This window comes from Pseudomonas sp. Choline-02u-1, from assembly GCF_002836515.1.
Lineage (GTDB): Bacteria > Pseudomonadota > Gammaproteobacteria > Pseudomonadales > Pseudomonadaceae > Aquipseudomonas.
Map to the genome: position 1 here is coordinate 113,123 of NZ_PJBC01000064.1, position 54,471 is coordinate 167,593.

64 protein-coding genes (2 of these 64 only partly in view) are annotated in these 54,471 nt (G+C 58.8%); 21 read left to right on the forward strand and 43 right to left on the reverse strand.

Going from position 1 to position 54,471, the window contains the following annotated elements; genetic code table 11:
• Both CXF97_RS21145 and trxA read left to right on the forward strand, forming a co-directional pair.
• Nucleotides 1–138, forward strand: the 3' end of a protein-coding gene (locus CXF97_RS21145; protein ID WP_101160721.1) for a methyltransferase. Its footprint begins 519 nt before the window's first position; the window shows 138 of its 657 coding nt (coding positions 520–657); the start codon falls outside the window, past its left edge; the stop codon is at nt 136–138.
• 181 nt (nt 139–319) lie between these two features.
• A complete protein-coding gene (trxA, locus tag CXF97_RS21150; protein ID WP_101160723.1) occupies nt 320–1,192 on the forward strand; it encodes a thioredoxin in 873 nt (290 codons plus the stop codon).
• A gap of 4 nt (nt 1,193–1,196) precedes the next feature.
• Here the strand turns inward: trxA and CXF97_RS21155 are convergent, their stop codons facing one another.
• On the reverse strand, nt 1,197–1,556 hold the full coding sequence (locus CXF97_RS21155) for a hypothetical protein (protein WP_101160727.1): 360 nt from the start codon (nt 1,554–1,556) through the stop codon (nt 1,197–1,199).
• 128 nt (nt 1,557–1,684) lie between these two features.
• Between CXF97_RS21155 and CXF97_RS21160 the strand changes: the two genes are divergently transcribed.
• From CXF97_RS21160 to CXF97_RS21190, 6 genes are all read left to right on the forward strand, one after another.
• A complete protein-coding gene (locus CXF97_RS21160; RefSeq protein ID WP_024014498.1) occupies nt 1,685–2,251 on the forward strand; it encodes a hypothetical protein in 567 nt (188 codons plus the stop codon).
• A gap of 155 nt (nt 2,252–2,406) precedes the next feature.
• Nucleotides 2,407–3,000, forward strand: a complete 594-nt coding sequence (locus CXF97_RS21165; RefSeq protein WP_101160730.1) for a DUF2796 domain-containing protein — start codon at nt 2,407–2,409, stop codon at nt 2,998–3,000.
• 127 nt (nt 3,001–3,127) lie between these two features.
• The gene (locus tag CXF97_RS21175) at nt 3,128–3,838 is read left to right on the forward strand and encodes an ABC transporter ATP-binding protein (protein ID WP_101160733.1); all 711 of its coding nucleotides are present in this window, start codon (nt 3,128–3,130) and stop codon (nt 3,836–3,838) included.
• Nucleotide 3,839: 1 nt separating this feature from the next.
• A complete protein-coding gene (locus tag CXF97_RS21180; protein WP_101160735.1) occupies nt 3,840–5,105 on the forward strand; it encodes an ABC transporter permease in 1,266 nt (421 codons plus the stop codon).
• 11 nt (nt 5,106–5,116) lie between these two features.
• Nucleotides 5,117–5,635, forward strand: coding sequence for a DUF3299 domain-containing protein (locus CXF97_RS21185; RefSeq protein WP_101160806.1), 519 nt, complete (start codon nt 5,117–5,119; stop codon nt 5,633–5,635).
• Nucleotides 5,636–5,856: 221 nt separating this feature from the next.
• A complete protein-coding gene (locus CXF97_RS21190; protein WP_101160738.1) occupies nt 5,857–6,555 on the forward strand; it encodes an OmpW family protein in 699 nt (232 codons plus the stop codon).
• A 184-nt stretch (nt 6,556–6,739) separates the two neighbouring features.
• Here the strand turns inward: CXF97_RS21190 and CXF97_RS21195 are convergent, their stop codons facing one another.
• Nucleotides 6,740–7,672 (reverse strand): NAD-dependent epimerase/dehydratase family protein, encoded by a 933-nt coding sequence (locus CXF97_RS21195; RefSeq protein ID WP_101160741.1) that lies wholly within the window; start codon nt 7,670–7,672, stop codon nt 6,740–6,742.
• Nucleotides 7,665–8,549, reverse strand: a complete 885-nt coding sequence (locus CXF97_RS21200; RefSeq protein WP_101160744.1) for a sugar nucleotide-binding protein — start codon at nt 8,547–8,549, stop codon at nt 7,665–7,667. The genes CXF97_RS21195 and CXF97_RS21200 overlap by 8 nt, the downstream gene beginning before the upstream one ends.
• A 296-nt stretch (nt 8,550–8,845) precedes the next feature.
• Between CXF97_RS21200 and CXF97_RS21205 the strand changes: the two genes are divergently transcribed.
• Nucleotides 8,846–13,132, forward strand: a complete 4,287-nt coding sequence (locus tag CXF97_RS21205) for a DEAD/DEAH box helicase (protein ID WP_101160746.1) — start codon at nt 8,846–8,848, stop codon at nt 13,130–13,132.
• 123 nt (nt 13,133–13,255) lie between these two features.
• Here the strand turns inward: CXF97_RS21205 and CXF97_RS21210 are convergent, their stop codons facing one another.
• Complete coding sequence (locus tag CXF97_RS21210) at nt 13,256–15,358, reverse strand: mechanosensitive ion channel family protein (protein ID WP_101160749.1); 2,103 nt, start codon at nt 15,356–15,358, stop codon at nt 13,256–13,258.
• 203 nt (nt 15,359–15,561) lie between these two features.
• Between CXF97_RS21210 and CXF97_RS21215 the strand changes: the two genes are divergently transcribed.
• Genes CXF97_RS21215 through CXF97_RS21230 form a run of 4 tightly spaced genes read left to right on the forward strand, consistent with a single transcriptional unit; the run spans nt 15,562 to nt 19,539 of the window.
• Nucleotides 15,562–16,488 (forward strand): DUF72 domain-containing protein, encoded by a 927-nt coding sequence (locus tag CXF97_RS21215; RefSeq protein WP_101160753.1) that lies wholly within the window; start codon nt 15,562–15,564, stop codon nt 16,486–16,488.
• Nucleotides 16,485–17,282, forward strand: coding sequence for an endonuclease/exonuclease/phosphatase family protein (locus CXF97_RS21220; RefSeq protein WP_101160754.1), 798 nt, complete (start codon nt 16,485–16,487; stop codon nt 17,280–17,282). Before CXF97_RS21215 ends, CXF97_RS21220 begins: the two co-directional genes overlap by 4 nt.
• Entirely contained in the window at nt 17,279–18,553 is a 1,275-nt protein-coding gene (clsB, locus tag CXF97_RS21225) for a cardiolipin synthase ClsB (RefSeq protein ID WP_101160757.1), read from the forward strand. The genes CXF97_RS21220 and clsB overlap by 4 nt, the downstream gene beginning before the upstream one ends.
• Nucleotides 18,550–19,539 (forward strand): lysylphosphatidylglycerol synthase domain-containing protein, encoded by a 990-nt coding sequence (locus tag CXF97_RS21230; RefSeq protein WP_101160759.1) that lies wholly within the window; start codon nt 18,550–18,552, stop codon nt 19,537–19,539. The genes clsB and CXF97_RS21230 overlap by 4 nt, the downstream gene beginning before the upstream one ends.
• Before the next feature lie 59 nt (nt 19,540–19,598).
• Here the strand turns inward: CXF97_RS21230 and CXF97_RS21235 are convergent, their stop codons facing one another.
• The 3 genes from CXF97_RS21235 to CXF97_RS21245 all read right to left on the reverse strand — a co-directional run bounded on the left by CXF97_RS21235 (nt 19,599) and on the right by CXF97_RS21245 (nt 22,647).
• A complete protein-coding gene (locus CXF97_RS21235) occupies nt 19,599–20,354 on the reverse strand; it encodes a S9 family peptidase (RefSeq protein WP_071173737.1) in 756 nt (251 codons plus the stop codon).
• Nucleotides 20,344–21,453 carry a DUF3182 family protein gene (locus tag CXF97_RS21240; protein WP_101160761.1) on the reverse strand — a complete coding sequence of 370 codons (1,110 nt, stop codon included), beginning with the start codon at nt 21,451–21,453 and terminating at the stop codon, nt 20,344–20,346. Before CXF97_RS21240 ends, CXF97_RS21235 begins: the two co-directional genes overlap by 11 nt.
• 213 nt (nt 21,454–21,666) lie before the next feature.
• Nucleotides 21,667–22,647: a GlxA family transcriptional regulator gene (locus CXF97_RS21245; RefSeq protein ID WP_101160764.1), complete on the reverse strand. Its 981-nt coding sequence runs from the start codon at nt 22,645–22,647 to the stop codon at nt 21,667–21,669.
• A 101-nt stretch (nt 22,648–22,748) separates the two neighbouring features.
• Between CXF97_RS21245 and CXF97_RS21250 the strand changes: the two genes are divergently transcribed.
• From CXF97_RS21250 to CXF97_RS21280, 7 genes are all read left to right on the forward strand, one after another.
• Nucleotides 22,749–23,303: a cysteine hydrolase family protein gene (locus CXF97_RS21250; protein ID WP_101160766.1), complete on the forward strand. Its 555-nt coding sequence runs from the start codon at nt 22,749–22,751 to the stop codon at nt 23,301–23,303.
• A gap of 143 nt (nt 23,304–23,446) precedes the next feature.
• Nucleotides 23,447–24,115, forward strand: a complete 669-nt coding sequence (locus tag CXF97_RS21255) for a YjfI family protein (protein WP_101160769.1) — start codon at nt 23,447–23,449, stop codon at nt 24,113–24,115.
• 17 nt (nt 24,116–24,132) lie between these two features.
• A complete protein-coding gene (locus CXF97_RS21260; protein ID WP_101160773.1) occupies nt 24,133–24,831 on the forward strand; it encodes a PspA/IM30 family protein in 699 nt (232 codons plus the stop codon).
• A 196-nt stretch (nt 24,832–25,027) separates the two neighbouring features.
• A complete protein-coding gene (locus CXF97_RS21265) occupies nt 25,028–25,678 on the forward strand; it encodes a DUF2491 family protein (protein WP_101160775.1) in 651 nt (216 codons plus the stop codon).
• A 15-nt stretch (nt 25,679–25,693) separates the two neighbouring features.
• The gene (locus tag CXF97_RS21270) at nt 25,694–26,119 is read left to right on the forward strand and encodes a DUF350 domain-containing protein (RefSeq protein WP_016772952.1); all 426 of its coding nucleotides are present in this window, start codon (nt 25,694–25,696) and stop codon (nt 26,117–26,119) included.
• Nucleotides 26,120–26,137: 18 nt separating this feature from the next.
• On the forward strand, nt 26,138–26,833 hold the full coding sequence (locus tag CXF97_RS21275; RefSeq protein ID WP_101160777.1) for a DUF1190 domain-containing protein: 696 nt from the start codon (nt 26,138–26,140) through the stop codon (nt 26,831–26,833).
• Nucleotide 26,834: 1 nt separating this feature from the next.
• On the forward strand, nt 26,835–27,992 hold the full coding sequence (locus tag CXF97_RS21280) for a glutathionylspermidine synthase family protein (protein WP_101160780.1): 1,158 nt from the start codon (nt 26,835–26,837) through the stop codon (nt 27,990–27,992).
• A gap of 56 nt (nt 27,993–28,048) precedes the next feature.
• On the opposite strand, the gene CXF97_RS21285 is transcribed toward CXF97_RS21280, so the two are convergent.
• From CXF97_RS21285 to CXF97_RS21295, 3 genes are all read right to left on the reverse strand, one after another.
• A complete protein-coding gene (locus tag CXF97_RS21285; RefSeq protein ID WP_101160783.1) occupies nt 28,049–29,254 on the reverse strand; it encodes an acyltransferase in 1,206 nt (401 codons plus the stop codon).
• A gap of 247 nt (nt 29,255–29,501) precedes the next feature.
• Complete coding sequence (locus CXF97_RS21290; protein ID WP_042610650.1) at nt 29,502–30,023, reverse strand: single-stranded DNA-binding protein; 522 nt, start codon at nt 30,021–30,023, stop codon at nt 29,502–29,504.
• Nucleotides 30,024–30,032: 9 nt separating this feature from the next.
• Nucleotides 30,033–31,430 (reverse strand): MFS transporter, encoded by a 1,398-nt coding sequence (locus CXF97_RS21295; RefSeq protein WP_101160786.1) that lies wholly within the window; start codon nt 31,428–31,430, stop codon nt 30,033–30,035.
• A gap of 190 nt (nt 31,431–31,620) precedes the next feature.
• Here CXF97_RS21295 and uvrA point away from each other — a divergent pair, with 190 nt between their 5' ends.
• Nucleotides 31,621–34,455 (forward strand): excinuclease ABC subunit UvrA, encoded by a 2,835-nt coding sequence (gene uvrA, locus CXF97_RS21300; RefSeq protein WP_101160789.1) that lies wholly within the window; start codon nt 31,621–31,623, stop codon nt 34,453–34,455.
• A 65-nt stretch (nt 34,456–34,520) separates the two neighbouring features.
• On the opposite strand, the gene bfr is transcribed toward uvrA, so the two are convergent.
• From bfr to rpsG, 33 genes are all read right to left on the reverse strand, one after another.
• The gene (gene bfr / locus CXF97_RS21305) at nt 34,521–34,988 is read right to left on the reverse strand and encodes a bacterioferritin (protein WP_101160792.1); all 468 of its coding nucleotides are present in this window, start codon (nt 34,986–34,988) and stop codon (nt 34,521–34,523) included.
• Between the two features lie 149 nt (nt 34,989–35,137).
• Nucleotides 35,138–36,592 (reverse strand): catalase, encoded by a 1,455-nt coding sequence (locus tag CXF97_RS21310; RefSeq protein ID WP_101160794.1) that lies wholly within the window; start codon nt 36,590–36,592, stop codon nt 35,138–35,140.
• 239 nt (nt 36,593–36,831) lie between these two features.
• Complete coding sequence (gene rplQ / locus CXF97_RS21315; RefSeq protein WP_003176402.1) at nt 36,832–37,218, reverse strand: 50S ribosomal protein L17; 387 nt, start codon at nt 37,216–37,218, stop codon at nt 36,832–36,834.
• A 42-nt stretch (nt 37,219–37,260) separates the two neighbouring features.
• Nucleotides 37,261–38,262 carry a DNA-directed RNA polymerase subunit alpha gene (gene rpoA, locus CXF97_RS21320; RefSeq protein WP_016772946.1) on the reverse strand — a complete coding sequence of 334 codons (1,002 nt, stop codon included), beginning with the start codon at nt 38,260–38,262 and terminating at the stop codon, nt 37,261–37,263.
• A gap of 22 nt (nt 38,263–38,284) precedes the next feature.
• On the reverse strand, nt 38,285–38,905 hold the full coding sequence (gene rpsD / locus CXF97_RS21325) for a 30S ribosomal protein S4 (RefSeq protein WP_003176404.1): 621 nt from the start codon (nt 38,903–38,905) through the stop codon (nt 38,285–38,287).
• Between the two features lie 18 nt (nt 38,906–38,923).
• The gene (rpsK, locus tag CXF97_RS21330; protein ID WP_002555466.1) at nt 38,924–39,313 is read right to left on the reverse strand and encodes a 30S ribosomal protein S11; all 390 of its coding nucleotides are present in this window, start codon (nt 39,311–39,313) and stop codon (nt 38,924–38,926) included.
• A gap of 30 nt (nt 39,314–39,343) precedes the next feature.
• A complete protein-coding gene (gene rpsM / locus CXF97_RS21335) occupies nt 39,344–39,700 on the reverse strand; it encodes a 30S ribosomal protein S13 (RefSeq protein ID WP_003186020.1) in 357 nt (118 codons plus the stop codon).
• 130 nt (nt 39,701–39,830) lie between these two features.
• The gene (rpmJ, locus tag CXF97_RS21340; protein WP_002555468.1) at nt 39,831–39,947 is read right to left on the reverse strand and encodes a 50S ribosomal protein L36; all 117 of its coding nucleotides are present in this window, start codon (nt 39,945–39,947) and stop codon (nt 39,831–39,833) included.
• 27 nt (nt 39,948–39,974) lie between these two features.
• Nucleotides 39,975–41,303, reverse strand: a complete 1,329-nt coding sequence (gene secY / locus CXF97_RS21345) for a preprotein translocase subunit SecY (RefSeq protein ID WP_016772945.1) — start codon at nt 41,301–41,303, stop codon at nt 39,975–39,977.
• A complete protein-coding gene (gene rplO / locus CXF97_RS21350; protein WP_003228720.1) occupies nt 41,304–41,741 on the reverse strand; it encodes a 50S ribosomal protein L15 in 438 nt (145 codons plus the stop codon).
• A 3-nt stretch (nt 41,742–41,744) separates the two neighbouring features.
• On the reverse strand, nt 41,745–41,921 hold the full coding sequence (rpmD, locus tag CXF97_RS21355) for a 50S ribosomal protein L30 (protein ID WP_003176408.1): 177 nt from the start codon (nt 41,919–41,921) through the stop codon (nt 41,745–41,747).
• Nucleotides 41,922–41,923: 2 nt separating this feature from the next.
• A complete protein-coding gene (rpsE, locus tag CXF97_RS21360) occupies nt 41,924–42,424 on the reverse strand; it encodes a 30S ribosomal protein S5 (RefSeq protein WP_007955637.1) in 501 nt (166 codons plus the stop codon).
• Between the two features lie 3 nt (nt 42,425–42,427).
• The gene (gene rplR, locus CXF97_RS21365) at nt 42,428–42,778 is read right to left on the reverse strand and encodes a 50S ribosomal protein L18 (RefSeq protein WP_003186037.1); all 351 of its coding nucleotides are present in this window, start codon (nt 42,776–42,778) and stop codon (nt 42,428–42,430) included.
• 10 nt (nt 42,779–42,788) lie between these two features.
• Nucleotides 42,789–43,322, reverse strand: coding sequence for a 50S ribosomal protein L6 (gene rplF / locus CXF97_RS21370; protein ID WP_007966176.1), 534 nt, complete (start codon nt 43,320–43,322; stop codon nt 42,789–42,791).
• Nucleotides 43,323–43,334: 12 nt separating this feature from the next.
• Nucleotides 43,335–43,727 (reverse strand): 30S ribosomal protein S8, encoded by a 393-nt coding sequence (gene rpsH, locus CXF97_RS21375; RefSeq protein ID WP_016772944.1) that lies wholly within the window; start codon nt 43,725–43,727, stop codon nt 43,335–43,337.
• A 208-nt stretch (nt 43,728–43,935) separates the two neighbouring features.
• Nucleotides 43,936–44,241, reverse strand: a complete 306-nt coding sequence (gene rpsN / locus CXF97_RS21380; protein ID WP_003186042.1) for a 30S ribosomal protein S14 — start codon at nt 44,239–44,241, stop codon at nt 43,936–43,938.
• 13 nt (nt 44,242–44,254) lie between these two features.
• Nucleotides 44,255–44,794, reverse strand: a complete 540-nt coding sequence (gene rplE / locus CXF97_RS21385) for a 50S ribosomal protein L5 (RefSeq protein WP_003210069.1) — start codon at nt 44,792–44,794, stop codon at nt 44,255–44,257.
• A 20-nt stretch (nt 44,795–44,814) separates the two neighbouring features.
• Nucleotides 44,815–45,129: a 50S ribosomal protein L24 gene (gene rplX, locus CXF97_RS21390; RefSeq protein WP_003186046.1), complete on the reverse strand. Its 315-nt coding sequence runs from the start codon at nt 45,127–45,129 to the stop codon at nt 44,815–44,817.
• 11 nt (nt 45,130–45,140) lie between these two features.
• Nucleotides 45,141–45,509: a 50S ribosomal protein L14 gene (gene rplN / locus CXF97_RS21395; protein ID WP_002555479.1), complete on the reverse strand. Its 369-nt coding sequence runs from the start codon at nt 45,507–45,509 to the stop codon at nt 45,141–45,143.
• 23 nt (nt 45,510–45,532) lie between these two features.
• Nucleotides 45,533–45,799, reverse strand: coding sequence for a 30S ribosomal protein S17 (gene rpsQ / locus CXF97_RS21400; protein ID WP_003194644.1), 267 nt, complete (start codon nt 45,797–45,799; stop codon nt 45,533–45,535).
• Between the two features lie 2 nt (nt 45,800–45,801).
• Nucleotides 45,802–45,993, reverse strand: a complete 192-nt coding sequence (gene rpmC / locus CXF97_RS21405) for a 50S ribosomal protein L29 (RefSeq protein ID WP_002555481.1) — start codon at nt 45,991–45,993, stop codon at nt 45,802–45,804.
• Entirely contained in the window at nt 45,993–46,406 is a 414-nt protein-coding gene (gene rplP, locus CXF97_RS21410) for a 50S ribosomal protein L16 (RefSeq protein WP_003228729.1), read from the reverse strand. The genes rpmC and rplP overlap by 1 nt, the downstream gene beginning before the upstream one ends.
• A 12-nt stretch (nt 46,407–46,418) precedes the next feature.
• Nucleotides 46,419–47,105 carry a 30S ribosomal protein S3 gene (gene rpsC / locus CXF97_RS21415; protein ID WP_003176422.1) on the reverse strand — a complete coding sequence of 229 codons (687 nt, stop codon included), beginning with the start codon at nt 47,103–47,105 and terminating at the stop codon, nt 46,419–46,421.
• Nucleotides 47,106–47,118: 13 nt separating this feature from the next.
• Entirely contained in the window at nt 47,119–47,451 is a 333-nt protein-coding gene (gene rplV / locus CXF97_RS21420; protein WP_003103908.1) for a 50S ribosomal protein L22, read from the reverse strand.
• Between the two features lie 11 nt (nt 47,452–47,462).
• Nucleotides 47,463–47,738, reverse strand: coding sequence for a 30S ribosomal protein S19 (gene rpsS / locus CXF97_RS21425; protein WP_011336172.1), 276 nt, complete (start codon nt 47,736–47,738; stop codon nt 47,463–47,465).
• A 16-nt stretch (nt 47,739–47,754) separates the two neighbouring features.
• Nucleotides 47,755–48,579: a 50S ribosomal protein L2 gene (gene rplB, locus CXF97_RS21430; RefSeq protein WP_016772943.1), complete on the reverse strand. Its 825-nt coding sequence runs from the start codon at nt 48,577–48,579 to the stop codon at nt 47,755–47,757.
• A 14-nt stretch (nt 48,580–48,593) separates the two neighbouring features.
• On the reverse strand, nt 48,594–48,893 hold the full coding sequence (gene rplW, locus CXF97_RS21435) for a 50S ribosomal protein L23 (protein WP_002555488.1): 300 nt from the start codon (nt 48,891–48,893) through the stop codon (nt 48,594–48,596).
• On the reverse strand, nt 48,890–49,492 hold the full coding sequence (gene rplD, locus CXF97_RS21440) for a 50S ribosomal protein L4 (protein ID WP_003228735.1): 603 nt from the start codon (nt 49,490–49,492) through the stop codon (nt 48,890–48,892). The genes rplW and rplD overlap by 4 nt, the downstream gene beginning before the upstream one ends.
• Before the next feature lie 12 nt (nt 49,493–49,504).
• On the reverse strand, nt 49,505–50,140 hold the full coding sequence (rplC, locus tag CXF97_RS21445; RefSeq protein ID WP_003228738.1) for a 50S ribosomal protein L3: 636 nt from the start codon (nt 50,138–50,140) through the stop codon (nt 49,505–49,507).
• Nucleotides 50,141–50,220: 80 nt separating this feature from the next.
• Nucleotides 50,221–50,532 (reverse strand): 30S ribosomal protein S10, encoded by a 312-nt coding sequence (rpsJ, locus tag CXF97_RS21450; RefSeq protein WP_003186070.1) that lies wholly within the window; start codon nt 50,530–50,532, stop codon nt 50,221–50,223.
• 154 nt (nt 50,533–50,686) lie between these two features.
• Nucleotides 50,687–51,880, reverse strand: a complete 1,194-nt coding sequence (gene tuf / locus CXF97_RS21455) for an elongation factor Tu (RefSeq protein ID WP_024014521.1) — start codon at nt 51,878–51,880, stop codon at nt 50,687–50,689.
• A 31-nt stretch (nt 51,881–51,911) separates the two neighbouring features.
• Complete coding sequence (gene fusA, locus CXF97_RS21460) at nt 51,912–54,017, reverse strand: elongation factor G (protein ID WP_016772942.1); 2,106 nt, start codon at nt 54,015–54,017, stop codon at nt 51,912–51,914.
• A 30-nt stretch (nt 54,018–54,047) separates the two neighbouring features.
• Nucleotides 54,048–54,471, reverse strand: partial view of a 30S ribosomal protein S7 gene (rpsG, locus tag CXF97_RS21465; RefSeq protein ID WP_016772941.1) — the 3' portion only. It continues 50 nt past the right edge of the window; the window shows 424 of its 474 coding nt (coding positions 51–474); the start codon falls outside the window, past its right edge; the stop codon is at nt 54,048–54,050.

Genomic DNA, 54,471 nt, shown 5'->3' on the forward strand with positions numbered 1-54,471 from the left:
GTGGCGGATTCGCGGGTTCGGGATTTTCGTCACCCGTTGTATGAGCGAATTGAAATGCTCGAGGCGATGACCTTGCCGGATCTGGCCGAGCCGGAAGAGTTTCGGCATGTGAGCCTTTACCACGCCCCCCGCGCATGATCGTTCCCACGCTCTGCGTGGGAATGCAGCCCGGGACGCTCCGCGTCCCTTCGTACGGCGTAACGCAGAGCGTCACCGGAGGCATTCCCACGCGGAGCATGGGAACGATCAGTGTTACAGCTTTCAGCAGCCCCTCGCGAAGCTTTATAGTGAGCCCATCCACGCTTTTACGAGATCCTCCATGAGTCAGCAAACGCCGTACATCTTCGACGCCACGACTGCCGATTTCGACCAGTCAGTGATCGAAGCCTCCTTCAACAAACCGGTGCTGGTGGATTTCTGGGCCAAGTGGTGTGCGCCGTGCAAGGCGCTGATGCCGATGCTGCAAGGCATTGCCGAGAGCTATCAAGGCGAGTTGCTGCTGGCCAAGGTCAATTGCGACGTCGAGCAGGACATCGTCGCCCGCTTCGGCATTCGCAGCCTGCCGACCGTGGTGCTGTTCAAGGACGGGCAACCGGTCGACGGTTTCGCCGGCGCACAACCGGAGTCCGCCGTGCGCGCCCTGCTTGAACCGCATGTGCAGATGCCCCCGCCGGCCGCTGCCGACCCGTTCGAACAGGCTCAGGCGATGTTCGACGACGGTCACTTCGCCGAGGCCGAAGCGGCGCTGGTCGCCCTGCTCAATGAAGACAACACCAACGCCAAAGCGCTGATCCTTTATGCCCGTTGCCTGACCGAGCGCGGTGAGCTGGGCGAAGCGCAAACTGTGCTCGACGCGGTCAAGAGCGATGAACACAAAGCCGCACTGGCCGGTGCCAAAGCGCAGATCCACTTCCTCGGCCTCGCCCGCGACCTACCGGACGCCGCCGACCTGAAAAGCCGCCTGGCGCAAAATCCTCAGGATGATGAAGCGGTGTACCAACTGGCGATCCAGCAACTGGCGCGCCAGCAGTACGACGCGGCCCTGGACGCCCTGCTCAAACTGTTCATCCGCAACCGCAGCTACGGCGAAGGGTTGCCACACAAGACTCTGCTGCAAGTGTTCGAACTGCTGGGCAATGATCATCCGTTGGTGACGGCTTACCGTCGCAAAGTGTTTGCGGCGCTGTATTAAGGCCTTACCCGATCCAGCTATAGAGCGGCGTATCCCCGCCGCTCGCCACCTTCACTTCGGAACTGTGGCGTAAACGCACGAGCAAACGCTTGCCCGCCGCCGCACTGCCGGTCAGCGCTTCCAGTTGCTCGAGCAGATCCGGCCCACTGAGCTGGCCGGCCTTGCGCAACAAGTCTTTGGCCACCTGCCACAGCGCATCATCCTGATTCACCGGCTTCGCCGCCGAAGCCGACGCCACTGTCTCAGACTGCGCAACCGGCGCCTGCCCGCTTAACGCGGAACCCAGCCTCGCCCAATCGCTGTCATCCAGCTCCACCGTCAAATCCACCGGCACCTCGCCGACCATTCCGCGTATCCGCAACATCGAGTTCGCTCCCGCACTTTTCTGACCTGCATGCTCCCATGGGACTTGTGCAACGCCAAGTAAAGTCGTCCAGTGTGGCGGTTATCGAGCATTCATCTAGAGTGTTCTTTTTCTCACAGCACCATGTAATGAAACGCCCTTATTCGCTCCTCCTCATAATTCCGTTTTTGCTCATCGTGGCATGGCGCATCTGGTTGCCTGCCGATCTTTCGGCTTGTCCCGCTGATGGGGAAACTGCAGGTCCACTGACCCTTGTCATTCGTGATTACTTTGAGCGCAATAGCCGGACCGACTGGCGAGACATGGATGATCGTTTCGACATACTTTCAACCCCCGAAGGCCAGAGCATAGCGAGTCAACCGAATTCACACACTTGCGAAGCATTGCGGGTACTGCAGAGTCCGGCGTTCAGTCAGAGTGAAAAAATCTTCACCATGGCACTGATGTTCAGACTGCCAATCGACCAGTACATGGCCCTGATGGATCGCAGTCATCAACTCTACACGCAGGGCAAAATGGATAAGGAGGTGCTGACTCTGGTGGTATTTCCGCGCGGAACAGCCATCAACTACTGGTGGCTTCCGGCTTGGCGACAGCGTTTCAGTCGCGATGCCCCGAGCGTGCTCGACGCAAATCTGATCAACGATGTTCTTTCGGGACACTATTGGTTCGACTATCCCGGCGCAGGCTTCTGATTCTGCAAGCATGACATCCAATCCCAGCACCGCCCGCGAACTCATCCCGGGCGGTGCTTAGCCACGTCTTGCGCAATCTCAAGCGCACGGGCACACTCTGCGCACTTTCGTTATAAGATTACATAACAACCTTTTCATTTTTCTCGGAGTCCGTCATGCGTCGTCTGTTGCTCGCTTTGCCGTTTGCCCTGTTGCCGCTGGCCGCTGCCCATGCGGTTGATGAGCACGATCACGATCATGAGCACGGCAGCCTCGGCGCTCACGAACATGGTGTGGGTCGGCTGAACGCCGCGCTCGATGGTCAGACCCTGGAGCTTGAGCTGGAAAGCCCGGCGATGAATCTGGTGGGTTTTGAACACGCCGCGACGTCCGATACCGACAAGGCCAAAGTCGCTGCCGCTCGTGCGCAACTGGAAAAACCATTGGCCCTGTTCAGTCTGCCCGCTGCGGCCGGTTGCAAGGTGGTCAGCCAGGAACTGGAAAGCCCGCTGTTCGGCGACAAGCCGGATGCCGACGATCACGACGAAGATGAAGCGGACAAGGACGGTCACGAGCATCACCACGACCACAGCGAAATCCATGCGCATTACCAGTTCAACTGCGCCGCACCGGGGGCGCTGAACACGCTGGATCTGGCGAACATCTTCAAGACCTTCCCGGCGACGCAGAAGATTCAGGTACAACTGATCAGCGCCAGCGGCCAGCAAGGCGCGGAAGTGACGGCGAAATCGGCTGCGCTGAAATTCTGAAGCGAATGAAGATCCCCTGTAGGAGCTGCCGAAGGCTGCGATCTTTTGATTGTGCAGATCAAGATCAAAAGATCGCAGCCTTCGGCAGCTCCTACAGAGATCCGTGTCCAACCATGAAATCGGCGCCATGACCCAAGCACTCATCGAACTCGCAAACCTGGGCTTCAACTGGCCCGGTCACCCGCCGCTGCTGGACATCCCGGCGTTTCGTCTGGAAGCCGGCGAAACCCTGTTCCTCAAAGGCCCCAGCGGCAGCGGCAAGACCACTCTGCTCGGCTTGCTTGGCGGGGTGCAGAAGCCGGGCCGTGGCAGCATTCGCCTGCTCGGCCAGGAACTGACCGAGCTCTCCGCCGGTGCTCGCGACACCTTTCGTGTCGATCACACCGGCTACATTTTCCAGCAATTCAATCTGTTGCCGTTTCTTTCGGTGCGCGAGAACGTCGAACTGCCCTGTCATTTTTCGAAACTGCGCGCCCAGCGAGCGAAACAGCGTCACGGCAGTGTCGACCAGGCCGCCGCGACCTTGCTCGCCCATTTGGGTTTGAAGGACGAAAGCATCCTCAGCCGGCGCGCCGATTCATTGTCGATCGGCCAGCAACAACGGGTCGCCGCCGCGCGCGCACTGATCGGCCAACCGGAACTGGTGATCGCCGACGAACCGACGTCAGCGCTGGATTACGACGCCCGCGAGAATTTCATTCGGCTGTTGTTCGCCGAGTGCCGCGAGGCCGGGTCGAGTCTGTTGTTCGTCAGCCATGACCAGAGCCTGGCGCCGCTGTTCGATCGTCACCTGTCCCTGGCCGAACTCAATCGCGCCGCTACGTCTGCCGAGGTTTGAGATGTATCTGTTTCGTCTGGCCATGGCCAGCCTGGCCAATCGCCGTTTCACCGCGTTGCTCACCGCGTTCGCCATCGCTTTATCAGTGTGCTTGCTGCTGGCGGTCGAGCGCGTGCGCACCGAAGCCAAAGCCAGTTTCGCCAGCACCATCAGCGGCACCGACTTGATTGTCGGCGCGCGCTCCGGTTCGGTAAACCTGCTGTTGTACTCGGTGTTTCGCATCGGCAATGCCACTAACAACATTCGCTGGGACAGCTTTGAACATTTCGCCAGCAACCCGAAAGTGAAGTGGGCGATCCCGATGTCCCTCGGCGATTCCCATCGCGGTTATCGCGTGATGGGCACCACCGAAGCCTACTTCGAGCACTACCAGTACGGTCGCCGGCAGCACTTGGCGCTGGCCGACGGACGTGCGTTTGCGACAGATCCGTTCGAAGTGGTGCTCGGCGCCGAAGTGGCCGAAGCCCTGCACTACAAGCTCGGCGACAAATTGGTACTGGCCCACGGCGTGGCGGCGATCAGCCTGGTCAAGCACGACGACAAACCGTTCACCGTGGTCGGCATCCTGCAGCGCACCGGCACGCCGGTGGACCGCACGCTGCACATCAGCCTCGGCGGCATGGAAGCGATTCACATCGATTGGCACAACGGTGTACCGGCGCGCGGCAACGGGCGGATCAGCGCTGATCAGGCGCGCAACATGGACCTGACGCCGCAAGCGATCACCGCGTTCATGCTCGGCCTCAACAGCAAGATTTCCACCTTCGCCCTGCAACGCGACATCAACGAATACCGGGGCGAGCCGATGCTGGCGATTCTGCCGGGCGTGGCCTTGCAGGAATTGTGGAGCCTGATGAGCACCGCTGAAAAAGCGCTGTTCGTGGTCTCGCTGTTCGTCGTGCTGACCGGGTTGATCGGTATGCTCACGGCAATTCTCACCAGCCTCAACGAGCGCCGCCGCGAGATGGCGATTCTGCGTTCGGTGGGCGCGCGACCGTGGCACATCGCAAGTCTGCTGCTGCTGGAAGCCTTTGCTTTGGCGCTGACCGGGGTGATTGCCGGGCTCGCGTTGCTGTACATCGGCATCGCCGCTGCGCAAGGTTACGTGCAGGCCAATTACGGCTTGTACCTGCCGCTGGCATGGCCGAGCGAGTATGAATGGACGCTGCTCGGTGGCATTCTGGCGGCCGCGCTGCTGATGGGCAGCGTGCCGGCCTGGCGCGCGTATCGCCAATCAGTGGCCGATGGCCTGTCGATCCGTTTATGAGGATGTTCACCATGCCCCGCGCCCTGCTAGCGCTGCTGATGCTGGTCGCCCTGCCCGTGTGGGCAGCGGCGCCGAAAGACCTGACCTGGTCGGAAATGATCCCGCCGGACGCCGCGCCGGAAGTACCCAACATGACCCCGCTGCACGACCTGTCGAAGATGGGCGACGCACTTTCCGCCGAGTCCGCACCGGCGGCCAGGCAAGACATGCCGAATGCGCCGGTGGTGAAGAGCCTCGACGGGCAGAACATTCGCCTGCCCGGTTACATCGTGCCGCTGGAAGTCAGCGAAGAGGGGCGCACCACGGACTTTTTGCTGGTGCCGTATTTCGGCGCCTGCATCCACGTACCGCCACCGCCGTCGAACCAGATCGTCCATGTGAAAAGCGAACTGGGCGTGAAGCTTGATGAGCTGTATCAGCCTTACTGGGTTGAGGGGCCGTTGCAGGTGAAAGCCTCGAGCAGTGAACTGGCCGATGCCGGGTATCAGATGGAGGCGGACAAGATTTATGCGTACGAATTGCCGGAGTAAGGCCCGGTAGTTTTGTGTTGTTTGTCCTATAGCCTTCGCGAGCAAGCCCGCTCCCACATTTGCAACGCATTCCCCTGTGGGAGCGGGCTTGCTCGCGAAAGGGCCAGCACAGACACCGCAAAAATCCGGGGTTTCACTGTTTCATTGAGCTGAGTCAAAACACCGTAGCAGACGGCTTCGTACCCTAGGACATCGAATTTTTATGTCCTTTCGGAGCCCCCATGAACAAGTCCTTGCTCAGCGCCTCGCTGTTTGCCCTCGCGCTCTCAGCCCCGCTCGCCCACGCTCACGAGGCAGGCGATATTCTCGTGCGCGCCGGCGCGATCACCGTCAACCCGAAGGCCGACAGCTCCAGCGTCAAGGTCGATCAGGGTCCGCTGAGCGGCACCAATCTGGGCGGCAAGGCGACCATGAGCAGCGACACCCAGCTGGGTCTGAACTTCGCCTACATGCTCACCAACAACATCGGTATCGAATTGCTGGCCGCCACGCCGTTCGAGCATGACGTCAAGCTCAAGGGCACCGCGCTGCCCGCCGCCAATGGCAAGCTCGGCACCCTGAAACACTTGCCGCCGACTCTCAGCGTCGTCTACTACCCGCTGGATTCGAAATCGGCCTTCCAGCCCTACGTCGGTGGGGGCATCAACTACACCTGGATCTACGACGAGCACGTCGGCAGCGAAGCCAGCGCCAACGGTTTCAGCAACTTCAAGGCGAAAAATTCCTGGGGTCTGGCGTGGCAGGTCGGCGCCGATTACATGATCACCGACAACATCATGCTCAACGCCCAAGTGCGTTACATCGACATCGACACCCGCGCGACCGTCGAGAACAACGCCGTCGCACCGGGCACCCGTGCACGGGTGAATGTGGACGTCGATCCGTTCATCTACATGGTCGGTCTGGGCTACAAGTTCTAAGCCGGTTTTTTACCGAACGTTCACGTGGTGGTGAGTGAGGCTGAGTGGCGGGCAGACGCAGAACTGACGACGACCGTACGCAGTCGATCGGGGGACAACATTCCCTCGCCACAGGGATAGCGATATTCCGGCCGTGAAAAAGGCGCCTGATGATGGGCGCCTTTTTCATGTCCGAAAGCTTGTTTCATCCGCGCCCGAGCAAGCGCGCCAAGCCCACACTCATCGGCGTCTGCGGCGGCATTTCAAAGCGCTGCAACAAGCGTCGGTTATCGGCTCGCGAATGGCGGATATCCCCCGAACGTGCCGGCGCGTAGCTCACGGGCGGCAGTTCACCGACCACCGATTTCAATGCTTCGAGCATCTGCTTCAGGCTCATCGCCTGGTTCCAGCCAACGTTGACCGCCCCTTCCTGCACCTCGGGCTTTTCCAGCGCCTGCACCAGCAAATCGACCAGATCACCGACATACAGAAAATCGCGGGTCTGCTCGCCATCGCCAAACACGGTGATCGGCAAACCTTTCGAGGCGCGTTCGCTGAAGATGCTGATCACTCCGGAATACGGCGAGGACGGATCCTGACGTGGACCGAAAATGTTGAAGAAGCGGAAAATCGCCGGCTCCAGGCCATGCTGGCGGCGGTAGAAATCGAAGTACTGCTCACCGGCCAGTTTGTCCGAGGCATAGGGTGTCAGCGGTGCTTTTGGCGTGTCTTCATCAATCGACTCACCCTCGCCATTGTTGCCGTACACCGCCGCGCTGGAGGCATACACCACACGTTTGACCCCGGCCAGGCGCATGGCTTCGCAGACATTCAAAGTGCCGATGAAATTGCTCTGGTGGGTTTTCACCGGATCATCCACCGAGGCCTGCACCGAGGCCACCGCCGCCAGATGCGCAACAGCGTTGCAACCTTGCATGGCGCGGGCAACCAGTGCGGCATCGGCGACATCACCGACCACCAGTTCAACCTTTGGATTGTCCAACGGCAGGTTGCTGCGCTTGCCGGTCGACAGGTCGTCGAGCACGCGCACCGAATAGCCCTTGGCGAGCAAGGCATCGGTCAGGTGCGAACCGATGAATCCGGCGCCGCCCGTGATTAAAACCTTTGCTTCAGCCATGTCGGTAGAACCTGTCCAGTAGGCTCGGGAGCGCAGCACGCCAGGCACGCGGCTTGATCCCGAAAGTGTGGAGAATTTTCTTGCAGGCCAGCACCGCATGTTGCGGTTCCTCGGCGGCGTCCGGGCGCGCGGCGTGCGCCTGCGCGGTCGGTGCTTCGATCGCCAGCGGATGCAGACTGCGTGCTTCGGTGAGAATCGCCTGGCCCAGCGCCAGCGGCGTGGTCGCTTCATGGCCGGCGTAGTGATAGGTGCCCCAGAGCGGCGCGGCGCAGTCGAGTTGTTTGAGCACCGAGATGATCACGCGTGCGGCATCGTCGACCGGGGTTGGATTACCGCGACGGTCATCGGCCAGCAGCAACTCTTCGGGTTTTTCCGCGCGGGCGAGGAAGCGCCCGAGAGTGCCGTCCGCACTGTCGTCGAGCAGCCAGCCAAAACGCAGCAATACATGTTGCGGGCAGGTTGCGCGCACGCTTTGCTCGATGCGCCACAAGGCCTGACCGCGCAGGCCCAACGGCACCGGTTCGTCTTTTTCGCTGTAGGCCGTGGCCCGCGAACCGTCGAACACGCGATAGCTCGACGGCTGCACGAGGACAATGTTGTGGTGCTGGCACAGTTCGGCCAGACGCTCGATGGCGCGCTCCTGGCCAGTCATGCGGCTTTCGCTGACGCTCTCGGCCTGGAACCAGTCGAAATAGTAGGCGAGGTTGATCAACGCATCGGGACGGGTGTCGTCGAGCAATTGTGTGAGGCTCGCGGCATCCCAGCCATTTTCGGGCGGGCGGGGGGCAAGAAAACCGATGTCTTCTTCCGCACCGAGGCGAATCAGCGCCTGCCCAAGGGCATTTCCGCCGCCCAGTAACATAAGGCGCATTCGCATAGAGTCAGCAGGCCCAGTCTGATTGGAACGATGGCTTTAGCGACGGATCTCGTGGAACCGTCGTCGATAATTGCCGGAATCGTTGCATTTTGCGGGTTTAGTGCGCAACCGTCATCCGCAAAGTGTGTATCGCCAGGATTTGTGTTGTGGCAATTGCCCCCTTCGCGAGCAAGCTCGCTCCCACATGGGCACGCGGTCAACTGTGGGAGCGAGTTTGCTCGCGAGGGGCACTGCCAGACAGCCGAGATCCCCAGCGGTACTTGCATCTTCCCGCCCCCGCCCGCATAACTTCAGTCATGAATCTGCCCCTCCCCGCCAACAGCGCTCTGGCCGGCTTTCACCCCGCCGTCAGCGCCTGGTTCAGCCACACGTTCCCGGCGGTCACAGCTGCCCAGGCCCGTGCGTGGCCGCTGATCCGCCAGCGCCGTTCGACGCTGATTGCCGCGCCCACCGGCTCGGGCAAGACCCTGACGGCGTTCCTCGCCGTGCTCGATGAGCTTGTCCACCGCGGCCTCGAACACCCCGACGGTCTGCCCGCCGAAACCCTGGTGGTTTACGTCTCACCGTTGAAAGCACTGTCCAATGACATCCAGATCAACCTGCAGAATCCGCTGGCCGGCATCACCGAACAACTGCGCCAACTGGGTCTGCCCGAGCTGCAGATCACTACGGCCGTGCGCACCGGCGATACCCCGCAGAAAGACCGCGCCGCCATGCGCAAGACCGCACCGCACATTCTGGTGACCACTCCGGAATCGCTGTACGTGCTGCTCGGTTCCGAGTCAGGCCGTAAGATGCTCGGCACCACGCGCACGGTGATCATCGACGAAATCCACGCCATGGCCGCCGGCAAGCGCGGCAGTCACCTGTCCTTGAGCCTTGAGCGCCTGCAAGCCTTGTGCAGCGAACCGCTGACCCGAATCGGCCTGTCCGCCACACAGAAACCGGTCGAAGCCGTGGCGCAATTTCTCGTCGGCCATGAGCGCCCCTGCGAGATCGTCGACATCGGCCACGCCCGCCCGCGAGACCTGGGCATCGAAGTGCCGCCGGTGCCGTTGTCGGCGGTGATGGCCACCGATGTCTGGGGATTGGTTTATGACCGTCTCGCCGAACTTGCTCGCGAGCACCGCACCACGCTGATTTTCGTCAACACCCGGCGCCTCGCCGAGCGCCTCAGCCGGCATCTGAGCGAACGCCTCGGCAAGCACGCGGTGGCGGCGCACCACGGCAGTCTCGCCAAGGAGTTTCGCCTCGATGCGGAACAACGGCTCAAGCGCGGCGAGCTGCAAGTGCTGATCGCCACCGCGTCGCTGGAACTGGGCATCGATATCGGTGAAGTCGACCTGGTCTGCCAGATCAGTTCGCCGCGTTCGATCGCCGCGTTTCTGCAAAGAGTGGGTCGCTCCGGACACCAGGTCGGCGGCACGCCCAAGGGGCGTTTGTTCGCCACCACCCGCGACGACCTGATCGAGTGCGCCGCCCTGCTCGACTGCGTGCGTCGGGGCGAGCTCGATACGCTGCACATTCCGGAAAAACCGCTGGACGTGCTGGCGCAGCAGATCATTGCCGAGGTCAGTTGCCAGGAATGGTCGGAAGACGCCTTGCTGGCGATGTTCCGCCAAGCGTGGCCGTATCGCGACCTCAATGAAAAACACTATCAGGCCCTGCTGAGCATGCTCGCCGAAGGCTACAACGGGCGCCAGGGCATCCGCAGCGCCTACCTGCATCGCGACGCCGTCAGCCGCACGTTGCGTGGGCGGCGTGGCGCGCAACTGACCGCCGTGACCAGTGGCGGCACCATCCCGGACAACGCCGACTACAGCGTGCTGCTTGAACCGCAGGGTTTGAACATCGGCAGCGTCAACGAAGATTTCGCCGTGGAAAGTATCGCTGGCGATGTGTTCCAGCTCGGCAATACCTCTTACCGCATCCTGCGGGTGGAAAGTGGCAAGGTGCGCGTCGAGGATGCGCAGGGCATGCCGCCGACCATTCCATTCTGGCTCGGCGAAGCGCCGGGGCGCAGTGATGAACTGTCGGCGGCCGTCGCGCGCCTGCAAGCGCAGTTGGACGAATTGCTCAGCGCCAGCCCCGGGAATCTGCAACCGGCGCTCGACTGGCTGACCGCCACACTCGGCCTCAACCTCGCCAGCGCCGAGCAACTGGTCGAATATCTGGCGCGCGCACGGCAAACCCTCGGCGCCCTGCCCTCGCAGGACACGCTGTTGATGGAGCGGTTTTTCGACGAGTCCGGTGGCACCCAACTGATCATCCACACGCCGTTCGGCAGCCGCATCAACCGCGCCTGGGGCCTGGCCCTGCGCAAGCGTTTCTGCCGCACCTTCAACTTCGAGCTGCAGGCCGCTGCCAGCGAAGACGCGATCGTCTTGTCGCTCTCGACCAGTCACAGTTTCGAGCTCGATGAAGTCTGGCGTTACCTGCACAGCAACAGCGCTGAACACACGCTCATTCAAGCGGTGCTTGATGCGCCGTTGTTCGGCGTGCGCTGGCGCTGGAATGCCGGGGTGGCGCTGGCGTTGCCGCGCTTCACCGGCGGGCGCAAAGTCGCTCCGCAACTGCAACGGATGAAAAGCGAAGACCTGATCGCCAGTGTGTTTCCCGACCAGATCGCCTGCCTGGAAAACCTCGCCGGCGAGCGCGAAGTCCCCGAGCATCCGCTGGTCGAACAAACCCTCGACGATTGCCTGCACGAAGCGATGGACAGCGAAGGCTGGCTGACCCTGCTGCGGCGCATGGAGCGTGGCGAGGTGCGCCTGATCGCGCGGGATTTGCCTGCGCCGTCGCCACTGGCGGCGGAAATTCTCAGCGCCCGGCCGTACACGTTTCTCGACGACGCGCCGCTTGAAGAACGTCGCACCCAAGCGGTGATCAACCGACGCTGGAGCGATCCGCAATCGACCGACGACCTCGGTGCGCTCGATGCCGACGCGATCACGGCGGTGCGCGAAGAAGCGTGGCCGTCGCCCAATTCGATGGATGAAATGCACGAAGCGCTGATGAGCCTCGCCTGCATCAGCGACACCGAGGCGCAGGCCAACGCGGGTTGGCCGGACTGGCTGCAAACGCTGATGACCGGCGGGCGTGCTTGCCTGTTACAGGTCGACGCTGAGCATCAGTTATGGCTGGCGCGCGAGCGTTTGAGTTGTCTGCGGGCACTTTATCCACAGGCCACATTGCAGACTGCAGCGGTAGAGCTGCCCGGTTTCGACGAAACGTGGACATTCGATGAAGCCCTGCTCGAAGTGATCCGCGCCCGGCTCGGCGCCTTCGGGCCAATCCCGTTGTCCGCCATCGCCGAGTCGCTTGCTTTGCCAGCCGCGCAGGTCAATCAGTCCCTCGCGCAGTTGGAGCGTGAAGGCTATGTGTTGCGCGGCCAGTTCACGCCGCACAGCGAAATCGAAGAATGGTGCGAACGCCATCTGCTGGCGCGTATTCATCGCTACACGGTCAAGCGCCTGCGCCGGGAAATCGAACCGGTGGCATTGCAGGACTTCATGCGTTTCCTGTTCGACTGGCAGCATCTGACGCCGGCCACCCAAGGTCAGGGCAGCGCGGTGTTGCCGGCGATTGTCGGCCAGTTCGAAGGCTACCCGGCCGCAGCTTCGGCGTGGGACAGCGACATCCTGCCGGCCCGCCTCAAGGACTATTCGCCGAGCTGGCTGGACGAACTGTGCCGCAACGGCAAACTGGTGTGGACGCGCATCAATGCGCGGCAGAAGGTCAGCGGCTCGGCATTGCGCAGTACACCGATTGTGCTGCTGCCGCGTAGCCAGGTGGGTTTGTGGAGCGCATTGGCGGAACAGACGCCAGTGAGTGAGTTATCGCCCAAAACACAGAAAGTTTTTGAGGCGCTGAGTCAGCAGGGTGCGCTGTTTTTCGATGAGCTGATTCATGAAGCGCGCCTGCTGCGCAGCGAACTGGAAATCGCCTTGCAGGAACTGGTCGCCGCCGGGCTGGTGAACGCCGACAGCTTTGCCGGCCTGCGCGCACTGATCACGCCGGCGAGCAAACGCCAACAGCGCAGCAGTCGGCGTGGACGCGGCGCGTTCATCGGCGGCATGGACGATGCCGGGCGTTGGGCTTTACTGCGCCGTGGAACAACCGTGGACGCGGCCGAGACACTCGAACATGTGGCCATGACTCTGCTGCGCCGCTACGGCGTAGTGTTCTGGCGTTTGCTGGAGCGTGAAGCCGACTGGTTGCCGAGCTGGCGGGAATTACTGCGCACCTTCCATCGACTGGAAGCGCGAGGCGAGATTCGTGGCGGGCGGTTTGTCAGTGGCCTGGCCGGGGAGCAATTTGCCTTGCCCGAAGCCATTCCCTTGCTGCGCGAAGTACGCCGTCGCCCGCAGGACGGCAGCCTGGTGGCGGTATGCGGGGTCGATCCGCTGAATCTGGCCGGGACTTTGCTGCCCGGGGCAAAGGTGCCGGCGCTGGCGAGTAATCGGCTGGTGTATCGCGATGGGGTTCCGGTGGCGGCGGTGATCGCCGGCAAACAGCAGGTTTGGGCGGATCTGGATCAGGCGGCCATGGAGCAGACAGGCAGGAAATTGATCCGCCATTGAGGGTGTCTGCTCAGGCCACTTCGCGGGCAAGCGTGCTCCCACAGGGTTCTGCGGCGTACACAAAACCGATGTAGGAGCGGGCTTGCCCGCGAAGAGGCCGGGACATCCAACGCACAGATCAGATCAGGGCCGCGACTCCTGAGGCACCTGCGCCGCAACCACCGCCCCCTCCTCCTGCCGCTTCGGCAACAACACCTGTTGTGGATAAGTCTGCGCAAAATGCACATTCGGGGTGTTATCCACAAGCTTCTTCAAGCGCTGATTGAACGCGCGGCTCACCGCATATTGCCCACCGGACACCGTGCGGAACTGCGCCGTCAGCACCACGCCGTTGAGATCCATCTTGTCCACCCCGAACACATCCAGCGGCCCTTGCAGGTTGTACTTGAGAAACGGGTCTTCGCGGATCGAATCGCCGGCCTCGCGGATCAGCTCGATCGCCTTGTCGACGTCGGTGTCGTAAGTGAACTGCACCGAGAAAAACGCGAAAGCAAACTGGCGTGATTGGTTGGTCACTGCCTTGATCTGGCCGAACGGCACCGAGTGCACAAAACCCTTGCCGTCGCGCAGGCGCAAGGTGCGGATAGTCAAACCTTCCACCGTGCCGGCGTGGCCTGAATCGAGTACCACCCAGTCGCCGATCGACAGAGTGTCTTCGATGATGATGAACAACCCGGTGATGACGTCCTGCACCAGTTGCTGCGAGCCGAAACCGATCGCCAGGCCAACGACCCCGGCACCGGCCAACAGCGGCGCGACGTTGATGCCGAGATTGGCCATAGTGGTGATCGCGCAGATCACCACGAGGATGATTTTGATCGCATTGCGCAACAACGGCAGGATGGTTTTCACCCGCGTGCTCGGCTGACGTGCTCCGCGTTTGCTGACCGGCGGTTTCAGCGCTTCCTGAATCGCCGTGTCGAGCACCACCCACAGCAGCCACGTCACCAGGAAGATCAGGCCGATGCTGCTCAATGCATTACTGATCGCCCGGCCGACCGTGCTGCTCTGGGCGAAATCGAGCAGCGAAACGCCCCAGATCCGCCCAAGAATATCGATGAACACAACCGCCATGACGATGCGCAGCAAGGCATGCAACAGGCTGAGAAAGCGTTCCTTGTAAGCACTGCTGCGCTGGATCGCCTCGGCCTTGCGCGACTTGAACAGGTGCTGCAACACCGTACTGAGAAACACCGTGGCGATCAGCAGCACGGTAGTGAACAAGGCGCAACGCAGGGCTTTCTGATTGTCCTCGCCGATGCCGATCAGACTGACCGCCGAGACCAGCACCATCAACACGATCGGCCAGTACCACAGCCCGGAAAATATCCGCAGCGACTCTTGCAGCGACGGTTGTTTCAAACGTTGAGCCAAAGGGCGATTGCGGATCAGATGCGCCACCGGCCGACGCAGGCGAATCACCAGCAAACCGAAAATCACCGAGGCGATCAGCCCGGTGAACACGGCGATACTGCTGGTGATATTGCCGCCCAGTTGCCGGGCAATCTGCGGGCTGGTCAGCGCATCGCTGAGGGCGGCGAGAAAGCCGATCAGGAACAGCGGTCGCGGACAATATTCACGGATGATTCGCGCGGCGGTGCGCTTGTGACCGACGTTGAACATCACCACCACGCACAACAACATCGACGTGGAAAAGATGCCGCTGCTGGTGGCATAGGCCAGGCACAGCGCCAATGCACGGCCCACCGAACCTTGCAGATAATGGCTGACATACAGCGTCAGCGGCAGGCAGATCAACGCCGGCACGGTGTACGGCAGCACGTAGCCGAGCAAATCCTGACTGCGCTGGCGCGTGCGCAACCAACGGCCCTCACGCAGACGCTTGGCCAGCAAGCTGCCAAGCACGGTCAGCAGGGCGAAACTGCCCAGCCAGACGCCCGACAGCGTGAGGAAATCCCCGGCCACGCTCCAGCCCGAACGGTTCGACGGTTGCTTGACCAACCGATCGACTTCATCCGCCGCACGGTCGGCGCGCAGTCGCCAGGCATCGACCAGATGTTCATCGAGATCGAGTTTTTCCTGCACATCGTCAATGCTCGTACTGATCGCCCCGAGCAGACCACCCTGAACCAGCGGCTCCGGTTCAGCGGGTTTTTCCGCAGCATCGGCGGGAGCCGGAACACCCGGCAGCGCGGCGGCTTGCGATGTGTTGACGCCCAAACACAACAGCGCTGCCAGCAGAATGGCGATCCTGAAATTGCGCAAAACTCCGATCTCCCATGGCCGAACCTCGTAAGGAACTGATCGGTATTTGCGCGGCAAGTTCAGCCATCAGGGCCACGCACCTGCACGAGGAATCGGACGCAACCCCCAATCGCGACCGTCCGTAACACCACCGAAACTTTCCCGCCCCCGCCGCAGTCATCACAGAACATCGGCAACACGAGGACTTTCTACGGGAGGATGGGATGGCGACGATTCACATCGGTATTTCAGGCTGGCGCTACGTCCCGTGGCGCGGGGATTTCTACCCGAAGGGGCTGGCGCAGAAACGCGAATTGCAGTTCGCCTCCCGCGCGGTCAACAGCATCGAAATCAATGGATCGTTCTACGCCCTGCAACGACCCGAACGTTACGCCCAGTGGTACGCCGAAACCCCCGATGACTTTGTGTTCAGCGTCAAGGCGCCGCGCTTCATCACCCACGTGCGCCGCTTGCGCGAAATCGAAAAACCGCTGGCGAATTTTTTTGCCTCGGGGGTGCTGGAGCTGAAGGAAAAACTCGGGCCGATCCTTTGGCAGTTTCCACCCAATTTCAAATTCGATGCCGAGCGTTTCGACCAGTTTCTAGCGCAACTGCCACACGACACCGAAGCTGCCGCCGTACTCGCCCGCCAGCACGACGCCCACATGCCCGGCAATGCCAGCGTCAAAGCCTGGCGCAAAAAGCCGCTGCGTCATGCCGTGGAAATCCGTCATGAAAGTTTCATCGACCCGCAGTTCGTGCGCCTGCTCAAGCGCCATAACGTTGCGCTGGTGGTCGCCGACACCGCCGGCAAATGGCCGTACCGCGAAGACCTCACCAGCGACTTTGTCTACTTGCGTTTGCATGGCGCCGAAGAGCTCTACGCCAGCGGCTACTCCGAACAAGCGCTCAAGCGCTGGGCCGAGCGCATCGACGCCTGGCATCACGGTAAACAGCCAGAGGATGCACATCTGATAGCGCCACGCCTCAAACCCCGCGCACGCAAATCCCGCGAAGTGTTCTGCTACTTCGACAACGACATCAAAGTCCGCGCGCCCTACGACGCGCGCAACCTCCTGCAGCGCTTCGACCTCGACAAAGACCTGGCCACAACGCCCGGGCAAGTCGCCGCTCAAGGAGTTCTGTCATGAGCATTCCCGAACCGGTCGGTTTCACCGACGAAGGCTCCGTGGTTGCGCCCTCGGTGCGCACCTTCACCGTACTGACGGTCAACACCCACAAGGGCTTCACCGCGCTGAACCGGCGTTTCATTCTCCCGGAGCTGCGTGAAGCGGTGCGCAGTGTCGCCGCCGACGTGGTGTTTCTGCAGGAAGTCCACGGCACGCACGAGCAGCATCCGAAACGCTACGACAACTGGCCGACGATGCCGCAATACGAATTTCTCGCCGACAGCCTCTGGCCGCAATTCGCCTACGGGCGCAACGCCGTGTACCCGGCGGGCGATCACGGTAATGCGCTGCTGTCGAAATTCCAGATCATCCGCCACGACAACCTCGACGTGTCGATCAGCGGCCATGAAAACCGTGGCCTGTTGCATTGTGTGTTGCGCCTGCCCGGTGACGGCACCGAAGTGCACGCGATCTGCGTGCATCTGGGCCTGCGCGAGAGCCACCGCAACGCCCAACTCGACCTGCTGATGCAACGACTCGGCGAACTGCCCGCCGATGCACCGGTGATCGTCGCCGGCGATTTCAACGACTGGCGCCAGCGCGCCGATGCGCAGCTCAAGCCCTGTGGCCTGCGCGAAGTATTTGCCGAACACCACGGCAAACCGGCGCGCAGCTTTCCGGCGCGGCTGCCAGCGCTGCGGCTCGACCGCATCTATGTACGCAACCTCAAGGCCAGCCGGCCAAAAGTGTTGACCAACCGGCCCTGGTCCCACCTTTCCGACCACGCACCGTTATCGGTGGAGATTGAACTATGAACAGTGCGCCACTGGAAAAATCCGCCGTCGACCCGGTCACGCTGAACCCACCGGTGCGCGAGCCCGGGCACGTTGACGTCGAATATCAATGGCACAGCAACAACCGTGTGCAATTGCTTGAGAACGGCGAGGAGTATTTCCCCCGCGTATTCGAAGCGATGCGCGCAGCCAAGAGCGAGATCCTTCTCGAAACTTTCATTGTTTTCGAAGACAAGGTCGGCGCCGAGTTGCAGCAGATCCTCATCGAAGCCGCCCAGCGCGGCGTGCGCACCACGGTCAGCCTCGACGGCTTCGGCTGTGGCGAGCTGAGCACCGGCTATCTGTCAGCATTGAGCGATGCCGGCGTGCATTTGCAGATCTTCGATCCGGCGCCCAAGCACCTGGGCATCCGCACCAACTGGTTCCGCCGTTTGCACCGCAAGATCGTGGTGGTCGACGGTCTGATCGCGTTCATTGGCGGGATCAATTTTTCCGGTGATCATCTGGCCGACTTCGGCCCTGAAGCCAAGCAGGATTACTCGGTGGAGATCCAGGGCCCGGTGGTCGCCGATATCCATCACTTCGCCCTGCTGCAAAGCGGTCGTCCCGGACGCGCGCGGTTCTGGTGGCAGCGCCGGCGCCAGCGACAGGAAGAAATGGCATTCACCGATCACGACGGCCAGGTGCGCCTGGTGTTCCGCGACAACGATCAACACAACACCGATATCGAAGACGTGTATTTGCAGGTGCTGCGCAACGCCAAGCGCCGGGTAATTATCGCGAACGCCTACTTCTTTCCCGGCTACCGCCTGCTGCGCGAGATCCGTAATGCCGCGCGCCGTGGCGTCGAGGTGCGGCTTATCCTGCAGGGCCAGCCGGACATGCTCGTCGCGAAACTGGCAGCGCGCATGACTTACGATTATCTATTGCGTGCCGGCGTGCAGATTCACGAATACTGCCAGCGCCCGCTGCACGGCAAAGTCGCGCTGGTCGACGATGACTGGAGCACCGTGGGCTCAAGCAATCTGGACCCGCTGAGCCTGTCGCTGAATCTTGAAGCCAACGTACTGATCCGCGATCGCGCCTTCAATCAGCACCTGTACGAACGCCTCGAAGACCTCAGCCAGAACCACTGCAAAGCCATGGACGCCAAACTGTTGCCGCGCGGGCGCATTTGGCACATGACCGTGGGTTTTCTGGTGTTCCACTTCCTGCGGCACTTCCCGGCGATGGCCGGTTGGCTGCCGGCGCATAAACCGCGTCTGAAGCCTTTCCGAGGTGCGCGTCCATGAGTCATTCCGAAGCACACTCGAGCAGCCCTTCGGCGCAAGCGGCGCCGTCAAAATGGAGCCGCTGGAAACGTCCGCTGACCATCCTGTTCTTTCTCGCGCTGATCGTCCTGTTGACGATGTTCGCTACGCGCATCGAATGGGCCGAGGTGCTGGAGACCCTCGCCGATTTCAAGGTGCGCACACTGATCATCGCTGCCAGCCTGACCGTGTTGAGCTTTCTGGTGTACGCCAGTTTCGACCTGATCGGCCGTACCTACATTCGTCAGGATCTGACCTGGAAGCAGATCCTGCCGGTGGGCATCATCAGTTATGCCTTCAACCTCAACCTCAGCGCGTGGGTCGGCGGCATCGCCATGCGGTATCGGCTGTATTCGCGGCTGGGTGTGAGCAAGGGCAATATTGCCAAGATCCTCGGTCTGAGCCTGGCGACCAACTGGTTTGGCTACATGACCATCGCCGGCGTGGTGTTCAGCAGTGGGCTGGTGCGCATGCCGCCGGGCTGGAAACTCAGCAGTGATGCGCTGCAATTGGTGGGCGTTCTGTTGCTGTTGGTCAGTGCCGGCTATCTGGCGGCGTGTCAGTTTTCCAAGCGCCGCGAGTGGTCGATTCGCGGCGTGGAAATCAACCTGCCGTCGCTGCGCATGGCGGTGCTGCAATTGCTGCTTGGTGCATTGAATTGGTCACTGATGGCGGCAGTCATTTTCACTCTGCTGCCGAGCAAACTGGATTACCCGCTGGTGCTTGGCGTGCTGCTGATCAGCGCGATTGCCGGGGTCATCACGCATATTCCGGCGGGGCTGGGTGTGCTGGAGGCGGTGTTTGTGGCGCTGCTGCAGCACGAGGCATCGCGCGGCAGTCTCGTCGCGGGTTTGCTGGCGTACCGGGCGATTTACTTTCTGTTGCCGTTGTTGATTACGGTGGTGATGTATCTGGTGGTGGAGGCCAAGGCCAAGGCGCTGCGGATCGAGAAGAAACCCACGCATTAGAATCAAGATCAAAAGATCGTCCGAAGGCTCGGGCCGCGATCGGACGATCTTTTGATTTTTCAGGATTGGATAATGCTCAACCGCTCGCCCACCACCATCTCGGTAATCCAGTCCACCAGAATCGAGGTGTAGGCCTGCTGCGACACCGGGTCACTCAACGCGTGATCCGCGCCATCGATGATCCGGTGGGTCAACGAGTGGGTCTGCTGACACGCGGCGCGGTAACTCATGATCGTCGCGTGGGGCACGAAATCGTCGGTTTCCGATTCCACCAACAGCACGTCGCCAGTGAATTGCGAGCACGCATGCAGGGCGCGATTGCTGTCGGCGCGCACCAGCGTGCCGCGATAATCGCGCAGGTCGGCCTTGTCCAGATCGCGTTTGGGCGTGTGCCATTGCTCGTCGCGGTACAGCGCCGGTACGCGCAGCGCCAGCCAGCGCACCGGGCGCAGTGACGTCAGGATCGAGGCCAGATAGCCGCCATAACTGGTGCCGACCACGGCGATCGCCGAAGTGTCGAGGGCCGGGTGCGCCAGCAAGCGATCGTAGGCCGCCAGCAAATCACGCAGATTGTCTTCACGGGTCACCCGGGTCAGCGGGATTCCGGTGCCGCCGGTGTGCCCGCGCAGGTCGAAGGTCAGGCACACGCAACCCAGGCCGGCGATGCCTTTGGCCCGTTCCAGATCGCGCTCCTGACTGCCGCCCCAACCGTGAACAAACAACACCCCCGGGACTTTCGATTTGGGACTGAGAAAGGTCCCGCTCATCTGTTCGTCATCAATGTCGATTTGAATGCTTTCGCTTCTAGCCGTCATAGGATTGGACCGTCACATATTTGAGAAGAAACGCGCTGTTTTCCGCCGGGCCGCGATAGACCTCGATGGCATCCGCCGGCAGCGCCTGATCGGTATAGGTTTCCACCGACGACACGCGGATGGCGCGCATCTGTGGGTCGTTGACGAAGCTCTGCAACGCCGCGACCTCGGCACTGCTGGCGCCGCCCATTCGCCAGGATTGTTCGAGCACGCCGCTGCGCGGCTGGCCGCTGGCGTCGAGGCCTTGCGCGATATCGTAATTGCGCCGCGAGGCGAAGAAGCGCGGGTAGGCTTCGTTGGCAGCGCTGTCGAACACCTGCGCCTGTTCAATGGCCAGGCGCACATCATCGGGCAGCTCCAGCGCCAGCAATTGGTCATAGCCGCCCTGCACCACCAGCAGATTCGAACCGCCGTAGACCTCTTCGCCCTCGCCGTCCTCGGTCAAGTACTGCTCGCCGCAATAACTCAACACTTTGCCGCCGATGAACGACTGACCGACGCTGTGGGTAATGACGTTGCTCAAGTCCTGCTCCAGCACCACGCCGTCACTGAACAGACTTTGCGCCTCGGGGCGCGCGAGGATTGCATCGAACGCGTCGAGGCTTTTGATCACTTCCTGTCCGCGCCCGGCGCAGGCGTGGACCGGCTTCAAGCGAATCGGCCCGGCATACAGCAGATGTTCGGCAGCGGGCCGTGCATCTTCCAGGGCGAATACGCTGAGACCGTCGAGCACGACGTTGCGCACCCGCTCCGAAAACAGCGGCGACCAACCCTGCGGCGCGTGCGCCAGATGGCTGCGCAAACCGTGGCTGATGGCTTTGGTGCAGATGAAATCGTAGTCGACGTAACCGCCCCACAAATCATCAGGGCCTTTGATGCCCAGCGCTTGAGCATGGGCGGCACCGACGATGGTCTGCGTCGGCAGCAGATACAGCTCGCGGCCCGAATGTTTGGCCGGGTCGTAACTGCCGCCGAATTTGCAATTGAGGATCTGCGCCAGCCAGCGCGCCAGGGCCTTGTTGGTCTCGACTTCATGTTGTGGCGCCTCGGCACGTACCGAATGGGCCACGACGATTTTTTTGCTGGGTGTCGGGGTCATGCGTTCCCCTTGTATCAGTCGATGGGTTCACTCAGGGAAATTGCAGAGATCAGGCCAATCAACGCTCACCACGAACCGCCCGGTGATCGGGCGTTTGCCACGAGTGTGCTGGCATCGCGCCTGTTTCAAACTGCACGACGGCGCGGAAAATTCCGGCAAATTGCATGATCTCTCATCCTCGCCGCGATGATTGTGGGAGTTCATTGATTCAGCTTAACGCGTCAGACCAAACCGCCCCCGATAATCACTCGGCCCCAACCCGGTAATCTTCTTGAAAATCGCGCGAAACGCCCCCGGATCCTGATAGCCAACCGTCCAGGCGATGTGATCGATCGTGCCGTTGGTGAATTCGAGCATTTCCCGCGCCTTGCCGACCCGCAGATGCTGGCAATACTCGGTCGGCTTCAACCCTGTCGCCGCGCGGAATCGGCGCAGGAAAGTGCGTTCTTCCAGACTCGCGCGCTCGGCCATTGCCGCCAGCGAAACCTCCGTCGCCCCGGTGCTTTGCAGCCAGTGCTGGACCTTGAGAATCGCCGCGTCACCGTGACTGAGGATCGGCGCGAAATTGCTCCCGCATTCGCTGGCGCTGTCACTGTGTTCCATCACCAGAAACCGCGCAGTTGCGGTGGCGATGCTCGGGCCGAGCAAGCGATCGACCAGACGCAATCCCAGCTCCGACCAGGCCATCAGCCCCGCCGTGGTGATCAGATCGCCGTCATCGACTATCGGCGTATCGGCCTTCAGTTTGATCTTCGGGTAACGCTCGGCAAACGCCTCGGCCGAGGTCCAGTGGGTGGTGGCGCTGCGACCATCGAGCAAGCCGCTTTCGGCAAGCATCAACGAGCCCACACAGACGCCACCGAGGGTCGCGCCGCGCGCATGCTGGTCGCGTAGCCATTGCGTCAGGCCCGGAGTCATCTGCGCTGCATCGAACCCGCCCAGAGACGGCGGAATCAGCACGGCGAGCAAAGCGTCTTCGTCACTCGGATGACTGTCATAAACCCGCGCTGGCAACCGCTCGCCTTCGACCTGCCAGTGACTGACCCGCAGCACAGGCAACTGCACAGCCTGATACTCGGCGGCGATGCGGTTGGCCACCGCAAACAGGTCGGTCAGGCCGTGCACCGCAGCCAGTTGCGCGCCGGGGTAAATCAGCACGCCCAATTCAGCAGTCGCGGCTTTTTGTGCAGCCATTGTCAGTTTTCCCCCGTCTATTGTCGGTGCGGCCAATCCTCCAATCCTCGGCCAGCGCCAATACTGAGGTCACACCCAATCACTGCCTCAAGGACAATCCCATGGCCAAGCAAGCGCTCATCGTAGTCGATATCCAGAACGACTACTTCCCCCAAGGCAAGTGGCCGCTGGTCGGCGCCGACGCCGCAGCCGACAACGCCGTGCGGCTGATCGCAGCCTTTCGCGCAGCGGGCGATTCGGTGGTGCACATTCGCCACGAATTCACCGCCGAAGATGCGCCGTTTTTTACCCCCGGCTCCGAAGGCGCCAAACTGCACCCCAAAGTGCTCAACCACGCTGACGAGCCGGTGGTGCTCAAGCACTTCGTCAACTCGTTTCGCGAGACCGAACTGAAATCGGTGCTAGACGATCAAGGCATCACCGAACTGGTGGTGGTCGGCAGCATGAGCCATATGTGCATCGATGGCATCACCCGCGCGGCGGCGGACATGGGCTACGGCGTCACAGTAATCCACGATGCCTGCGCCAGCCGTGACCTTGAGTTCAATGGCCTGACGGTGCCCGCCGCCCATGTGCATGCGGCATTCATGTCAGCGCTGGGTTTTGCCTATGCCAGCGTGGTATCAACCGAGCAGTTCCTGCACAGCAACGCCTAGCAACAACTGCTCAACCCACAGGCCCGCCGCGTTGCGGGCCTTTTTGCGTCTGTCATGAAAATCTCACGCGTGAGTCGTTGATGGCACTTTGCATTAGTTGTAGTGTGGCCCACGCGTGAGACGCTCATAACCGGATTCCAGCCATGACAAGCCGCACTCGGACGACTGCCGCCGCTAGCCCCAAGGGCGAGCGTGGCAAAGCGTCGGCGAAAAAACCGTCAAGCTTCTACATGAAGCAAATGCGCGCAGGCCTGGCCGCCGCCGGTTATGTGAAACACGAAACTTGGGTGCTTCCGGAAAACCGAAGCGTGCTCAAGCAAATGGAGCAACAGCTACGCCAACCGATTCTGGCTGGCTCTTTCATGTCGGAGAAATACATGAGCGCAGGCAACAACTGGACCATCGACAGCCTCTTCAATGCCCTCAAGGCGCTGGACGAGGTGGCTTCCCAAGAGATTTCGCTGTCCCTGATCCAGAGCTCCGAGCCGAGCATCAAGCTGCAAATGAACGAATTCGGCGGCCTGCCGATTCACATCGCCCTGGCCGGCCAGCAGGTCATCGTCGATACCGTACTGGTCGACATCGACTCGATCAGCAATGTCCAGGCGTTCAACGATGCCGTGCTGCGCAGCCGCGAGATGTTCCCGCTGTCGTCGATCGGTATCGAGTCGATGCCCAACGGGCAGACCGTCTACAACATGTTCGGCGCCCTCAGCGCCGACTCGAGCCTGACCAACGTCATCACCGAGGTGAAAACCCTGGTCGACAACGTGCAGCGCGCCAGCGAAGCCTTCGAACACTTCTTCAAGTAATCAACAGGGAAAATCCAATGACTCAGTCCATCTGGAGCAAGTTGTTCACCGCACTGCGCGGCGGTGCCAATGAAGTCGGCGAAGCCATCGCCGACCAGCAGGCCCTGCGCATCCTCGATCAGGAAATCCGCGACGCCGACAGCGCGCTGTCGAACGCGCGCCGCGAGCTGGTGACGATCATGGCCAAGCACAAACTGGCCGCCGACCGCGTCAGCGAGTACGACGCCAAGATCAAGGATCTCGAAGCCAAAGCCGTTGCCGCACTGAACGCCGGTCGTGAAGACCTGGCGCTGGAAGTGGCCGAAGCGATTTCGACCCTGACCAACGACCTCGCTGCCGAGAAGAAACTCAGCGATGAGTTCGGCGCCTACGCCGACAACATGCGCAAAGACATCAGCAAAGCCGAATCGCGAATCAAGAGCTTGCGCCAGCAGGTGGACATGGCCAAGGCCCGCGACAGCGTGCAGAAAGCCCAGGTCAGCGCCTCGATTGCCAGCGGCGGCGCCAACGGCAAACTCGAAACCGCCGTGGGCACCCTCAACCGTCTGCAAGCCAAGCAGCAGCAACGCGCTGCCGAACTGAACGCCGCAGACGAACTGGCAGACGCCTCCACCGGCAACGACCTGGAACGCAAACTGCGCGACGCTGGCATCACGCCGAACGAAGGCAGCGCCAATGCGATCCTTGAGCGGTTGAAGCAGAAGTCCGCGCAGTAACACTGCAATCATAATTGTGGGAGCGGGCTTGCTCGCGAAGGCGTACTGTCAGTCAAATTTCTACTGCCTGTCACCCCGCCTTCGCGAGCAAGCCCGCTCCCACATGGTTTGCGGCGTGTCGTTCACCGCTTCGCCCGTTACACTACCGCCACTTTTTCACCCCCGAACACCTCCACCCGCTTCAAGGAACGTACCCATGGGATGGTTTAAAGACTTGCTCGGCACCCGCAATTGGCAGGCCCCTGCGCCAACGAGCACCGGCGCAAGCGGCCCGCTGGGCATGGCTCAAGGCAAAGGCGTGCGCTTCGACACGACGCTGGCGTTGCTGCTGGAAGGCTCGACTTCGGTACGGGTGCCGTTCGATCAAGCGGTGTGGAGCGCCGGTTGGGTCGATCTTGGCCAGTCCAACAAACTGCACCGCTATTACATGAACGACGAGGATTTCTGGGTGCAGATCCACGTCACCGGTGAAGACCAGATCGAGTCGGTCACCCTGTTCAATTACCTCAGTTACGTGACGGTCAACAGCGACGCCGAACTGCAGCGTCTGGCCGGCCCGAACAGCCTGATCGGTCTGCCCACCTACAACCACGACGGTGTTGAGTACACCCGCGAATGGGGCACCGAGTTGCAGCAGACCGAACTGGTGCCGATGACCGAACACGTGGTCAACCCGGACGAGTCCTACACCATCAAGCACCACGCCATGCTGTATGCCCGCGACACCGGCCTGACCGATCGCCGCGAACTGCTGCTGTTCTGCGTCGAACAGGATGAAGAAGGCACCGTCAGCCTGAGCACTTCGCTGGGCATTTCGCTGTACACCACTGATTTGAGCGCCATCTAAAAAAGGAAGTTTTTCATGCTGGAAGTCTTGGCCGTTTCCCTGAACAAAACCGCGCTGGTCGGTTTTGTCGTCTACCTGATCGGCGCCGTGTTGCTGTTCATGCTGTTTCAATTCGTCTACACGCGGATCACCGCGCACAAGGAATTCGAGCTGATCCGTGCCGGCAACACTGCCGCCGCCATCGCCCTGTCCGGGGCAATCATCGGTTTCGCCATTCCGGCGAGCAACGTGATCGCCTACTCGGTCAACGTGCTCGACTTTGTACTCTGGGCGGTCATCGCAGCAGTCGTTCAGCTGTTGGCATTTGTTGCGACCGGGCTGGTGCTCAAGGGTACGTCCCAGCGCATCGCCAACGGCGAAGTGGCTGCCGGCATTTATGTGGCCGCCGTGGCGATCAGCGTCGGCATGCTCAATGCCGCGTGCATGACCCCGTCCCACTGACCGGCAGGAAGCCTCCCGATGAAACGCAGCAAATACGTGCAGTTGTCCCTCGCCGCGTCAGTGGCAATGGCGATTTCCGGGGAAGCGGCAGCGGTGGATCAGGCACGCCATTTCCAGAGCGTCGAGCAGTGCGTCGACGCCGAAGTGGCCGCCGATCTCTGCTCCAGCGCCTACGTCGCCGCTCTGAATGAACACCGACGCATCGCCCCGGCCTACAACGACAAGGCCAAGTGCGACGCAGACTTTGCCTCCGGCTGGTGTCAGAAAAATTCCGACGGCCGCTTCGTGCCCAAGCTCGGCGGCTTTAAAGTGCCGCGCGATGCTCAGACGCCGCAAGATCTGGACGCCATCGCCGATGCGCAGATGCCAGCGGGCGACACCACGAGCAGCGCAAGCACCGGCAGCTCACACTACTCCGGCGGCTCGGGTGGCGGCGGTAATGGCTGGCTGACCGGCTGGCTGATCGGCAACGCAATGAGCAACAATGCCAATCGCACCGTTTACCGCGATCGCGAAACGCGCCAGCCGTACAACACCTCTACGCAGTACCGCAGAGCTGAGACCACCACGCGCAGCCAGACGGATTATGAAAGCAGCAAGAGCAAACCGGTGAACGTTGCGTCGTCGACTTCGCGCGGCGGCTTCGGCAGCCAGTCCAGCGCCCGCAGCGGTTGGGGTGGCTGGGGCAGCAGTTCCGGACGCTCGAGCAGCTGACATGAAAAAGATCCACTGCGCCGAGCGCCCCGACTGGAAACACACCGCCGAAAGCCTCGGCTTCATGTTCCACACCATCGATGACGAACCGTACTGGGACGAAAGCGCATACTACCAGTTCAGCCTCGCGCAAATCGAAAACGATCTGGAAGACCCGACTACCGAACTGCATGAAATGTGCATGGATCTGGTTGATCGCGTGGTCAGCAGCGAGGAGTTGCTCGACCGCCTGAGCATTGCGCCGGCGTACTACGACATGATCCGCACCTCCTGGCGCGAAGGTCATCCGCATCTGTACGGTCGCATGGACTTTTCCTATAGCGGTAACGGCCCGGCGAAACTGCTGGAGCTCAACTACGACACGCCGACCAGCCTCTATGAAGCGGCGGCGTTTCAGTGGGGCTGGCTGGAACAGTGCATCGAGCGCGGCACGCTGCCGCGGCATGCTGATCAGTTCAATAGCATCGACACCAAGCTGCACCAGGCCTTCGCCGAGCTGCAGCTCAAGCGGCCGTTCTACTTTGCGTCGATGAAGGGCTCGGTCGAGGACAAAGGCACCACCGACTACCTGCGGCTGATCGCGGAAAAGGTCGGCATCGAATCACGCCACATCGATATCGAAGACATCGGCCTGACGGCTGAAGGTCGTTTCGTCGACCTGCAGGATCGCTGGATTCCACACCTGTTCAAGCTGCACGCTTGGGAATTCATTTTCCACGAACCGTTCGGCGCAGCGATTGCCGAATGCGATACGCAGTTCTTCGAGCCGGCGTGGAAGGCAATCCTGTCCAACAAAGGCGTGTTGCCCTTGTTATGGGAAATGCACAAGGGCCATCCGAATCTGCTGGCAGCGCACCTCGATCCAAATCCGCAACGTGCCGTGCCGAAAGGCTGGGTACGCAAGCCGTATTTTTCCCGCGAAGGTGCGAACATCGAACTGCAAACGGCCCAGGGCCTGATCGTCAAAGAGGACGGGCCCTACACCGATGCGCCATTTATCCTGCAAGAGTTTGCGCCGTTACCGAAGTTTGGCGACAGCTACACGCTGATCGGCTCGTGGGTAATCGGCGATGAGGCGGCGGGTATTGGGGTGCGGGAAGACAATAGCCTGATCACCAGGGATTCGAGCCGGTTTCTGCCACACCTGATCCTCGACTAGATCACTCCCAGACATGAAAAAGCCGTAGCGTTTGCGCTACGGCTTTTTCATTCTGGTCAGGACGGTTCGGTTGTACGCGGCCCGCTCGTTACCGCAACCTCTTCTCTGGCGGGTTCGACCGTTGCCACTCCTGCCAGTCTGCGACGAGCGATTTCAGCACCACGACGACGCAGTGGCGTTTCGACGAAGCGGTAGTTCAGTTCGCTGCATACCACCATGATCAACAAGGCGGTGAGCACAAGCTCAACCGTATGCCCGGCACCCAGCGCCATGCCACTGCTGGCGGCCAATCGCGTCCATATCTCGGTACTCAGGTGATAGGCAAATATGTGCACCACGTACAAGGCGTAGGAACGTGAACCCAGCCACTCGAACAGCCCGCTGAAGATGGATGGGCAATAGATGTAGCCTTTCTGATAGCTGGCCAGCCAGACAATGATCAAAGCCGTTATCGCGATCAGACCGACAGCAATCGGCACCGCGATCATCTGCCCGGCAATCGCGCCCAACAGATACAGCAGAAACAGCGTAGTCGTCAGACGCTTGAACACACTGGTACCGAGCGCAACTGGCTCGATGTCCCGGTAGAGCGGCGTGCGGGAGAACAGGCAGAGCACAATACCCCACATCATCGCATCGAGTCTGAAAGAAAACAGCATCGGTGCCGGGGGTGCGGCAAAGCCATTGCGATCAAAGCCGAACTGCAGGGCGATCAAGGCAAGCAGGACAATCACCCGCCAGCGCGCCGATGTCACAAGCAGCAGAAAAAGCGGGAAGATGAGGTAAAACTGCTCCTCAAGCGCCAGACTCCAGTACACCGAGTTAGGACCGAGCAACAAACCGTACTGATTGGCCAGGTTGCCCGTGAACGTAGCCACGGCAGTAAAACTGCGCAGGTTATAAAACCATGACTGGAACGCATTCGACTCGTTGAAAAGAATCGAAAACGCTAACGGTATCAGCACCCATAACCACGCGGTGGGCAGCAAACGGTAAGCCCGCCGGATCCAGAATGACGTGGCGGCCAATCCGAACCTGTGCTGCTCACGGTGGCTATCGAAATAGTCGAGATACGCCTTGCTGACAACGTAACCGGAAATACAAAAGAACAGATCTACCCCGGTCCATGGGGAATACACGTTGTACAAGTTCATCAGGTACGAATCGTGGAATGGCAACAGTTGTGGAAGATGGGTCAGGACCGTCATGAGAATGGCCGCCCCGCGCAAATACTCGATTTCCTTGTTCTTGCGACTGGTCATGAGACTCTCTTGTTTTTATGTGCAAACAGGCGTTCGAGCGCCTGCAAGCGACGCCGAATGAGCTGACTTGTTATTCGTCGAAGGGATCATGGAGCGGCCCGCGACGACCTTCAAGGCTCCGTACAAAAACTTTTCCGGATATCCACCCGGACTCTTCGGTCTGCTGTCGGCGTTGTTTTCATCGAAGCCCCTGCAAAACGACAAAGCCCCCGCAATAGCGAGGGCTTTGTCTGGAAGCGATCAAATCTCAGAACGGAATATCGTCATCGAAGCTGTCGAAATCCGGAGCCGGTTGCGGTGCGGCCTGCTGAGGCGCTGGCGGAGCCGAACGCTGCTGCGGAGCAGACTGCTGCGGGCGTGGAGCCTGCTGACGTGGCGCCTGCTGCTGGTAGTTGTTGCCGCCGCCTTGCTGATCGCCCTGTTGTGGACGGCCGCCGAGCAGTTGCATGGTGCCTTGCATGTCGACCACGATTTCGGTGGTGTAACGCTTGATACCGTCCTTTTCCCACTCACGGGTCTGCAGCTTGCCTTCGATGTACACCTGCGAACCCTTGCGCAGGTATTCACCGGCGATTTCGGCAACCTTGCCGAACATCGAAACACGGTGCCACTCGGTTTTCTCGACCTTCTGGCCGGTTTGCTTGTCGGTCCATTGTTCGCTGGTGGCCAGACTCAGGTTGGTCACGGCGTTACCGTTAGGCAGGTAGCGAACTTCGGGATCCTGGCCGCAAGTGCCGACCAATATGACTTTGTTAACCCCACGGGCCATAACGTTCTCCTAAGCGTCGCACGCAGCCCCGGCCGGGTTGTTGACCAGGCGTTCGAGGGTCGTGCGATCCACTAATTCTTTGTCCAGTTTGATGTAAACAGCCGCCTCTTCGGCGACTATCACTGCATCCGTTACCCCTACGAGGGCCTTGAGACGCTCGACCAGACCCGCTTCGCGGATCGCTTCGGGCGACAACGGCAAGCGCAGGCTCGTCACGTAGGGAGGTTCGCGCATGGTAACAGCAAAGGCCAGCCAAAGTGCAGCCAGCCCGGCACATCCAAGGAACACAACCGACAGACCGCCATGCTGAAACAGCCAGCCGCCGAGTATCCCGCCGAGTGCCGAACCGAGGAACTGGCTGGTGGAGTACACGCCCATGGCCGTGCCCTTGCCACCTGCCGGTGAAACCTTGCTGATCAGCGATGGCAACGAAGCCTCCAGCAGATTGAACGCGGTGAAGAACACCACGGTGCCAATCACCAGAGCGCGCAGGCTGTCGCCGAACTGCCAGAAGAATAGTTCAGTCAGCATCAGTGTCATGACGGCACCGAGCAAAACTCGTTTCATTTTGCGTCGCTTCTCGCCATAGATGATGAAAGGGATCATGGCGAAGAAGGAAATCACCAGCGCGGTGAGGTACACCCACCAGTGCTGCTCCTTGGGCAGGCCGGCTTTTTCCACCAGCGCCAGGGGCAAGGCGACGAAGCTCGACATCAACATGGCATGTAACACAAAGATGCCCAAATCAAGGCGCAGCAGGTCCGGATGCTTGAGCGTCGGCAGCAATGCCTGCCGCGCCACCCCGGATTCACGGTGCTGCAACGGCCCGGTGGAGCGCGGCACCATGAACATGATGATCAGAATGCCGACCAGCGCCATGGCGCCAGTGGCAAGGAACAGCCCCGACAACCCGAAAGCGCTGGTCAGCAATGGCCCCACGACCATGGCCACGGCGAACGACAGGCCGATGGTCATGCCGATCATCGCCATGGCTTTGGTTCGATGCTGTTCGCGGGTCAGGTCGGACAGCAGCGCCATGACCGCTGCGGAAATCGCCCCGGCGCCCTGCAGGATCCGCCCGGCGATCACGCCCCAGATCGAATCGGCCTGCGAGGCGAGGACGCTGCCGAGGGCGAAGACGATCAGTCCCAGATAAATCACCGGTCGACGGCCGATCCTGTCGGAAATGATCCCGAAGGGGATCTGGAAAATTGCCTGGGTCAGGCCGTAAGCGCCAATCGCCAGCCCGATCAGGGCCGGGGTCGCTCCCGCCAGATCCATGCCATAGGTCGCCAGCACCGGCAACACCATGAACATGCCCAGCATACGGAAGGCGAACACCAAGGCCAGACCGCTCGCCGCGCGGGTCTCGCTGCCACTCATGCGTTCGCTGTGGGGATCGTGCATGGAAAAACCTCGTGTGAACCGGCGGCGATTCTACCAGTCCCATCGGAAGACGGGGTATATCGCGACGCTATGACGCGTATAGATGAAACTCTCTTCATGAACGGCAAGAAGCCTTCGTTGGATAGTGTGCATCCATCCAGTATTTGCCCGTATACTCCTACGTTTTCGACGCCCGCCGAGCGAGGCCACTTTGGACAAGATCCTGATACGTGGGGCCCGTACCCACAACCTGAAGAACATCGACCTGACCCTGCCACGGGACAAACTGATCGTCATCACCGGCCTGTCCGGATCCGGCAAGTCGTCCCTGGCGTTCGACACGCTGTATGCCGAAGGTCAGCGCCGCTATGTCGAATCGCTGTCGGCCTACGCCCGCCAGTTCCTGTCGATGATGGAAAAACCCGACGTCGACACCATCGAAGGCCTGTCGCCGGCGATCTCCATCGAACAGAAGTCGACCTCGCACAACCCCCGTTCCACGGTCGGCACCATCACCGAAATCTACGACTACCTGCGCTTGCTTTACGCTCGCGTCGGTACGCCGCGTTGCCCGGATCACGACATTCCGCTGGAGGCGCAGACCGTCAGTCAGATGGTCGATCTGGTACTGGCGCAGCCGGAAGGCAGCAAGCTAATGTTGCTGGCGCCGGTGATCCGCGAGCGTAAAGGGGAGCACCTGTCGGTGTTCGAAGAGCTGCGCGCGCAGGGCTTTGTCCGCGCCCGGGTCAATGGCCGCATCTGCGAGCTCGACGAACTGCCGAAACTGGATAAACAGAAGAAGCACTCGATCGATGTGATCGTCGACCGCTTCAAGGTCCGCGCCGATCTGCAACAACGTCTTGCCGAGTCGTTCGAGACCGCGCTGAAACTCGCCGACGGCATTGCCCTGGTTGCACCGATGGACGACGAGCCCGGCGAAGAAATGATCTTCTCCGCACGCTTCGCCTGCCCGATCTGCGGCCATGCAATCAGCGAGCTGGAACCCAAGCTGTTCTCCTTCAACAACCCGGCCGGCGCCTGCCCGACCTGCGATGGCCTGGGCGTGAAGCAGTTCTTCGACATCAAGCGCCTGGTCAATGGCGAGCTGACCCTGGCCGAAGGTGCGATACGCGGCTGGGACCGGCGCAACGTCTATTACTTCCAGATGCTCGGCTCACTCGCCTCACACTACAAGTTCAGCCTGGACAAGCCCTTCAACGAGCTGAGCGCCGAGCAGCAGAAGTTCATCCTGCACGGCAGCGGCTCGCAGAACGTCGACTTCAAATACCTCAACGACCGTGGCGACATCGTCAAACGCTCGCACCCGTTTGAAGGTATCGTGCCGAATCTTGAGCGCCGTTACCGCGAAACAGAATCGGCGAGCGTGCGCGAAGAGCTGGCCAAGTTCCTCAGCCATCAGGCCTGCCCGGATTGCCGTGGCACACGTCTGCGTCGCGAAGCACGGCACGTCTGGGTGGGTGAGAAAACCCTGCCGGCCGTGACCAACCTGCCGATCGGTGACGCCTGCGAGTATTTCGCCGATCTGAAGATGACCGGGCGGCGCGGCGAGATCGCCGACAAGATTCTCAAGGAAATTCGCGAGCGTCTGCAGTTTCTGGTCAACGTCGGCCTCGATTACCTGTCGCTGGATCGCAGTGCCGACACCTTGTCTGGTGGCGAGGCGCAGCGGATTCGTCTGGCCAGTCAGATCGGCGCCGGTCTGGTCGGCGTTCTGTACATCCTCGATGAACCGTCCATTGGCCTGCATCAGCGCGACAACGACCGACTGCTCGGCACGCTCAAGCATTTGCGCGACATCGGCAACACAGTGATCGTCGTCGAACACGACGAAGACGCGATTCGCCTGGCTGACTATGTCGTCGACATCGGTCCGGGCGCCGGCGTACATGGTGGGCAGATCGTTGCCGAAGGCACACCGGACGAAGTCATGGCGCACCCGGATTCGCTGACCGGCAAATACCTGTCCGGCCGGGTGAAGATCGAAGTGCCGGCCAAACGCACGCCGCGCAACAAGAAGCTCAACCTGTCGCTCAAAGGTGCGCGTGGCAACAACTTGCGCAATGTCGATCTGGACATCCCGATCGGCCTGCTGACCTGCGTGACTGGCGTCTCCGGTTCTGGCAAATCGACACTGATCAACAACACGCTGTTCCCGCTGAGCGCAACGGCACTCAACGGTGCGACCACGCTGGAAGCCGCCGCGCATGACAGCATCAAAGGTCTGGAACATCTCGACAAAGTCGTCGACATCGACCAAAGCCCGATTGGACGCACACCACGTTCCAACCCGGCGACCTATACCGGGCTGTTCACGCCGATCCGCGAACTGTTCGCTGGCGTGCCCGAGTCGCGTTCCCGTGGTTACGGCCCGGGGCGTTTCTCGTTCAACGTCAAGGGCGGTCGCTGCGAGGCGTGTCAGGGCGACGGCCTGATCAAGGTGGAAATGCACTTCCTGCCGGATATCTACGTGCCCTGCGATGTGTGCAAGAGCAAGCGTTACAACCGCGAGACCCTTGAGATCAAATACAAGGGCAAGAGCATTCACGAGACTCTCGAGATGACCATCGAAGAAGCCCGAGAGTTCTTCGACGCGGTGCCGGCGCTGGCGCGCAAGCTGCAAACGCTGATGGATGTGGGCCTGTCGTACATCAAGCTCGGGCAGTCTGCGACCACGCTCTCTGGCGGTGAGGCACAGCGGGTGAAGCTGTCTCGCGAGCTGTCCAAGCGTGATACCGGCAAAACCTTGTACATCCTCGATGAACCGACCACCGGTTTGCACTTCGCCGATATCCAGCAGTTGCTCGACGTGCTGCATCGTCTACGCGATCACGGCAACACCGTGGTGGTCATCGAGCACAACCTCGATGTGATCAAGACCGCCGACTGGCTGGTGGATCTTGGTCCCGAGGGCGGTTCCAAGGGCGGTCAGATCATTGCTACCGGCACCCCGGAGGAAGTGGCCGAGATGAAGCAATCTCACACCGGCCATTACCTCAAGCCGCTGCTGATCCGCGATCGGGCATAACCGTCAGGCATGAAAAAGCCCCTGTCACCGTTGAAGTGACAGGGGCTTTTTTGTAGCTATTGCAATCAGGACGCGTGGGATTGCAGGTAGTTCTCGAGACCGATGAGATTGATCAGGCCGAGCTGCTTTTCCAGCCAGTAGGTATGATCTTCTTCGGTGTCGTTGAGCTGAACCCGCAGAATTTCGCGGCTGACATAGTCCTGGTGTTGCTCGCAAAGTTCGATGCCCTTGCACAGCGCAGCGCGGACTTTGTATTCGAGGCGCAGATCGGCTTCGAGCATCGTCGGCACCGTAGTGCCAACATCCAGATCATCCGGACGCATGCGCGGGGTGCCTTCGAGCATCAGAATCCGCCGCATCAACGCATCGGCGTGGCCGGCTTCTTCTTCCATCTCGTGGTTGATGCGCTCGTAGAGCTTGGTGAACCCCCAGTCCTCATACATCCGCGAATGAACGAAATATTGGTCACGCGCGGCCAGTTCGCCGGTCAGCAACGTGTTGAGGTAATCGATTACGTCTGGGTGGCCTTGCATCGCCCTACATCTCCCTGCCTGAAAGTCTGTAGTTTGAACCAACCTGACCGGAAGGTCACCCGCTGCGCGCAAGAAAAGCGAAGAATCTCCGAGAAAAGCAGCTTAAATAACGCAAAAACCGCCCAAATGAGGGCGGTTCTGCTTCTCGTTTAGACTTCGTTAAGCTGTACGTTGAGCAGCTTTGCGATTGCTTCTCCGTACGCCGGATCAGCTTTGTAAAAATGCTGCAACTGGCGATCAACGACGTCGCTTGAAACACCTGCCATGGCACCGGCAATGTTGCTGACCAGCAGAGCTTTCTGCTCGTCGCTCATCAAGCGGAACAAGGCACCCGCGTGGCTGTAGTAATCGGTGTCTTCACGGTGATCGTAGCGATCAGCGGCACCGCTCAAGGCCAACGCTGGTTCGGCGTAATGTGGGGCTTGTTTCGGCGATTCGACGTAGCTGTTAGGTTCGTAGTTTGGCGCTGCGCCGCCATTGCTGCCGAACGCCATGGCCCCGTCACGCTGGTAAGTGTTCACCGGGCTGCGTGGTGCGTTCACCGGCAATTGCTGGTGGTTGGTGCCGACACGGTAGCGGTGTGCGTCAGCGTAGGCGAATACGCGACCCTGCAGCATACGGTCCGGTGACAGACCAACGCCTGGCACCATGTTGCTCGGGCCGAATGCAGCCTGTTCAACTTCAGCGAAGTAGTTCAGCGGGTTACGATTCAACTCCAGCTCACCAACTTCGATCAACGGAAACTCCTTCTGCGACCAAGTCTTGGTCACGTCGAATGGATTCTCGTAATGAGCCGCCGCCTGCGCTTCGGTCATGATCTGAATGCACACGCGCCATTTCGGGAATTCACCGCGCTCGATAGCCTCGAACAGGTCACGCTGCGCGTAGTCCGGATCGGTACCCGCCAAACGCGCGGCCTCGGCTGGCGCCAGGTTCTTGATGCCTTGCTGGGTTTTGTAGTGCCACTTCACCCAGTGACGCTCGCCTTTGGCGTTGATCAGGCAGTAGGTGTGGCTACCGAAACCGTGCATGTGACGGTAGCCGTCAGGAATGCCGCGGTCAGAAAACAGAATGGTGACCTGGTGCAGCGCCTCAGGCGAATGCGACCAGAAGTCCCACATCATCTGAGCGCTTTTGAGATTGCTTTGCGGCAGACGCTTCTGGGTGTGGATGAAGTCAGGAAATTTCAGGGGATCACGGATGAAGAATACTGGCGTGTTGTTGCCAACGATGTCCCAGTTGCCTTCTTCGGTGTAGAACTTCAAGGCGAAACCGCGCGGGTCGCGCTCGGTGTCGGCTGAGCCACGCTCGCCACCCACGGTGGAAAAGCGCAGAAAGGTCGGCGTTTGTTTACCTACCGACTCGAACAATTTGGCACTGGTGTATTCAGTGATATCGCGGGTAACGGTGAACGTACCGTAAGCGCCCGAGCCTTTTGCATGGACACGGCGCTCAGGAATATTTTCACGATTGAAGTGCGCGAGCTTTTCGATCAGATGAAAGTCGTCGAGCAGCAACGGACCGCGCGGGCCGGCGGAGCGAGAATTCTGGTTATCAGCGACGGGTGCGCCACTGGCGGTTGTAAGCGTCTTGGTCTGGCTCATGCGGTCATCTTCCTCTGTCAGTCTTGAACTGCCGGCTACTGGGCTTGGCGGGAAGTATTGATCATCGACTGTTTAGCTACAAATTCATTAACTTGCAGGCATCGATAGATAATTACTAATAATGTTTTCCCAGCACATAGTGGCTGTTCAACCATGTCAGAAACTTGTACAAACGGCGCATTTGTTACAGGCACAAAAAACCGGGCACTAGGCCCGGTTTTTCGTTTCAGACTGACGTCTTACTCGGCGGATACAGCTTCGCCAGCAGTAGCACGATCAACCAACTCGACGTACGCCATAGGCGCGTTGTCGCCAGCACGGAAACCGCACTTGAGGATGCGCAGGTAGCCACCCTCACGGGTAGCGTAACGCTTGCCCAGGTCGTTGAAGAGCTTACCAACGATAGCTTTCGAACGAGTACGGTCGAAAGCCAGACGGCGGTTAGCCAGGCTGTCTGTCTTGGCCAGAGTGATCAGCGGCTCGGCAACGCGGCGCAGTTCTTTGGCTTTTGGCAGAGTAGTTTTGATCAGCTCGTGCTCGAACAGCGACACCGCCATGTTTTGGAACATGGCCTTGCGGTGCGAGCTGGTGCGGCTCAGGTGACGACCACTTTTACGATGACGCATGGTTCATTCCTTACCAAACACTACGTTCGGTGATTACGACGATCAGGCAGTCGCCTTGTCGTCCTTCTTAAGACTTGCAGGCGGCCAGTTGTCGAGGCGCATGCCGAGGGACAGACCGCGGGAGGCCAGAACGTCCTTGATTTCAGTCAAGGATTTCTTGCCCAGGTTCGGAGTCTTCAACAGCTCTACTTCGGTACGCTGAATCAGGTCGCCGATGTAGTAGATGTTTTCCGCCTTAAGGCAGTTAGCCGAACGTACAGTCAGTTCCAGATCGTCAACCGGGCGAAGCAGGATCGGATCGATCTCGTCTTCCTGCTCGACAACCAGCGGCTCACTTTCACCTTTGAGGTCGACGAACGCAGCCAGCTGCTGTTGCAGGATGGTTGCAGCGCGACGGATAGCCTCTTCAGGATCCAGAGTACCGTTGGTTTCCAGATCAATAACCAGCTTGTCCAGGTTGGTACGCTGCTCGACACGGGCGTTTTCCACCACGTAGGCGATACGGCGAACCGGGCTGAACGAAGAGTCGAGCTGCAAGCGACCGATGCTGCGGCTTTCGTCTTCATCGCTCTGACGCGAGTCGGCTGGTTCATAACCACGACCACGAGCTACGGTGAGCTTCATGTTCAGGGCGCCGTTAGACGCCAGGTTAGCGATTACGTGATCGGGATTAACGATCTCGACATCATGATCCAGCTGAATATCGGCAGCGGTAACCACCCCCGAACCCTTCTTCGACAAGGTCAGCGTAACTTCGTCACGACCGTGCAGCTTGATGGCCAGACCTTTAAGGTTCAACAGGATTTCAATTACGTCTTCCTGTACACCTTCGATGGCGCTGTACTCGTGGAGCACACCGTCAATCTCGGCCTCGACTACTGCGCAGCCGGGCATTGAGGACAACAGGATGCGGCGCAGCGCGTTGCCCAGGGTGTGGCCAAAACCACGCTCGAGAGGCTCGAGAGTGATCTTGGCGCGGGTTGGACTGACAACCTGCACATCAATGTGGCGGGGTGTCAGGAACTCATTTACCGAAATCTGCATGGATGCACCTATTTTCTAGCCCTTACTTGGAGTAGAGCTCGACAATCAGGCTTTCGTTGATGTCGGCGGACAGATCACTGCGAGCAGGAACGTTCTTGAAAACGCCCGACTTCTTCTCAGTGTCTACTTCTACCCATTCTACGCGGCCACGTTGGGCACACAGATCGAGAGCTTGGACAATGCGAAGTTGGTTTTTTGCTTTCTCGCGAACTGCAACCACGTCACCAGCACGAACCTGATACGACGGAACGTTTACGGTCTGACCGTTGACGCTGATCGACTTGTGCGATACCAGCTGACGGGATTCGGCACGAGTCGAACCAAAGCCCATACGGTATACAACGTTGTCCAGACGGCATTCGAGAAGTTGCAGCAGGTTTTCACCGGTTGCACCTTTCTTGCCAGCAGCTTCTTTGTAGTAGCCGCTGAACTGACGCTCGAGAACGCCGTAGATACGACGGACCTTCTGCTTTTCACGCAGTTGGGTGCCGTAGTCGGACTGGCGACCGCGGCGTTGGCCGTGGATACCAGGTGCTGCTTCAATGTTGCACTTCGATTCGATCGCGCGCACGCCGCTCTTCAGGAAGAGATCGGTGCCTTCGCGACGAGCGAGTTTGCATTTTGGACCAATGTAACGAGCCATTCTTTACAATCTCCTGGATTACACGCGGCGCTTCTTCGGCGGACGGCACCCGTTGTGCGGGATTGGCGTCACGTCGGTGATGCTGGCGATCTTGTAGCCACAGCCGTTCAAAGCGCGGACTGCGGATTCACGACCTGGACCTGGACCCTTGACGTTGACGTCGAGGTTTTTCAGGCCGTATTCCAGCGCAGCTTGACCAGCACGCTCAGCAGCTACTTGAGCAGCGAACGGGGTGGACTTGCGGGAACCGCGGAAACCCGAACCACCGGAGGTAGCCCAGGAAAGAGCGTTACCTTGACGGTCGGTGATGGTCACGATGGTGTTGTTAAAAGATGCATGGATGTGGGCGATGCCATCAACCACTGTCTTTTTAACTTTTTTACGAGGACGAGCAGCAGGTTTTGCCATGATTAAATTCCTGTCGATTCGCTGGGGCGATTACTTGCGGATCGGCTTACGCGGACCTTTACGGGTACGCGCGTTGGTCTTGGTACGCTGACCGCGTACTGGCAGACCACGACGATGACGCAGACCGCGATAGCAACCGAGGTCCATCAAGCGCTTGATTTTCATGTTGATTTCGCGACGCAGGTCACCTTCAGTGGTGAACTTCGCCACTTCGCCACGCAGCTGTTCAATTTGCTCGTCGCTCAGATCTTTGATCTTTGCTGCTGGGTTTACCCCAGTCACTGCACAGATCTTCTGCGCAGTAGTGCGACCAACACCATAGATGTAGGTCAGCGAGATAACAGTATGCTTGTTATCTGGAATGTTAACGCCTGCAATACGGGCCATTCAGTGGGACTCCAATTGACAGCTACCTACGCCCCGGAAGCCAAGAAATAGGGCGCGAGATAATATCGCTGTAATAACAAATAATCAACCCGGTAGCGCACTAGCTACCGGGCTTGAAGCACAATCACACTCAGCCTTGGCGCTGTTTGTGACGCGGTTCCGCGCTGCAAATTACTCGAACAACACCTTCGCGGCGAATAATCTTGCAGTTACGGCACAGCTTTTTCACCGATGCACGAACTTTCATCACCAACTCCTCGAACCTTATGGGTACTCAGCGCAACATGCCGCTGCCGTAACCCTTCAGGTTGGCTTTCTTCATCAGGGATTCGTACTGGTGCGAAACGAGGTGCGATTGTACTTGGGACATGAAGTCCATCACAACCACGACCACGATCAGCAACGAGGTCCCGCCAAGGTAGAACGGAACGTTTGCTGCAACCACCAGGAACTGGGGCAACAGGCACACGGCCGTCATGTAAAGAGCACCGAACAGGGTCAAGCGGGTCAGAACGCCATCAATATAGCGTGCAGACTGCTCACCTGGACGAATGCCCGGAATAAAGGCACCGGACTTCTTCAGGTTTTCCGCTACGTCTTTCGGATTGAACATCAACGCCGTATAGAAGAAGCAGAAGAAAATAATCCCTGCACTAAACAGCAGAATATTCAACGGCTGACCAGGAGCGATCGACTGCGAGATGTCCTGCAACCAGCCCATACCTTCAGACTGACCGAACCAGGCACCCAGCGAAGCCGGGAACAGCAAAATGCTGCTCGCGAAAATAGCCGGAATAACACCGGCCATGTTCACCTTCAGCGGCAAGTGGCTAGTCTGCGCCGCAAAGACCTTACGGCCCTGCTGACGCTTGGCGTAGTGAACAGCAATACGACGCTGACCACGCTCAATGAACACCACGAAACCGATAATCGCTACTGCCAGCAAACCGATGGCAACCAAGGCGAAGATGTTGATATCGCCCTGACGCGCAGACTCGAAAGACTGCCCGATTGCTCTCGGAAGACCGGCGACGATACCCGAAAAGATCAACATCGAGATACCGTTGCCAACACCACGCTCAGTAATCTGCTCACCCAGCCACATCATGAACATCGCACCAGCCACAAATGTGGTTACCGCGACGAAATGGAAGCCAAAGTCACCAGTGAACGCGACGCCCTGCCCCGCCAGACCAATGGACATGCCAATAGCCTGGACCAGAGCGAGAGCGACGGTGAGGTAGCGGGTGTACTGGCTGATCTTGCGACGGCCAGCTTCACCTTCCTTCTTCAACTGCTCCAGCTGCGGGCTGACGGCGGTCATCAGCTGCATGATGATCGATGCCGAAATGTACGGCATGATCCCCAGTGCAAAGATGCTCATCCGCTCCAGCGCGCCGCCGGAAAACATGTTGAACAAGCTAAGAATGGTCCCCTCATTCTGTCGAAACAGGTCCGCGAGACGGTCCGGGTTGATACCTGGAACCGGGATGTGTGCGCCTATTCGGTAGACGATAATCGCCAGGAACAGAAAACGCAGACGAGCCCAGAGTTCAGACATACCGCCTTTGCCGAGCGCAGAGAGAGCACCTTGCTTAGCCATTTATTCCTCGAACTTGCCGCCAGCTGCTTCGATAGCCGCACGCGCACCTTTGGTGGCGCCGATTCCCTTGCCGATAGTGACAGCGCGAGTCACTTCACCGGACAGCATGATTTTCACACGCTGTACGTTGACGTTGATCACGTTGGCATCTTTCAGGGACTGCACAGTAACGATGTCGCCTTCCACTTTAGCCAACTCGGACAGACGCACTTCTGCGCGATCCATGGCCTTCAGAGAAACGAAACCGAACTTAGGCAGGCGACGATGCAGCGGCTGTTGACCGCCTTCAAAGCCTGGAGCGATGGTGCCACCGGAGCGGGAGGTCTGACCTTTGTGACCACGGCCACCAGTCTTGCCCAAACCACTACCGATACCACGGCCCGGACGATGCTTTTCGCGACGGGAACCCGGCGCTGGACTCAGATCATTGAGTTTCATCGATTAACCCTCGACTCGCAGCATGTAGTAAGCCTTGTTGATCATCCCGCGATTCTCGGGAGTATCCTGGACTTCCACAGTGTGACCGATGCGACGCAGACCCAGACCCTTAACGCACAGTTTGTGGTTAGGGATGCGGCCGGTCATGCTTTTGATCAGCGTTACTTTAACAGTAGCCATGATTACTTGATCTCCTCAACACGCAGGCCACGCTTGGCAGCGATGGACTCAGGAGACTGCATAGCCTTCAGACCCTTGAAAGTGGCGTGAACCACGTTTACCGGGTTGGTCGAGCCGTAGCACTTGGCCAGAACGTTCTGAACGCCAGCAACTTCGAGGACAGCACGCATAGCGCCGCCAGCGATGATACCGGTACCTTCAGAAGCAGGCTGCATGTACACCTTCGAAGCGCCATGGGCGGATTTCATTGCGTACTGCAGAGTGGTGCCGTTCAGGTCAACTTGAATCATGTTGCGGCGAGCAGCTTCCATTGCCTTCTGGATCGCAGCAGGCACTTCACGCGACTTGCCACGGCCGAAGCCAACACGCCCTTTACCATCACCAACCACGGTCAACGCGGTGAAAGTGAAGATACGGCCGCCTTTAACGGTTTTGGCTACGCGGTTAACTTGAACCAGCTTCTCGATGTAGCCTTCGTCGCGCTTTTGGTCGTTATTTGACATAACTTAGAACTCCAGCCCAGCTTCACGAGCAGCATCAGCCAGCGCTTTAACGCGGCCGTGGTACTTGAAGCCAGAGCGGTCGAAAGCCACTTGCGATACGCCAGCGGCCTTAGCACGCGTAGCGACCAGCTGGCCAACCTTTGTGGCCGCGTCGATGTTGCCAGTGGCACCATCACGCAGTTCTTTATCCAAAGTCGAGGCACTTGCCAAGACTTTGTTGCCGTCGGCCGAGATGACCTGGGCGTATATGTGCTGCGACGAGCGGAACACGCAGAGACGCACGACTTCGAGTTCGTGCATTTTCAGGCGTGCTTTGCGAGCGCGACGCAGTCGAGTAACTTTTTTGTCGGTCATTTGCTATGCCCTACTTCTTCTTGGCTTCTTTACGACGGACGACTTCGTCCGCGTAGCGCACACCTTTGCCTTTGTACGGCTCTGGTGGACGGAAGTCGCGGATCTCGGCGGCCACTTGACCTACCAGCTGCTTGTCGATGCCCTTGATCAGGATATCGGTCTGGCTAGGAGTCTCAGCGGTGATGCCTTGCGGCAGTTCGTAATCCACTGGGTGCGAGAAGCCAAGAGCCAGGTTCAGAACCTGACCTTTTGCTTGCGCTTTGTAACCAACACCGACCAGCTGGAGCTTGCGCTCAAAGCCTTGGCTTACGCCCTGGACCATGTTGTTTACCAACGCACGCGTGGTACCGGCCATTGCGCGAGTTTGTTGATCGCCGTTGCGAGCAGCAAAACGCAGCTCACCAGCTTCCTCAACGATCTCAACGGACGAATGGATGTTCAGTTCAAGAGTACCCTTGGCACCCTTCACCGAAAGCTGTTGGCCTGCGAATTTGACTTCGACACCGGCTGGCAGCTTAACGGGGTTCTTAGCGACGCGAGACATGCTTATCCCCCCTTAGAACACAGTGCAAAGAACTTCGCCGCCGACACCGGCAGCGCGCGCAGCACGATCCGTCATCACACCTTTGTTGGTGGAGACGATAGACACGCCGAGACCGCCACGAACTTTTGGCAGATCTTCAACGGACTTGTACTGACGCAGGCCTGGACGACTAACGCGCTTCACTTCTTCGATAACCGGACGGCCCTCGAAGTACTTCAGCGAGATGGACAACGACGGCTTGGCGTCGGTGGTGATCTGAAAATCCGCGATGTAACCTTCGTCCTTCAGGACTTTTGCTACAGCAGCCTTCAACGTGGAAGACGGCATGCTTACGACAGACTTTTCAGCCATCTGGGCATTACGGATTCGAGTTAGCATGTCCGCTAACGGGTCCTGCATACTCATGGGCTAGACGCTCCTAATACAAAAAAATTAGCCTTGCGGCTACTACTTGTCGCCGAGAACTTCCGGGCATAAAAACACGGGCTCAGGCGAGCCGGTCATTCTAGACACACCCCAGAAATGAATCAAGCCCCAAAAGGGGCTTGATTCAGATTCAAGGCCACCGATGGTCAGGTTCTTGCGAACCCGAACATCGAGACTTTGACAACTATTACCAGCTGGCTTTAACCAGACCTGGTACGTCACCACGCATTGCAGCTTGACGCAGCATGTTACGGCCGAGGCCGAACTTGCGGTACACGCCGTGCGGACGACCAGTCAGGCGGCAACGGTTACGCATGCGCGAAGCGCTTGCGTCACGTGGTTGCTTCTGCAGAGCTACGGTAGCTTCCCAACGCGCTTCTGGACTTGCGTTCAGATCGACGATGATAGCTTTCAGCGCTGCACGCTTGGTGGCGTACTTGGCAACGGTGAGCTGACGTTTCAGCTCACGGTTTTTCATGCTCTTCTTGGCCATTTTCCTACTCCAATCAGTTGCGGAACGGGAATTTGAAAGCACGCAGCAGAGCGCGGCCCTCATCATCGTTCTTGGCAGTGGTGGTCAGGGTAATGTCCAGACCGCGGAGAGCATCGATCTTGTCGTAGTCGATTTCCGGGAAGATGATCTGCTCTTTCACGCCCATGCTGTAGTTACCACGACCATCGAAGGACTTGGCATTCAGGCCGCGGAAGTCGCGAACCCGAGGCAGGGAGATCGACAGCAGACGATCCAGGAACTCGTACATACGCTCACGGCGCAGAGTCACTTTGACGCCGATCGGCCATCCTTCGCGGACTTTGAAGCCAGCGATGGATTTGCGAGCGTAGGTCACAACGACTTTCTGGCCGGTGATCTTTTCCAGGTCAGCAACAGCGTGCTCGATGACTTTTTTGTCGCCGATCGCTTCGCCCAGACCCATGTTCAGGGTGATTTTGGTAACGCGCGGAACTTCCATCACGTTCGAAAGCTTAAGTTCTTCCTTAAGTTTCGGAGCGATTTCCTTCCGGTAAATCTCTTTTAGTCGTGCCATGGTCTTCTACCTAGCAGTGTTCAAGCATCAACCGCTTTTTGGGTCGACTTGAAGACACGAATTTTCTTACCGTCTTCTACTTTGAAACCAACGCGGTCAGCCTTGTTGGTTTCGCCGTTGAAGATGGCGACGTTGGAAGCGTGCAGTGGCGCTTCTTTCTCGACGATACCGCCCTGTACGCCCGACATCGGGTTAGGCTTGGTATGACGCTTGACCAGGTTCAGACCACCAACAACCAGACGGTTGTCAGCAAGAACCTTCAGCACCTTACCGCGCTTACCTTTGTCTTTGCCGGCGATCACGATGATCTCGTCGTCACGACGAATCTTTTGCATGTCGGATCTCCTTACAGCACTTCTGGGGCGAGCGAGACGATCTTCATGAACTTCTCAGTACGAAGTTCACGGGTCACTGGCCCAAAGATACGGGTGCCGATCGGCTCTTGCTTGTTGTTCAGAAGAACAGCAGCATTGCCATCAAAGCGGATAATGGAGCCATCAGCACGACGTACGCCGTGACGAGTGCGGACTACAACAGCAGTCATCACTTGGCCTTTTTTCACCTTACCGCGAGGAATTGCTTCCTTCACGGTAACTTTGATGATGTCACCGATACCAGCGTAACGACGATGGGAGCCACCCAGCACCTTGATGCACATAACACGGCGAGCGCCGCTGTTATCGGCCACATCGAGCATGGATTGAGTCTGAATCATATAATTTCTCCGACCCCTAGCCCTTAGACTTCCACAGCGCGTTCGAGAACATCAACCAGCGCCCAAGACTTGGTCTTAGCCATCGGACGAGTTTCACGAATAGTGACTTTGTCGCCGATGTGGCACTGATTGGTTTCGTCGTGCGCGTGCAGCTTAGTCGAACGCTTAACGTATTTACCGTAGATCGGGTGCTTTACGCGACGCTCGATCAGAACGGTGATGGTTTTGTCCATCTTGTCGCTGACAACACGGCCAGTCAGCGTACGGACAGTTTTTTCGGCTTCAGCCATGATCACTTACCTGCCTGCTGGTTGAGCACAGTCTTCACGCGAGCGATGTCACGCTTAACTTGCGAGAGCAGATGAGACTGCCCCAACTGGCCAGTTGCTTTCTGCATGCGCAGATTGAACTGGTCGCGCAGCAAGCCGAGCAGTTGCTCGTTCAGCTGCTGTGCGGATTTTTCACGAAGTTCATTCGCTTTCATCACATCACCGTCCGTTTAACAAAGGAGGTGGCGAGCGGCAGCTTTGCAGCAGCCAGGGCGAAAGCCTCACGCGCCAGCTCTTCAGAAACACCCTCGATTTCATACAGGACTTTGCCTGGCTGAATCTGGGCAACCCAGTACTCCACGTTACCCTTACCTTTACCCATACGAACCTCGAGAGGTTTCTTGGAGATCGGCTTGTCCGGGAATACACGGATCCAGATCTTGCCGCCACGTTTTACGTGACGGGTCAGAGCACGACGCGCTGACTCGATCTGACGAGCGGTGAGACGACCACGAGCAACAGACTTCAGCGCGAACTCGCCGAAGCTGACTTTGCTACCGCGCAGTGCCAGACCACGGTTGTGGCCGGTCATCTGCTTGCGGAACTTCGTACGCTTTGGTTGCAACATTTGGCGTACCCCTTACTTAGCAGCTTTTTTACGAGGCGCTGGTGCTTGTGGTTTCAGTTCTTCTTGGCGTCCACCAATAACTTCGCCTTTGAAGATCCAAACCTTTACACCGATCACACCGTAAGTGGTGTGAGCTTCGTAGTTGGCATAGTCGATGTCGGCACGCAGGGTGTGCAGTGGCACACGACCTTCGCGATACCATTCAGTACGTGCGATTTCAGCACCGCCGAGACGACCGCTCACTTGGATTTTGATGCCTTTGGCACCAATGCGCATGGCGTTCTGTACTGCGCGCTTCATAGCGCGACGGAACATTACACGGCGCTCCAGCTGCTGAGCTACGCTCTGCGCAACCAGCATACCGTCGAGCTCCGGCTTGCGGATCTCTTCGATATTGATGTGCACAGGCACACCCATTTGCTTGGTCAGGTCCTGACGCAGCTTCTCAACATCTTCACCTTTCTTCCCGATAACGATACCTGGACGAGCGGTGTGAATGGTGATGCGTGCAGTTTGGGCCGGACGATGGATATCGATACGGCTTACGGACGCGCTTTTTAGTTTGTCTTGGAGATACTCACGCACTTTCAGATCTGCGAACAAATAGTCCGCATAAGTCCGACCGTCTGCGTACCAGACGGAGGTGTGCTCCTTGACGATTCCCAGGCGAATGCCAATGGGATGTACTTTCTGACCCATCTCTTCGACTCCGTTACTTGTCAGCAACCTTGACAGTGATATGGCAAGACCGCTTGACGATGCGATCAGCACGGCCTTTGGCACGTGGCATGATGCGCTTCAGCGAACGCCCTTCGTTGACGAAAACGGTGCTGACCTTCAGGTCATCAACGTCTGCGCCTTCGTTATGCTCGGCGTTGGCTACGGCCGACTCCAGCACTTTTTTCATGATCTCGGCGGCTTTCTTACTGCTGAAAGCCAACAGGTTGAGCGCTTCGCCCACCTTCTTCCCGCGGATCTGGTCGGCGACCAAGCGGGCTTTCTGGGCGGAGATTCGAGCGCCCGACAACTTAGCGGCTACTTCCATTTCCTTACCCCTTAACGCTTGGCTTTCTTGTCAGCCACGTGCCCGCGATAGTTGCGGGTACCGGCGAACTCGCCCAGTTTGTGGCCGACCATGTCTTCGTTAACGAGAACCGGGACGTGCTGACGACCGTTGTGTACTGCGATGGTCAGACCGACCATTTGTGGCAGGATCATGGAACGACGCGACCAGGTTTTAATTGGTTTGCGATCGTTCTTTTCCGCCGCCACTTCGATCTTCTTCAGTAGGTGAAGATCAATAAAAGGACCTTTTTTCAGAGAACGTGGCACTGTCGTATCCCTCTATTTACTTGCGACGACGGACGATCATTTTGTCGGTACGCTTATTACCACGAGTCTTCGCGCCCTTAGTCGGGAAGCCCCATGGCGATACCGGATGACGACCACCAGAGGTACGACCTTCACCACCACCATGTGGGTGGTCAACCGGGTTCATGGCAACACCACGAACGGTTGGGCGAACGCCACGCCAGCGTTTGGCACCAGCTTTACCCAGCGAACGCAGGCTGTGCTCGGAGTTCGAGACTTCACCCAGGGTCGCACGGCATTCAGCCAGGACTTTACGCATCTCACCGGAACGCAGACGCAGGGTCACGTAGACACCTTCACGAGCGATCAGCTGAGCCGAAGCACCAGCGGAACGAGCGATCTGTGCGCCTTTACCTGGCTTCAATTCGATGCCGTGTACGGTAGAACCGACTGGAATGTTGCGCAGTTGCAGAGCGTTCCCTGGCTTGATTGGAGCCAAAGCACCTGCGATCAGCTGGTCGCCAGCACTCACGCCTTTAGGGGCGATGATGTAGCGGCGCTCGCCGTCTGCGTAGCAGAGCAGTGCGATGTGAGCAGTACGGTTTGGATCGTATTCGATACGCTCGACAGTGGCGACGATGCCATCTTTGTCGTTGCGACGGAAATCGACCATACGGTAATGCTGCTTGTGACCACCACCGATGTGACGCGTGGTAATACGGCCATTGTTGTTACGACCACCAGACTTCGATTTTTTCTCGAGCAGCGGTGCGTGAGGAGCGCCTTTATGCAGCTCCTGGTTGACCACCTTGACCACAAAACGGCGGCCAGGGGAAGTCGGTTTGCATTTAACGATTGCCATGATGCACCCCTTCCTTACTCAGCACTGCTGCTGAAATCGAGATCTTGGCCTGGCTGAAGGGAGATAACTGCCTTCTTCCAGTCATTACGCTTGCCCAGACCGCGAGCAGTGCGCTTGCTCTTACCCAGAACGTTCAGGGTAGTGACGCGCTCTACTTTCACGCTGAACAGGCTTTCGACGGCCTTCTTGATTTCCAGCTTGGTTGCATCAGTAGCAACCTTGAAAACGAACTGACCTTTCTTGTCTGCCAGAACCGTAGCCTTCTCGGAAACGTGCGGGCCAAGCAGAACTTTAAATACGCGTTCCTGGTTCATCCCAGCAGCTCCTCGAATTTCTTCACGGCCGACACGGTGATCAACACCTTGTCGTATGCGATCAGACTAACTGGATCGGAACCTTGCACGTCACGTACATCTACGTGCGGCAGGTTGCGAGCAGCCAGGTACAGGTTCTGATCAACAGCGTCCGACACGATCAGAACATCGGTCAGGCTCATGTTGTTCAGTTTGCCCAGCAGATCTTTGGTTTTCGGAGTTTCAACAGCGAAATCCTGAACCACGACCAGACGATCAGTACGCACCAGCTCAGCAAGGATGGAACGCATTGCTGCGCGATACATCTTCTTGTTCAGCTTCTGGGAGTGATCCTGTGGACGAGCTGCAAAAGTGGTACCGCCGCCACGCCAGATTGGGCTACGGATAGTACCGGCACGAGCACGGCCAGTACCTTTCTGACGCCATGGGCGCTTGCCGCCACCACGAACGTCGGAACGGGTCTTCTGCTGCTTGCTACCTTGACGGCCGCCGGCCATGTAGGCCACGACTGCTTGGTGAACCAGCGTCTCGTTGAATTCGCCGCCAAATGTCAGTTCGGAAACTTCGATCGCTTGAGCGTCATTTACATTTAATTGCATGTCAGCTTCCCCTTAACCGCGAGCCTTGGCTGCTGGACGTACAACCAGGTTGCCGCCAGTAGCGCCAGGAACAGCACCCTTGACCAACAACAGATTGCGTTCAGCGTCCACGCGCACTACTTCCAGGGACTGCACGGTCACGCGCTCAGCGCCCATATGACCGGACATTTTTTTGCCCTTGAATACACGACCAGGAGTCTGGCACTGGCCGATAGAGCCTGGGACGCGGTGGGATACGGAGTTACCGTGGGTGTTATCTTGCCCGCGGAAATTCCAACGCTTGATCGTACCCTGGAAGCCTTTACCTTTGGACTGACCGGTTACATCAACCAGTTGACCAGCGGCGAAGATTTCAGCGTTGATCAGATCGCCAGCCTGGTACTCGCCTTCTTCAAGGCGGAATTCCATGGTGGTGCGACCGGCGGCAACGTTCGCTTTAGCGAAGTGGCCAGCCTGAGCTGCTGTTACACGCGAAGCACGACGCTCGCCGACAGTGACTTGCACTGCACGATAGCCATCGGTCTCTTCAGTTTTGAACTGGGTGACGCGATTCGGCTCGATCTCAATGACCGTGACCGGAATGGAGACACCTTCTTCGGTGAAAATACGGGTCATACCGCATTTACGACCGACTACACCAATAGTCATGTTGTAAACCTCATGAGTGTACGGGGCTTTCACCCGCTATGGCCGCCCATTTCAGAGCGTTACACGACCAAGACCGAGTCTTAGCCGAGGCTGATCTGCACTTCCACACCGGCCGCAAGATCAAGCTTCATCAGCGCATCAACGGTTTTATCCGTTGGCTGGACGATGTCCAGAACACGCTTATGAGTGCGGATCTCGTACTGGTCACGCGCGTCTTTGTTGACGTGCGGGGAAACCAGAACGGTGAACCGCTCTTTACGGGTAGGCAGTGGAATTGGACCACGCACTTGAGCACCAGTACGTTTCGCGGTTTCCACGATTTCCTGGGTTGATTGGTCGATCAGGCGATGGTCAAAAGCCTTCAACCTGATACGGATTTGCTGATTTTGCATTGGATTTCAGACTCCGGCTGCTATTCCCACCGGGCGCAATACGCCCGTTAAAAGGAGGCGCAATTCTATAGACGCCCCCGATAGGTGTCAACCCAATAAAAAAGCCCCCGCTGAGCGGGGGCTTTTTCAATCCATCAAGCTGACCTTAAAAGTCTTACTCGATGATTTTGGCTACGACGCCAGCGCCGACGGTACGACCGCCTTCACGGATAGCGAAACGCAGACCGTCTTCCATCGCGATGGTTTTGATCAGGGTAACAGTCATCTGAATGTTGTCACCTGGCATTACCATTTCAACGCCTTCTGGCAGCTCGCAGTTACCAGTCACGTCAGTAGTACGGAAGTAGAACTGTGGACGGTAGCCTTTGAAGAACGGAGTGTGGCGGCCGCCTTCTTCCTTGCTCAGAACGTAAACTTCTGCGGTGAACTTGGTGTGCGGCTTGACCGAACCTGGCTTGACCAGAACCTGGCCACGCTCAACGTCGTCACGCTTGGTACCACGCAGCAGAACGCCGCAGTTCTCGCCAGCACGACCTTCGTCGAGCAGCTTGCGGAACATCTCAACACCAGTGCAGGTGGTGGTGGTGGTGTCACGCAGACCAACGATTTCCAGTGCATCCTGAACGCGAACGATACCGCGCTCGATACGACCAGTCACAACAGTACCGCGACCGGAGATCGAGAATACGTCTTCGATTGGCATCAGGAATGGCTTGTCGATCATACGAACTGGTTCTGGAATGTAGGTATCCAGAGTTTCAACCAGTTTACGAACGGCAGTGGTGCCCATTTCGTTGTCGTCTTTGCCTTCCAGCGCCATACGAGCCGAACCGATGATGATCGGAGTGTCGTCGCCTGGGAAGTCGTAGGTCGACAGCAGGTCACGAACTTCCATCTCAACCAGTTCCAGCAGCTCAGCGTCGTCTACCAGGTCAGCCTTGTTCAGGAAAACCACGATGTACGGAACGCCTACCTGACGGGACAGCAGGATGTGCTCACGGGTTTGCGGCATCGGACCATCAGCTGCCGAGCAAACCAGGATCGCGCCGTCCATCTGGGCAGCACCGGTGATCATGTTCTTCACGTAGTCAGCGTGACCTGGGCAGTCAACGTGAGCGTAGTGACGAATAGTCGAGTTGTACTCAACGTGAGCGGTGTTGATAGTGATACCGCGAGCTTTTTCTTCTGGTGCGCTGTCGATCTTGTCGAATTCAACGACGGCCGAACCGAAAACTTCGGAGCAGACGCGAGTCAGAGCAGCAGTCAGAGTGGTTTTACCGTGGTCAACGTGACCAATGGTGCCAACGTTGACGTGCGGTAGGGAACGATCAAATTTTTCTTTAGCCACGACAATTAACTCCTAGCCTAAAGGGGCTGAATCAGCCTTGTTTTTTGGTTACGGATTCGACGATGTGCGACGGAGCCGTATCGTATTTTTTGAATTCCATAGAGTAGCTTGCGCGACCCTGGGACATGGAACGAACGTCGGTCGCATAACCGAACATCTCACCCAGTGGAACCTCGGCACGGATAACCTTGCCGGACACTGTGTCTTCCATACCCTGGATCATGCCGCGACGACGGTTAAGGTCGCCCATCACATCACCCATATAGTCTTCAGGCGTAACAACCTCTACCGCCATGATCGGCTCGAGCAACTCACCACCGCCCTTCTGGGCCAGTTGCTTGGTCGCCATGGAAGCAGCCACTTTAAACGCCATCTCGTTGGAGTCGACGTCGTGGTAAGAACCATCGAACACGGTAGCCTTCAGGCCGATCAGCGGATAGCCGGCAACAACGCCGTTCTTCATCTGCTCTTCGATACCCTTCTGGATAGCCGGGATGTATTCCTTAGGAACCACACCACCTACAACTTCGTTCACGAATTGCAGACCTTCCTGACCTTCGTCAGCAGGAGCAAAACGGATCCAGCAGTGACCGAACTGGCCGCGACCACCGGACTGACGAACGAACTTGCCTTCGATTTCACAGTTCTTCGTGATGCGCTCACGATACGAAACCTGAGGCTTGCCGATGTTGGCTTCGACGTTGAACTCACGGCGCATCCGGTCAACCAGGATGTCCAGGTGCAGCTCGCCCATGCCGGAGATGATCGTCTGACCAGTCTCTTCATCAGTTTTAACGCGGAAAGACGGGTCTTCCTGAGCGAGTTTGCCCAGAGCGATACCCATTTTTTCCTGGTCATCCTTGGTCTTAGGCTCTACGGCAACCGAAATAACCGGCTCCGGGAAGTCCATGCGAACCAGGATGATTGGCTTGTCAGCGTTGCAGAGGGTTTCACCAGTGGTGACGTCCTTCATGCCGATCAGGGCCGCGATGTCACCAGCGCGCACTTCCTTGATCTCTTCACGGGCGTTTGCGTGCATTTGCACCATACGACCCACGCGCTCTTTCTTGCCTTTGACCGAGTTGATCACGCCGTCGCCAGAGTTCAACACGCCCGAGTAAACACGGACGAAGGTCAGAGTACCCACGAATGGGTCGGTAGCGATCTTGAACGCCAGAGCCGCGAAAGGCTCGTTGTCGTCTGCATGACGCTCCATCTCTTCTTCCTCGTTATCAGGGTTGGAACCCTTGATAGCAGGAATGTCGGTCGGAGCTGGCAGGTAGTCGATAACGGCGTCGAGAACCAGGGGCACGCCCTTGTTCTTGAACGAAGAACCGCAAACGGCCAGAACGATTTCGCCGGCGATAGTACGCTGACGCAAAGCAGCCTTGATCTCTTCGATCGACAGCTCTTCGCCTTCCAGGTACTTGTTCATCAGCTCTTCATTGGCTTCGGCGGCAGCTTCAACCATGTTGTTGCGCCACTCTTCAGCCAGCTCTTGCAGCTCGGCAGGAATGTCCTTGCGAACAGGAACCATACCTTTGTCGGAGTCGTTCCAGTAGACAGCTTGCATGTTGATCAGATCGATCTGACCCTGGAAGTTGTCTTCGGAACCGATGGCCAACTGGATTGGCACCGGAGTGTGACCCAGACGCTGCTTGATCTGACCGATCACGCGCAGGAAGTTGGCGCCGGCACGGTCCATCTTGTTTACGTAAACAAGACGCGGAACGCCGTATTTGTTGGCTTGACGCCATACGGTTTCCGACTGCGGCTCAACACCCGAAGTACCGCAGAACACAACGACAGCGCCGTCGAGTACGCGCAGGGAACGCTCAACTTCAATGGTGAAGTCAACGTGGCCCGGGGTATCGATTACGTTGAAACGGTGCTCGTGAGAGTACTGCTTCTCGGAACCTTTCCAGAAGGCGGTAATGGCAGCAGAAGTAATGGTAATACCACGCTCCTGCTCCTGAACCATCCAGTCTGTGGTCGCGGCGCCATCATGCACCTCGCCCATTTTGTGACTTTTGCCGGTGTAAAACAGCACGCGCTCGGTGGTGGTGGTTTTACCAGCATCCACGTGAGCGACGATACCGATGTTACGGTAGCGGCTAATCGGAGTAGTACGAGCCATAAAGCCCTCGCAAAATTAGTGAAGCTAAAATTAGAAGCGGTAGTGCGAGAAAGCTTTGTTAGCTTCGGCCATACGGTGCACGTCTTCACGCTTCTTAACAGCAGCACCTTTACCTTCAGCAGCATCCAGCAGTTCGCCAGCCAAACGCAGAGCCATAGACTTCTCGCCGCGCTTACGGGCGAAGTCTACCAACCAGCGCATTGCCAGAGCGTTACGACGGGAAGGACGAACCTCGACCGGAACCTGGTAAGTAGCACCACCAACGCGGCGCGACTTCACTTCGACCAGCGGAGCGATGGCGTCGAGTGCTTTTTCGAAGAGTTCCAGGGGATCGGTGCCAGCCTTACGGGCCGCAACGGTTTCCAGGGCACCATAAACGATACGCTCGGCAACGGCTTTCTTGCCGCTTTCCATAACGTGGTTCATGAATTTGGCGAGGATCTGGCTTCCGTAT

Coding starts and splice junctions, on each gene's coding strand:
- rpsJ (WP_003186070.1), bottom strand. CDS start 50,532: ATGCAAAATCAGCAAATCCGTATCAGGTTGAAGGCTTTTGACCATCGC.
- rpmC (WP_002555481.1), bottom strand. CDS start 45,993: ATGAAAGCGAATGAACTTCGTGAAAAATCCGCACAGCAGCTGAACGAG.
- CXF97_RS21215 (WP_101160753.1), top strand. CDS start 15,562: ATGGCGACGATTCACATCGGTATTTCAGGCTGGCGCTACGTCCCGTGG.
- CXF97_RS21180 (WP_101160735.1), top strand. CDS start 3,840: ATGTATCTGTTTCGTCTGGCCATGGCCAGCCTGGCCAATCGCCGTTTC.
- CXF97_RS21280 (WP_101160780.1), top strand. CDS start 26,835: ATGAAAAAGATCCACTGCGCCGAGCGCCCCGACTGGAAACACACCGCC.
- CXF97_RS21275 (WP_101160777.1), top strand. CDS start 26,138: ATGAAACGCAGCAAATACGTGCAGTTGTCCCTCGCCGCGTCAGTGGCA.
- CXF97_RS21270 (WP_016772952.1), top strand. CDS start 25,694: ATGCTGGAAGTCTTGGCCGTTTCCCTGAACAAAACCGCGCTGGTCGGT.
- clsB (WP_101160757.1), top strand. CDS start 17,279: ATGAACAGTGCGCCACTGGAAAAATCCGCCGTCGACCCGGTCACGCTG.
- CXF97_RS21255 (WP_101160769.1), top strand. CDS start 23,447: ATGACAAGCCGCACTCGGACGACTGCCGCCGCTAGCCCCAAGGGCGAG.
- rpmJ (WP_002555468.1), bottom strand. CDS start 39,947: ATGAAAGTTCGTGCATCGGTGAAAAAGCTGTGCCGTAACTGCAAGATT.
- rpsC (WP_003176422.1), bottom strand. CDS start 47,105: ATGGGTCAGAAAGTACATCCCATTGGCATTCGCCTGGGAATCGTCAAG.
- CXF97_RS21310 (WP_101160794.1), bottom strand. CDS start 36,592: ATGAGCCAGACCAAGACGCTTACAACCGCCAGTGGCGCACCCGTCGCT.
- CXF97_RS21295 (WP_101160786.1), bottom strand. CDS start 31,430: ATGCACGATCCCCACAGCGAACGCATGAGTGGCAGCGAGACCCGCGCG.
- rplV (WP_003103908.1), bottom strand. CDS start 47,451: ATGGAAGTAGCCGCTAAGTTGTCGGGCGCTCGAATCTCCGCCCAGAAA.
- CXF97_RS21245 (WP_101160764.1), bottom strand. CDS start 22,647: ATGGCTGCACAAAAAGCCGCGACTGCTGAATTGGGCGTGCTGATTTAC.
- CXF97_RS21175 (WP_101160733.1), top strand. CDS start 3,128: ATGACCCAAGCACTCATCGAACTCGCAAACCTGGGCTTCAACTGGCCC.
- CXF97_RS21195 (WP_101160741.1), bottom strand. CDS start 7,672: ATGGCTGAAGCAAAGGTTTTAATCACGGGCGGCGCCGGATTCATCGGT.
- rplR (WP_003186037.1), bottom strand. CDS start 42,778: ATGACCGACAAAAAAGTTACTCGACTGCGTCGCGCTCGCAAAGCACGC.
- rpoA (WP_016772946.1), bottom strand. CDS start 38,262: ATGCAGATTTCGGTAAATGAGTTCCTGACACCCCGCCACATTGATGTG.
- rplF (WP_007966176.1), bottom strand. CDS start 43,322: ATGTCTCGCGTCGCTAAGAACCCCGTTAAGCTGCCAGCCGGTGTCGAA.
- CXF97_RS21160 (WP_024014498.1), top strand. CDS start 1,685: ATGAAACGCCCTTATTCGCTCCTCCTCATAATTCCGTTTTTGCTCATC.
- rpsK (WP_002555466.1), bottom strand. CDS start 39,313: ATGGCAAAACCTGCTGCTCGTCCTCGTAAAAAAGTTAAAAAGACAGTG.
- CXF97_RS21250 (WP_101160766.1), top strand. CDS start 22,749: ATGGCCAAGCAAGCGCTCATCGTAGTCGATATCCAGAACGACTACTTC.
- rplE (WP_003210069.1), bottom strand. CDS start 44,794: ATGGCACGACTAAAAGAGATTTACCGGAAGGAAATCGCTCCGAAACTT.
- CXF97_RS21240 (WP_101160761.1), bottom strand. CDS start 21,453: ATGACCCCGACACCCAGCAAAAAAATCGTCGTGGCCCATTCGGTACGT.
- CXF97_RS21155 (WP_101160727.1), bottom strand. CDS start 1,556: ATGTTGCGGATACGCGGAATGGTCGGCGAGGTGCCGGTGGATTTGACG.
- rplQ (WP_003176402.1), bottom strand. CDS start 37,218: ATGCGTCATCGTAAAAGTGGTCGTCACCTGAGCCGCACCAGCTCGCAC.
- rpmD (WP_003176408.1), bottom strand. CDS start 41,921: ATGGCTACTGTTAAAGTAACGCTGATCAAAAGCATGACCGGCCGCATC.
- rpsQ (WP_003194644.1), bottom strand. CDS start 45,799: ATGGCTGAAGCCGAAAAAACTGTCCGTACGCTGACTGGCCGTGTTGTC.
- CXF97_RS21290 (WP_042610650.1), bottom strand. CDS start 30,023: ATGGCCCGTGGGGTTAACAAAGTCATATTGGTCGGCACTTGCGGCCAG.
- CXF97_RS21220 (WP_101160754.1), top strand. CDS start 16,485: ATGAGCATTCCCGAACCGGTCGGTTTCACCGACGAAGGCTCCGTGGTT.
- CXF97_RS21265 (WP_101160775.1), top strand. CDS start 25,028: ATGGGATGGTTTAAAGACTTGCTCGGCACCCGCAATTGGCAGGCCCCT.
- CXF97_RS21235 (WP_071173737.1), bottom strand. CDS start 20,354: ATGACGGCTAGAAGCGAAAGCATTCAAATCGACATTGATGACGAACAG.
- rplD (WP_003228735.1), bottom strand. CDS start 49,492: ATGCAATTAAATGTAAATGACGCTCAAGCGATCGAAGTTTCCGAACTG.
- trxA (WP_101160723.1), top strand. CDS start 320: ATGAGTCAGCAAACGCCGTACATCTTCGACGCCACGACTGCCGATTTC.
- rplC (WP_003228738.1), bottom strand. CDS start 50,140: ATGACTATTGGTGTAGTCGGTCGTAAATGCGGTATGACCCGTATTTTC.
- rplP (WP_003228729.1), bottom strand. CDS start 46,406: ATGTTGCAACCAAAGCGTACGAAGTTCCGCAAGCAGATGACCGGCCAC.
- bfr (WP_101160792.1), bottom strand. CDS start 34,988: ATGCAAGGCCACCCAGACGTAATCGATTACCTCAACACGTTGCTGACC.
- rplN (WP_002555479.1), bottom strand. CDS start 45,509: ATGATTCAGACTCAATCCATGCTCGATGTGGCCGATAACAGCGGCGCT.
- rplX (WP_003186046.1), bottom strand. CDS start 45,129: ATGCAAAAGATTCGTCGTGACGACGAGATCATCGTGATCGCCGGCAAA.
- rplB (WP_016772943.1), bottom strand. CDS start 48,579: ATGGCAATCGTTAAATGCAAACCGACTTCCCCTGGCCGCCGTTTTGTG.
- CXF97_RS21260 (WP_101160773.1), top strand. CDS start 24,133: ATGACTCAGTCCATCTGGAGCAAGTTGTTCACCGCACTGCGCGGCGGT.
- CXF97_RS21285 (WP_101160783.1), bottom strand. CDS start 29,254: ATGACCAGTCGCAAGAACAAGGAAATCGAGTATTTGCGCGGGGCGGCC.
- CXF97_RS21205 (WP_101160746.1), top strand. CDS start 8,846: ATGAATCTGCCCCTCCCCGCCAACAGCGCTCTGGCCGGCTTTCACCCC.
- rpsN (WP_003186042.1), bottom strand. CDS start 44,241: ATGGCCAAGAAGAGCATGAAAAACCGTGAGCTGAAACGTCAGCTCACC.
- secY (WP_016772945.1), bottom strand. CDS start 41,303: ATGGCTAAGCAAGGTGCTCTCTCTGCGCTCGGCAAAGGCGGTATGTCT.
- CXF97_RS21185 (WP_101160806.1), top strand. CDS start 5,117: ATGCCCCGCGCCCTGCTAGCGCTGCTGATGCTGGTCGCCCTGCCCGTG.
- CXF97_RS21190 (WP_101160738.1), top strand. CDS start 5,857: ATGAACAAGTCCTTGCTCAGCGCCTCGCTGTTTGCCCTCGCGCTCTCA.
- CXF97_RS21230 (WP_101160759.1), top strand. CDS start 18,550: ATGAGTCATTCCGAAGCACACTCGAGCAGCCCTTCGGCGCAAGCGGCG.
- rpsD (WP_003176404.1), bottom strand. CDS start 38,905: ATGGCTCGTTACATTGGTCCAAAATGCAAACTCGCTCGTCGCGAAGGC.
- rplW (WP_002555488.1), bottom strand. CDS start 48,893: ATGAACCAGGAACGCGTATTTAAAGTTCTGCTTGGCCCGCACGTTTCC.
- CXF97_RS21165 (WP_101160730.1), top strand. CDS start 2,407: ATGCGTCGTCTGTTGCTCGCTTTGCCGTTTGCCCTGTTGCCGCTGGCC.
- rpsH (WP_016772944.1), bottom strand. CDS start 43,727: ATGAGTATGCAGGACCCGTTAGCGGACATGCTAACTCGAATCCGTAAT.
- CXF97_RS21200 (WP_101160744.1), bottom strand. CDS start 8,549: ATGCGAATGCGCCTTATGTTACTGGGCGGCGGAAATGCCCTTGGGCAG.
- rpsM (WP_003186020.1), bottom strand. CDS start 39,700: ATGGCCCGTATTGCAGGCGTTAACATTCCAGATAACAAGCATACTGTT.
- rplO (WP_003228720.1), bottom strand. CDS start 41,741: ATGAAACTCAATGATCTGAGTCCAGCGCCGGGTTCCCGTCGCGAAAAG.
- rpsE (WP_007955637.1), bottom strand. CDS start 42,424: ATGTCAAATAACGACCAAAAGCGCGACGAAGGCTACATCGAGAAGCTG.
- fusA (WP_016772942.1), bottom strand. CDS start 54,017: ATGGCTCGTACTACTCCGATTAGCCGCTACCGTAACATCGGTATCGTC.